This window comes from Hymenobacter sp. (assembly GCF_036388155.1).
Lineage (GTDB): Bacteria > Bacteroidota > Bacteroidia > Cytophagales > Hymenobacteraceae > Hymenobacter.
Genome location: NZ_DASVSI010000175.1, coordinates 1 through 57671, shown reverse-complemented (window position 1 = coordinate 57671; position 57671 = coordinate 1). Strand labels below are relative to the sequence as shown.

The following is a 57671-nucleotide window of genomic DNA, read 5'->3' as shown; positions in this document are numbered from 1 at the left end:
CCCCGCTCGGCAACCAAACGCCCTTCTACAACGCCAACGCCTTCAACCTGATGAACTACCGCGAGTTCGTCACCGACCGCTCGGTGTCGTTGCGGCTCGACCAGCATTTCGAGGGCTTGCTACTGAACAGCTTGCCTGGCATTCGCGGGCTAAACTGGCGCCTGGTGGCCACCGCCAACGTGCTCTACGGTGGCCTTTCCGAAGCTAACACCAAGCAGCCCCGGCGCGACCCGGACGGCAAGGAATTGCCCCGCATTCAGTCGTTGGGCCGGTTGCCTTACGCCGAGGCCGGCTACGGCGTGGAGAATATTTTCAAATTCATTCGCGTCGATTTTCTGCACCGCCTCACCTACCGAAACTTGCCCAATTCCACCAATTTTGGGGTCAAATTCAGTGCCCAGTTCCGGCTCTAATGCGGGTGAGTGGGTCCTTACCAAGCCCTCCGACCGAAAGTCGGAGGGCTTTTTTGTATTTTGGACGCCCTATGCAAACGTCGCACAATTCGAATCTACCATTGGGTCGTTGCGGAGAGTTTACCAAGTGGCTGAAGCTGCTGCTGCGCTGTGCCGGCCTGGCCGTCGGGGTGCTATGCGCCACCAGCTTGCGTGCTTGGGCCGCCCCCGAAGACACGCTAACCGTAAACCCCTCGCTGAACGAATTTTACCTAGCCGAGAACTACTATAGCGTGCTGGAGGACCCCACGGGCCAGCTCACCATCGCCGACGTGCAGCAGCCAACCTGGCGCACCCGGTTTGAGCGGCTGCAGGGCTCCGGTCAACCGCCCAACATTCAGCACCCGCGCAGCACCTACTGGCTGCGCATCACGGTGCGCCACGCACCCACCGAAACGGCGGCGGTGTACCTCGAGCTCTACGACTCGCACATTGGTGGCGCCGTGTTTTTCAGACCCCGCCAGCCAGGAGCTACGGCCTACGACAGCGTGGCCACGGGTGCCAATTTGCCTTTTGCCACCCGCCCTCACCCTTATAAAAACTTTCTATTTGACTTGCCTCCGCGGCCGGGCCAGACCGAGACTTACTACCTGCGCCTGCGCTCAGATACCCGCACCAGTTTCCGGGCCATGCTGCACAGCGCGGCCGGGCTCATCCCGGAGCTGTCGGTGCAGTACTGCCTGCTGGGCTGCTTCTATGGAGTGCTGCTCATCATGGTGCTCTACAACCTGATTTTGTTCTTCTTCCTGAAGGACCGGACTTACCTCTATTACGTGCTCTACGTGGCTAGCGGGACGCTCCTGTTCCTGTCGGAAGACGGCCTGGGGTTCCAGTACCTGTGGCCGAGAGGCCCGCTCTTGAACCACTTCATTGGGGCGGCGGCGCCGGTACTGCTCCTGCTCACGTTTGCCACCTACGCCAGTGGGTTTCTCGACACCGCCTCCCGGCTGCCGCGGCTGCACCGGCTGGGATTGTGGGTGGTGGGCATCAGCACGGGGTTGCTGGTGCTCGACGCCGCCGTGATACACTCGGGCTTTAGCTTCTGGCTGTACCTGCTGCCGTATGGCTTGCTGTATTACACTGGCTTCCAAGCATATCGCAGCGGCTTTCGGCCATCACGCTACCTTTTGCTGGCCCAGGCGCTAGTGGCCACCAGCCTGGCCTTCCTCATCATGCGCAAGCTGGGCATCGATTTCTACAACAATGCCTATACCGTCTACAGCCTGTACGTGGCCTTTTTGGCCGAGGTCGTCATTTTGAGCTACGCCTTGGGCGAGAAGCTCAAGGGCCTGATGGACACCACGCTCCTTACCCAGCACCGGCTGCTCAAACAGCTCCGCAAAAAGCACCAGGCGCAAGACCGCCTGGTGGAGCAAATGCGTGAAAACCAAGAGCTAAAAGACCGCCTCAACACCGAGCTGGAAGCGCTGGTGGCCCAGCGCACTACCGAACTACACCGCCAAAACGATACGGTGGCCGCCCAAAACCGCGAATTGCTCGAAGCCAACGGGCTGCTGGCCCTGCAGTCGGCGGCCATCGAGAAGCTCAACAGCGACCTCAGCCGCGACCTGCACGCCGAAAAAGCCGCCCGCATTGAGGCGCGGGAAGTTGACTTTGGCGAGTTCAGCCAGATTTACCCCGACAAAGAAGCCTGCCTGCGCTACCTCGCCGACCTGAAGTGGGCCCACGGCGGCTACCGCTGCCGCAAGTGCGGCCACGAGAAGAGCTGCGAGGCCCGCGAGCCCTTCGCCCGGCGCTGCACCCGGTGCCGCTACGTCGAGTCGGCCACGGCCGGCACCTTATTACAAAAGTGCAAGTTCTCCATTGTCAAAGCCCTGTATGCGGTGTTCTTGCTCCACGCACACAGGGGCGTGTATTCGCCCTCGGAGCTTGCGCGGGTGCTGGACCTGCGGCAAGCCACCAGCTGGGCTTTTGCCCAAAAGGTGCTGGCGGCCTTGCAGCGCCGCCGCCAGGCGCAGGATTTCGAAGACGGTGAGCCTTGGACGCATGTGCTGCTAGACGCCACCGCCGAATTGGCGGACGTTGACGAGGCATAACGGCATTCTTGGCCTTGCTTTTCTTCCGGCAACGATTGCGAGACTTCCCTCTAACACAATTCTGCTCTGCTGGTAATTGCTGGCACAACTAAGGGCCTATCGCGAACAGAGAGCCGCTAAGAGTATTTTTTTTGGGATTTTGGCAATTTTTTTTCGTTGTTTTTTAGACCAAAGTCTGGGTTTTTGAAAAGTCGGCAGCGTAAGGATTAGGCGGGAAAGCGGAGTTTTTGCGTGTGCAGCAAGCGTATAAGCAAAAAGCATATTCTCTATAAAAAGGGCCAAATCAAGCCTCTAAGGCCATTTTGGTAATTGCATTTGCAAAACACACTCGCATACATTTGGGCAATTCTATTTGCCCAATGTCCGCACTTCGCACCTTTCTCACCCTTCTCTCAACAATCAGGCGTCCCGTGCTGCAGGGTGGCCTACGTAGCCTACGGACTCGGGCCAGAGTGCTGCTGGTGCTCCCCCTCGCAGTGGCGTGCCAACGCAACGCGGTACCCACTGCGGCCACAGCGCCGGCAGTCTCACCCGTAGCCGCCGAAACACCTGCTTCTGGCTTTAGCCCACGCGTGCAGCAACTCCTGGCGCAAATGACGCTGGAGGAGAAAATTGGGCAAATGACCCAGCTCAACATTTCGGTCATCAATACCACCGGAATGCAAAAAGACGTGGTGCTGGATTCTGCTAAGGCCGCGGCTCTGGTGCGGGATTTTCATATCGGGTCATTCTTAAATGGGGAGGCGGTGCCGGCCGCGCAGTGGGTGCGTTACTCGGCGGCGCTGCAGCGCATAGCCCTGCGCGAGTCGCGGCTCCGCATCCCCATCATCTACGGCATCGACCACATGCACGGCGCCAGCTACGTGGCCGGCACCGCCATCTTCCCCCACAACATCAACCTGGGCGCCAGCTTCAACCCCGAACTGGCCCGCCAAACGGCCCGGGCTACGGTCCTGGAATCGGCAGACCTGGGCCACCACTGGGTATTCGCGCCGGTGCTCGACCTGGGAGTGAACGCCTACTGGCCCCGTTTTTACGAAACCTACGGCGAAGACCCGCTGGTGGCCTCGCGCATGGGGGCGGCTTTTGTGTGCGAGCTGCAAACCAACACCGAGATAGCGCCCTACAAAGTGGCCGGCTCTGGTAAGCACTTCCTGGGGTACTCGGACCCGCGCAACGGCTGGGACCGCACCAACGCGTTAATCCCCGACCAGCGGCTGCAGGAGTTCTTTCGTCCCTCGTTTCAAGCTGCAATCGATTCCGGCTTGAAGTCGATTATGATTAACTCGGGCGAAATCAACGGCGAGCCCACGCACGCATCCAAAGCCATTCTGACCGACTTGCTGCGCCGCCAAATGGGCTTCAAAGGCGTGGCCGTGACCGACTGGGAAGACATCATCCGACTGGTGCGCGTGCAGAAGGTGGCGGCCAACGAGAAGGAGGCCACCTGGATGGCCATCGACGCGGGCGTGGACATGGCCATGACGCCTTACACCACCGCCTTTTGCCGCTACGTGAAAGAGCTGGTGCAGGAAGGCCGCCTCACGCAGGAGCGCATCAATCTCTCGGCGGGGCGGGTGCTGCAGATGAAGGACGAAATCGGCTTGTTTGAAAACCCCATGCCCCGCGCCGACCGGCTCAGCCGGGTGGGCGACCCGGCCTTGCGGGCCCAGGCGGTGGCCGCGGCCCGGGAGTCGGTAGTGCTGCTCAAAAACGATAAAAACGTGCTGCCCTTGGCTCCCGCTCGCGTGAAGCGCCTGCTGGTGGTGGGCCCCTCGGCCGACTCGCGCGCCAACCTCAGCGGCGGCTGGACGCTGGCCTGGCAGGGCCGCCCCGAAGACAACTACCCCAAGGACGTGCCCACGCTGCTTGAGGCTCTGCGTAAGGAATACCCCGGCGCCCGGGTGGAAACCCTGCCCTACCGCGACGCCAAGGGCAAGCTGCAGCTGGCCAGCATTACCGCCGCGGCCAAGCTGGCCGATGCCGTGGTGCTGGCAGTGGGCGAGCGGCCCTACACCGAAGGCATGGGCAACACCTCCGACCTCACCCTGCCCGACGACCAGCAGCAGCTGGCCCGCGCGGCCCAAGCCAGCGGCAAGCCCACCGTACTGCTCATGATTGGCGGCCGGCCCGGCATTATCCGGAGCGTGGCGGAAGGAACTTCGGCCATAGTTTGGGCCGGGCTGCCGGGCTACGGCGGCGGCACGGCCCTGGCCGAAATCATCAGCGGCAAGACCAACCCCAGCGGCAAGCTGCCCTTCACCTACCCGCAGTTTGCGGGCCACATCTCCAACTACCACCACGACAACAACGAAAACAGTCTGGAGCTGAGCGACTTCGGCGCTGGCTTTGAGAAGCGCGGGCCCAAGTACAAAAGCTCCATGCTGACGGAGTTTGGCGAAGGCCTGAGCTATACTACCTACGCCTATTCGGGCCTAACGCTGAGCGATTCTGTGCTCACTGGCTCCACGGCCCGCCTGCGCGCCACGGTGCGCGTGAGCAACACCGGCCCCCGCGACGGCCAGGAAGCCGTGCTCTGGTTTCTGACCGATGAGGTGGGCCGCATTACCCGGCCGGTGCGCCTGCTCAAGCACTTCGACAAACAGGCTTTTGCCGCCGGCCAAACCCGCGAGCTCACCTTCACCATCGCCCCCCAGCGCGACCTGAGCTACCCCGACGGCCAGGGCCGGCCGCAGCTCGAAGACGGCTGGTTCACGCTGCGCGTGGGTTCGCAAACGGCGCGGTTCCGGTACGCGGGCGGGCTTAGCGCCCAGAACGGCACGGCGCCCACGGGCACAACCGGTGCCGCGCGGCCGGCTTCGGCAGTGCCGCGCTCCGGCGCGACCACCGCCGAAGCAAGCCGCCCCAAGTAGCCTCCCCTGTGGGGATTCCCCCTTTAATTCTCCTTTTTTCTTTTTCTCACTCCTTCAGTAATCCCACCATGAAGCAGAAATTTTACCTGATTGCGCTGTTGCGGCGCACGGCGGTGCTGCTGGCTTGCGGGCTGCCCGTACTGGCTGCCAGCACATCGGTTGTAGCCGCTGTGCGTCCGCTGGTTAGCCCCACCGCCGACGTGCCCGTGAGCGGGCGCGTGACGGGCCCCGACGGGTCCGGTATTCCCGGCGTCACCGTGTTGGTGCGCGGCACCACCATTGGCACCGCCACGGGTGCGGACGGCTCCTTCAGCCTGAGCGCGCCCGAGGGCAGCACCCTGGTCTTTAGCTCGGTAGGCTTTGCCACGCAAACGGCAACTGCCTCCACGAGCCCCCTCACCATTAAGTTGGTGGAAGACGTGCAGAAGCTGAATGAGATTGTGGTGGTGGGCTACGGCACCCAGCAGCGCGGCAGCGTGACCGGGGCCATCTCGTCGGTGGGCGCGGCCGACATTGTGCGCCAGCCGGTGCCCGACGCGACCCAGGCCATTCAGGGCAAAGTATCGGGCGTGACCATTACTTCCAGTGGAGGAGCTCCAGGCGGGGCGGCCGGCACAGCGGTACGGGTGCGCGGCATTACTTCGGCCGGCTTCAACTCGCCTTTGTATGTAGTTGATGGCTTTCCGCTACCGGCTTCTACCGACGCCAACGGCAACGCAACCAACACCGAGCTTACCGCCATCAGCCCGAACGACATTGAGACAATTGATGTGCTCAAAGACGCTTCGGCCACGGCCATTTACGGGGTGCGTGCTGCCAACGGGGTAGTCATCATCACCACCAAGCGCGGCAAAGCAGGCAAGGCCGCCGTGAATGTAGACGCCTACCGGGGCATTCAGGTAGTAGCCCGCAAGCTGGACCTGCTCAACGCCCGCGAATACGCCACCATCAACAACGAGTCGCTGATTGCGGCCGGCAAGCCCATTGCGCTCGAGAAGCTGCGCGACCCGGGTGCGCTAGCCGACTCGCTGGGCGAAGGCACCGACTGGCAGGACTTGCTGTTCCGCCGGGCCAAGATTCAGAACTACTCGCTTTCGACCACGGGCGGCAGCGAAAAGGCCCGCTACGCACTGTCGGGCACCTATTTCCAGCAGGACGGCATCATCCTGGGCAGCCAGTTCGAGCGGTTCACGCTGCGGGCCAACGGCGACGTGAACATTGGCAAGATGCTGAAGATTGGCAACAGCATCGCGCTGACGCACCTCAACGACCGCCAGATAACGAGCAACAACGGCGAATACGGCACCGTGCAGCAGATGCTGCGCATTCCGCCTACCGTGCAGCCCTACCGGCCCGATGGCTACTGGTATCAGCCCAACGGCGATTCGGACAACTTCACCGAGGAAAACCCGCTGGCCACGGCCCAGCGCGTGAACCAGAAGTTTACCCGCAACCGCGCCCTCACCACGTTCTACGCCGAACTGGAGCCGCTGAAAGGCCTGCGTTTTCGCACCAACGTCGGGGTTGACATGATTTTCGACAACTTCAACAGCTTTGCGCCCAAGGGGCCAGAGTTGGCCAACTTCACGCAGCGCTACATCACGGCGGGCGGCACGGCCACGGCCAGCTACGCGCCCACCTACCTGATTGAGAACACCGCGACCTACGACCGCCTGTTCGCCGATAAGCACCAGGTCACGTTCCTGGTGGGCCAGTCGGCGCAGGAGTTCAACTTCAGCAACGTAGAGGCCAACCGCTCGCTTTACCTGCGCAACGACCTGCAAACCATCAACGCCGGCCCCATCAACACGCTCCTGAGCAACCGCGGCACTGTGGACGAGCCCCGGCGCCTGGCCAGCTATTTCAGCCGCCTCAACTACGAGTTTGCGGGCAAGTACATCTTCCAGGCCACGGTCCGCTACGACGGCTCGTCGCGCTTCCAACCGGGTGAGAAGTTTGGCTTCTTCCCCGGCGCTTCGGCGGGCTGGCGCATTTCGGAGGAAGATTTCCTGAAGGGCAACAGCACCATCAGCAACCTGAAGCTGCGCGCTGGCTACGGCCGCGTGGGCAACGAGCTGAACGCCGGCCGCTTCGCGTACCTCTACTCCATCAACTTCGGCATCAACTATCCGCTGGGCACCGACGGCGCCATCAACATCGGCGGTGCGCCCACCCGCTTGGCCAACCCCTTCCTGCGTTGGGAATACAACGACCAGGCAAACATTGGCTTGGACATGGGCTTCCTGGACAACCGCTTCGAGGCCAGCCTGGACCTCTACAGCCGCAACTCTCCCAACCTGATTGCCGGCGTGCCGCCGTCCCTGGTGTCGGGCACCTACGAGTCGGTAAACTCCAACGCAGCTTCGGCCTATAACCGCGGCGTCGACTTCTCGCTGACCTCGCACAACTTCACTGGCTCGGAGGGCGCGCTGAACTGGTCGACGACCTTCAACGTGTCGGCCTTCAAGACCCGCCTGGAGTCGCTGGGTGCGGGCGTGCCCTACAACGGCCAAGGCTCGCTGAGCGGCACCATTGTGCGCTACGACATCAACCAGGCGTTTGGCTCGTTCTACGGCTACGTGAAAGAGGGCCTGATTCAGACCCAGGAAGAGCTGCTGGCGCTGAATGCGGCCGCCAACGTGGGCAACCCCAAAAACGACAAGTTCTACCAGCTTTCCGGCACGGCCCCCGGCGACATCAAGTACCGCGACCTAAACGGCGACGGCACCATCACCGATGCTGACCGCCAGTTCATTGGCAACCCGAACCCGAATTTCACCTTCGGCATGACCAACACGGCCAGCTTCAAGGGCTTCGACCTGAGCTTCTTCATCCAGGGCGTGCAGGGCAACGACGTGTACAACCTGAACCGCTACATCACGGAGAGCGCGCTGTACAGCACCACCAACGGCACCACGCGCATTCTGAACCGCTGGACCGGCCCGGGCACGAGCAACGACATTCCGCGCGCCGTCAACGGCGACCCCAACAACAACCTGCGGGTGTCGACGCACTACATCGAGGACGGCTCTTTCGTGCGCCTCAAGAACCTGACGTTTGGCTACACGCTGCCAAAGAGCATCCTGAACCGCATTGCGGCCAACCAGCTGCGCGTGTACGTGACCGGCCAGAACCTCATCACGCTGACCAAATACACCGGCTTCGACCCGGAGGTAAGCGCCAGCGGCGTCGACCTGGGCATCTACCCGCAGGCGCGGGTGTTCATGGGCGGCCTGAGCATTGGGTTCTAATTCATTCAAATTCCCACCACTACTGTCATGACTATTTCAAAAGTTGCCTGCGCCGCGTTCCTGCTTTCCCTGGGCTTGCTGGGCGGCTGCGGCGAGAAGTTTCTGGAAGAAGCCCCCGTTGACCAGATTACGGACGCCAACTTTTACCAAACCGAGCAAGACGCCATTCAGGCCACCAACGCCGCTTACAGCGAGTTGACCAAAGAAGGCCAGTACAACTTGGCCATGTGGGCTTTCGACATCTGGGCCGATAACTCGGTTTCGGGCGGCGACGACGGCAACGACGCCGTGGAGTACAAGCAGCTCGAATCTTTCAGCATTCCGAGCACCAACATCGTGGCCAACCGCCTTTGGGGCGGCTCCTTCATCGGCGTGCAGCGGGCCAACCTGGTGCTGCAAAAGGTGCCGGCCATCACCAACATCAGCGCCGGCATCAAGCAGCGCTGCCTGGGCGAGGCCCAATTTCTGCGGGCCAAGTTTTACTTCGACCTGGTGCGGGCCTACGGCGATGTGCCGCTGTTTACGGCGCCGCCCGCCAGCCCCGAAGCGGTAAACATTCCGCGCACGCCCGCGGCCGAGGTGTACAAGCAGATTGAGCAGGACCTGAAGGACGCCTTCGCCAACCTGCCGGCTTCTTATGCCGGCACCGATTTGGGCCGCGCCACCAAGTGGGCCGCCGCCGGCCTGCTGGCCAAGGTGTACATCACCGAGGGCAAAAAACCGGAAGCCGCCGAGTGGGCTCGCCAGGTCATCAGCAACTCGGGCAAAACGATGTGGGACAACTACGCCGACAACTTTAAAGTGGGCAACGAAAACCGCAACGAGAAAGAGTCTTTATTTGAGGTGCAGTACGTGAACGGCCGCAACGAATACGAGCGCAACAACGTGGGCTCGGCCATGAACGAATTCTTCGGGCCCCGCGGCGCCAACCAGACGCCGGGCAGCGGCTACGGCTTCAACGTGCCCGAGCCCGATTTTGTGAACGGCTACGAGGCCGGCGACACCCGGAAAGCCGCCACCGTTTGGGTGCCCGGCGACGCGTTTGTGGACGGCAAAACGCAGGCGCCCCGCGCCACCGGCTCGCCGTTTGGCTACAACGTGAAGAAGTGGTTTGTGGGCAAGGTGAACACCAACATCTGGGACTCGCCGCTCAACGTGCCGGTGATGCGCCTGGCCGAGGTGTACCTGATTCTGGCCGAGGCCGTGGGGCCGACGACGGAAGGCCTCGAAGCCATCAACAAAGTGCGCCGCCGCGCCTTTGGCCTGCCCATCAACACGCCTTCGGCCGCCCGCGACCTCACGGCCAACACCCCCGACTTCACGGCCGCCGTGCTGCGCGAGCGCAAGTACGAGCTGGCCTTCGAGTTTGACCGGTGGTTTGACCTGAAGCGCTACAACGGCACGCCCTACGGACTAATTCCGGTGATGACGGCCCAGCGGGATTTCCTGCGCACGCTGGGCATTCAGCGCGCGGTGCCTACGGCCACCAACCTGGTGCTGCCCATTCCGCAATCGGAGCTCGACGCCAACCCCGGCCTCAAACAGAACCCCGGCTACTAAGCCGCTTCCCTCCTACTCTCAGCTTCATAGCACATGAAAAATATTTGGAATAAAGCGGGTTTGCTGCTGGTTGGTAGTTCCCTGCTGCTGGCCTCCTGCGACAAAGGCGACGAAGGCACCCTCGACGGTCCCATCCCGACGGTGGACTTCACCTCGACCATCGACGCCACCCAATTTCCGGTGGTGGTGACGTTCAAAAACAACACCCAGAACGGCTTTCTGTACCAGTGGAACTTCGGCGATGGCACGGGCGTGTCGTCGGCCTCCGATGTGACTCACGCCTACCAGCGCGCCGGCACTTTCACGGTCAAGCTGACCTCGGCCGGGAAAGGGGGCTCGGCCACCGGCCCGGGCAAGGACGTGGTGATTCCGTCGGCCTGCAACAACGCGAGCTTTTCGGCCCTCACCGGCTGCGCTGGCAACGGCGCCGCTTCCTGGACGATTTCCAGCCAGCCCGGCGCCATCGTGCGGCTGGCCGCCAACGGCACCACCGTGCTGTCGTCGGCGCCGGCCGCGGGCGGCACTTTGCCGGCCTGTCAGCTCGACGACGAATTCACCTTTGGCAGCAACTACACCTACAGCTACAACGCCGGCGGCACCAACGGCCAAACCTTTGCCAACGGCGCTTGCGGCCAGGCCCGCGACCCCAATTCCAATTTCGTGTTCAAGCCCGTGGGCGCGCTGGGCCAGATTATCCTCAGCGCCAAAGGCTCCTTCATCGGCGTCACCGACTCGGTGGCGAACAAGACCTACGACATCCTGGAGGCCACCGCCACCAGCCTGCGCCTGCGCGGCACCAACCCGGACGGCTCTTTCACCGTGATTACGTACGCGCCGCAGATTTCGGCCGTTGACCGGGTGAAGCTGGTGCTCACCGGCGGCTCGAGCCGCACCTGGAAGCTGGACAACACCGTGGTGGCACCCATTACGGTCGGCCCCAGCGACACCGACCCCATCAGTTACTTCGCCGGCAACCCCACGGCCGGGGCCCTGCCCGCCTGCCAAGCCGACGACGAGTACACCTTCAGCACCGCCAACGTGTTCTCGTATGACGCCAAGGCGGAGACGTTTGTGGCGGGCAGCACCGGCGGCTGCCAGGCGCCGCGCACGCTCACTACGCCCTACTCCTTTGGGGCAGCCTCGGGCACGGGCCTTGCGCAAATCACGCTGACCAGCGCCACGCCGCGGCCCTTCATGGGCGTCACGGACGCGCCCGATTTGGTGTACCGCATCCTTTCCATCAGCAACACCAACATGGTGGTGCGGGCGGGCAGCACGGCGGCCGGGGTGGTGTTCGACATGAAGTTCGTGGTGAAATAGCCACGGCATCAACCCGTTAAATCTTCTCTTATTCTTACTTAACTTATGAATCTTCTCCCGCGCTATTCCCCGTTTAGCCGCTGCTTGGCCGGGGCCGGCTTTTTGCTGGCCCTGAGCCTGGGCTCGTGCACAGAGGAAAAGAAGGCCGTTGTTCCGGCTCCCACTCCGCCCCCTGCGCCCCCGGCCAACTCCGAAGCCAAGGACTACAACGCCTACACCGAGCTGGTGTGGAGCGACGAGTTCAACGGCGGCGCCCTCGACCAAGCCAAGTGGGGCTTCGACCTGGGCGCGGGCGGCTGGGGCAACCGGGAGCTCCAAACCTACACCAACTCGACAGAAAACGTGTTCACCGGCGGTGGCATCCTCACGATTAAGGCCGTGAAGCCCATCTCTGGCAGCCCAGCTTATACTTCAGGCCGCATCCTGACCAAGGGCAAGCGCAGTTTCGTGTTTGGCCGCATCGACGTGCGGGCCAAGATTCCCAAGGGCAAAGGCATTTGGCCGGCCATCTGGATGCTGGGGGCAGACATCGACCAGAACAACTGGCCCAAGTGCGGCGAAATCGACATCATGGAATTGCGCGGCAGCAAGCCCCGGGAGTTGCTCTCGACCATGCACTACGCCAACGCGGCTGGCACCCGTGAGCTGAAAGGCACCACTGCGGTGCAACCAGCCGACTTGTCCGACGCCTTCCACGTTTATTCGATGGTGCGAAGCCAAGACCAAATTCGCGTGTACATAGATGGTACGCAGTTTTACAGCTTTGGCAAGGCCGACGTGGGCAGCGGCCCATACCCGTTCAACAACCCCTTCTTCGTGATTCTGAACGTGGCCGTGGGCGGTGACTTCGACGGCGACCCCAACGCCACCACCACCTTCCCGCAGCAGATGGACGTGGACTACGTGAAGTTTTTCCAATACAAATAAGCTGGCCTGCAAGCCAGTCTGCTGCCATTCCGGCGGGACTTGGTGGGAACAAATATTCCCGTCGGATAGAGCGGTGGCCGCACTCGGTTCGGACAAGCCGGGTGTGGCCGCCCCCGATGGCGCTTGTTGGCTAGTGGTTGTTAGTTACTAGTTGTCAGTTGTCTGATAAATACTTACAAGCGCCCTAACAACCGACAACTAGCAACTAGCAACCAACGGCTAGCCCTCCGTTTAACTTTGCACGGCTACTTACAAGCCCGTTGTTTGTCGCATGATTTCGACCCTGGTTTCTGGCATCTTGCTGCTGAGCAGCTTTCTGCAAACGGCGCCCCCTGCTCCGGCTTCGCCCGCCAAAAAGCCACGCTACACCTTCGAGAAGCTGGCGTGGAGCGATGAATTCAACTACACCGGCCTGCCCGACTCCACCAAGTGGGGCTATGACGTGGGCGGCTCGGGCTGGGGCAACAAGGAGCTGCAGTACTACACCAAGCGCCGCACCGAAAACGCCCGCGTGGAAGGCGGCAACCTCGTGGTGGAAGCCCGCAAAGAAGCCCTGGTGCCCGGCAACGCCTACACCTCGGCGCGGCTGCTCTCGCGGGGCAAAGGCGGCAGCCAAACCTACGGCCGCTTCGAGGTACGAGCCAAAATACCGGCTGGCCGCGGCACGTGGCCGGCCATCTGGATGCTGCCCGACCAAAACACCTACGGCAACCACAGCTGGCCCGACAACGGCGAAATCGACATCATGGAGCACGTGGGCTACGACCCCAACGTCGTTCATGCCACTACGCACTGCAAGGCCTACTACTTCCGCATCAACAACCAGAAAACCGGCATCACCAAGCTGCCCGATGCCACCACCGCCTTCCACGTGTACAGCGTGGAATGGACGCCGGAAACCATCACGGCCGAGATTGACGGCCAGCTGTACTTCGCCACCCGCAACGAGGGCACCGGCTGGGAGGCCTGGCCCTGGGACAAGCCCTTCCACCTGCTGCTCAACGTGGCCGTAGGCGGCGAATGGGGCGGCCAAAAAGGCATCGACGAAGCCGCTTTTCCCCAGCAAATGCAGGTGGATTACGTGCGGTTTTACCACATGAAAAAGGGGTAAGCTGGTACCGTTGCCGGCCAGCAGGGCGTCGAGCGTGCGCGGGGTCGAAGCAGCTCTGTCGCAGTAAGCAAATCCTCCGCAGCTTGGCTGCCTGCCCAAATCCACCGCTGCGTCTGGCGTATTCCCAAGGCTTCAAGACCCACAAAAAAGGCCCCCACCGGCTTCGGCAGGAGCCTTTTTGCGATAAGATAATCAGGCTATTCTTTGAAGCACTGCCGCCCGGTGCTACTGCACGATGCGGCTGCGCACGAGGGTGCGGGTGTAAGGCACGAAGCGGACGCGCACCCGCTGGCGCACGATGCCCACCCCCGGCGCCCAAGCGTAGTAGGCCGGCCAGCCCCCTTCCGAGGCGTCGGCCGTGAGCCGAACCTCCAGCACGCTGGGATAGGCTTGGCCGCCGACGGTCAGGGGCCGGACGTGCCAGTAGGGGTACATTACGGCGTTGTTGACGTTAAGAAAGCCGCCGGCCTGTTCGCGGGGGATGAGGTAGGGAAACACGTCGGCTCCACCTTCGTCGGCCGTGCTGTTGGGCAAGACCTGCGCCCGCGTGACGTACCAGCACGGGCCTTTGCTGCCCGCATCCTCCCCGCCGGGCAGGGAGCAGTAGCGCGCCACCCCGTAGACCAGGTCGGGCCCGCCCCGGCTCGAGCGCGTGCGCATCCGAAAGTCTTCGTGCTTGAGGAACGGGTACGACTTTCCTTTCAGCACCAAGCGCACCTCGCTCATCTCGGTGGAGACAACCCACACGCTGTCGAGCTGCTGGGTGGCCGAGTCCCGGTACACCCACTGGGTGCCGGGCTGGAAGAGCACGTACGATTTAAGCTCGGCCGGCAGGGGCACAGCGTCGGGTTCGGGCGGGGGCTTCTCGCAGGAAAGGGCCAGCAGCGGCAAGGCCAGTAAGCTCGCCCGCAGGGGGAAATGTTTCATAACGATAATAATGAAATGATTTACTAACTGCCGTTGCGCGGCGCGGCGCAAGACGATACCCGCATCCAAACCGCGCCGCGCAACGGCAATCTACTGAATTTCCAAGCGCACGTGCTCTTCGTCGCTGCCGCAGCACACCACCACCACGTACAGCCCCGGCGGCAGCGCCTGCGTGGAGACGGTCAGGCGCTGCGGGCCGGCGGTGAGCCGGGTGTGTTGAAGCACCGCCGCCCGCTCGGTGCCCATCAGGTCCTGCACCCACACCCGGACCTGCCCGGTCCGCAATTGGTCGAAGTGCAGCGTGGTGGCCCCGCCCGTGGCGGCGGGGTTGGGAGACACGCTCAGGCGCGTGACGAACTTGTTCGGGTTCGGGTGCCCGGGCGGGCGGTTGCCGGCCAGGGCGGCCGAGTCGGCCGGGACCCAGGTGAGCGGGCCGGTGCGGAAGTTGCCCCGCACGGTGCAGGCCAGGGCGCAGGTGCTCACCCAGGCGGGGTCGTCCGAGCCGGGGTTAGCAGTCGCCCCCAGCACGCCCGGCACCGGGTTGCGCCCGCTTTGGGCCACGCCCGACAGGTCGCTCACATTTTGGCTGGGGGAAGCGTCCTGCATGTCGTAGCCCACCACCAGCCCGTACTGGGGGCGACGGCCCGCTGGGTGTACGTTTGCTTCATCTACTCGCCGCTGCGCCACGTGTTCCACACGCGCAGCTCGCCCACCATGCCCCGGAAGTGCTCCCCGTAGGCCCCGTTCAGGTGGTCGGCGCCTAGGGCGAGGGGGCCGTCACTGAAGGCGCTGAGGGCCGTGGTGGGCGAATACGCCGACTCGCGCCCGTCGACGTAGAAGCGCACCCGGTTGGCGCCGTCCCGCGTCACGGCCACATGGTGGCAGCCGTTGTCGTTGGGCACTTGGTTGGCGGGCGCGTAGTAGTTGCGCCCGTTGAGCTGCAGCAGCAGCTGGCCATCGTAGAGGGAAAAAGAATGCCGCTGGTGCCGCTGGTGCCGCTGGAAGAAAACTTCCGGCTGGAAAAGAGGGTCTGGGAACCGGGCGCGCTCAGGTCATCGGCCCGCAGGTAAGCCTCGACGGCAAACTGCTGGCTCAGCTCGTTCACGTAGGAGTTGGTGTTCGGGATGGAAACCACGTCGTCGCCGTCGAACTGCAGGGCCTCGTTGCGTCCGCTACTATTGGTTACGCCCGCGTGGCCGCCCGTCAGCTGACCGCACACGGCCAGCTGCCCGCTGCAGCCCGTCGAGGCGGGCAGGCCCAGCACCGGGTTGGTGCCCAGCGTCGCGGCCGGGTCCACGAACAGCTCGGCCCCGGCGCTGAACACCAGGTTGGCCCCGGTCTCCACGCAGAGAAACGCCCCGCTTTCCACCCGCACCTGCCCGTCCACGAGCAGCGAGCCGCCGTTGCGCACCACCAGCGTGGCCCCGCGCCGCACGGTGAGCACCGAGCCAGCGCTCACCCGCAGCAACCCGCCGTTCTGCGCTTCCAGCAGCCCGCCGTCGGCCAGGGCTACCGCGGCGGTGTGGCCCTGGGCGTTGCCCAGCTCCACCCGGCCTTCCTGGGCCACCAGCAGCCGCATCTGCCCGCACAGCTCTGCCGCGAAGCTGCTGCCGGCCGGCGCGTACTGCCCGCTGCCGCCGTAGCCGCGCTCCGCGCCGGTGTTGAACCCCAGCGCGGCCCCGTCGCGCACCGTCAGCGCGTCGCTCAAGCCGCCCGCCCCTCTGGCGCTTGTGCTCGCCAAGTTGTAGCTGTCGGCCGGCCCGGCCAACTCGTTCTTGTCGAGCGTCACGGTGAACCGGGCCGTCCCGTCGGGGTGGTACACGCCGTTGCTGTTGTCGTCCTCATACAGCTTTACCCATGCGATTGGGAGAACGAAGCCAGCAAAACAATTCATGCCTTCGGCAAGGCCCGTATCTTTGGCTACGACCGTGCCCGGTGGTGCCGGCGTTTTTCTGCATGATTTCTACCGCCTACCTGCAACGCCTGTTCGGCATCAAAGCCAGCGAAACCCGCACCGTGGGGCTGTTTTTGCTGCACAATTTCCTGTTGGGCATCGGCTCGGTGCTAGTGTACGTGGCGGCCAACGTGCTGCTGCTTGAGCACGACCCCGAGCACAGCCTGCCGCTGGGCTACATTGCCGGCGCCCTGGCCATGATGGCCGTGGGCAAAGTCTACACCTACTTCGAGCACCACCTCCTGCTGAAAAAGCTGGCCGTGCGCGTGCTGCTAGCCGTGGTGGTGCTTACCGGCGTGCTGGGCGTGCTGGTGGCGGTGGGGCACTCGGTGGCCGCAGCCGTGGCCATCATGGCCGGCTACCGCGTCATTTACCTGCTCACCAACCTGGAGTTTTGGGGCGTGTCGGCCGTCGTGTTCGACGTGCGGCAGGGCAAGCGGCTGTTCAGCACCATCAGCGCCGGCGACATGCCGGCCAAGGCCCTGGGCGCCATCCTGGCTGCCCTTATCCACGGCGACGCGCAGCTGCCGGTGCTGCTGGGCGTGTCGTTTGTGGCGTACCTGGGGGCGCTTTTTTCGCTGCGCGCCACTCTTGCTTCGCACGTGGTGGAAGCGGCCGAGCGGCCCGTGCGGCGCGTGCAGCAGCCCCAGCCCAACGTGGTGCGGCGGCTGTTCGGCGGCAGCCCGTTGGTGCTGGCCATGTGCCTGAGTTTGGTGGGCATTGGGGCCGTGCTCACGGGGGTGGAGTACATGTTTTTCATCAACGTCAAGCAGAAGTTTCACCAGTCCGAAGACATCACCCGCTCGGTGGGCTGGGTGCTGAGCCTGACCTACCTGGCCGCCATGTTCTTCAAGCTGCTGGTGAGCCGGCAGGCCCTGGAGCGCTACGGCGTGCAATGGTCGCTGCGCCTCTTGCCGGTGGTGGCGCTGGTGGGGCTGCTGGTGTTTGGCGGGCTGCAAGTGCTGGGCGGCTACAGTCAGACAACCCTACTGGCGTATTTCTGCGGCCTCTATCTGCTGTTGGAAGTGCTGCGCCGCACCGTCTTCGACCCCGTTTTCTTGGTGCTGTTTCAGCCGCTCGCGCCGCAGCTGCGGCTGGCGGCGCACACGCTTGCCAAGGGGTTTTACGAACCGCTGGGCATGGGCCTGACCGGCTTGCTGTTCTTTGCGTTTGGCTACCTGGGCGTGCTCGATGGCTGGGCGCCCTTCGTGTGGATGGGCGCGCTGCTGGCCCTGGCCCTGGTGTTTTTGCGCCGCACCTACGTCAGCTACCTGGCCGAATTGAAAGAGGGCCTGGGCCAGCGCTTCGCCGAAACGGCCGAGCTGGCCCTGCCCGACGAGGCCCTGCAAGTGGTGCTGGCCCACCTGCAAAGCCCCCGCGCCACCGAGGTGCTGAACGCCGTAGCCTGGCTGCGCCAACGCCAGCCCGCCACCCTGGCCAGCCATGCCGCCGCCCTGCTCGAACACCCCGAGGAGCGGGTTCGGCTGGCGCTGCTGGCCACGCCCGAGCTACGGCCTTTGCCGCTGGAAGCCCTGCAAGCCCTGGCCTTGCGCGACGCCGCCCCGGCCGTGCGCGCAGCCGCGGCTCAGCAGTTGGCCGCCGCTGCGCCCGATGCCCCAACCGTCGCGGCGCTGCTGGCGGGCACCGATTTGCCCGCCCGGCAAGGAGCCATTCGCGGCGCCTTCACCACGGCGCCCCAGCACCCGCAGGCGCAAGCCAGCTTGCAGCAGCTAGTGGCAGAGGCGTCGCCGGCCACCACCCACGTTGCCTTGGCCCTGCTTGAATTTCTGCCCCTCGAAGCGCAAAAAACACTGGTGCACGATAGCCTGACCGGGCCCGATGCAAATTTGGCTCGGCCGGCCCTGGTGGCCATTGGCACCGTCGGGCACACCCAACTGGCGCACCATCTTCTGGAAGCCCTTACCAACAAGCAGCGCTGGCAACTGGCCGCCGACAGCCTCGTGGCGCTGGGCCCGGCAGTGGTGCCGCTGCTGCGCGACGCCCTGGCCCGTGCCCGCAGCAACGTACAAGCACACCGGTTGGCTTCGGTGCTCGAACGGCTGGGCGGGGCCGGCAGCCGCGCGGCGTTGGTCGAGTTGGCCCAGCACCACGACTTGTTCCACCGGTTGGTGGCCTTGCGCGCCCTGCGCCATTTCCCCGCCGAGCCGGCCACTGCGCCGCTTTTTGAACAGCTGCTGCAGGAAGAATTTGGCCTGGCCGCGGCCCTGCTGGGGGGCCTGGCCGCCGACAAGCGCCCGGCCCTCCACGCTACGGTCGACTACGAATTAGGTCTGTTGCTCCAACGCGTGTTCGGCCTGCTCGCGCAGCTCTACGACGCCGACCTAGTGGCCACCGCGCAGCGCAACGTGGCCCACACCGCCCGCGAACGCCAAGCCAACGCGCTGGAAATTCTCGACAACCTCATTCCCCGACCCATCTACCAAGGCCTTCAGGCGCTGCTCGATGACACGCCGGTGGCCGAAAAAGCCCAGCTCTTTGCCAGCCTCACGGCGGGGCCCGCCCTGGCCCGCGCCCACTTGCCCGGCCTGAACGGGCACGCCGCCACGGCAACTAGCGGCGGAGCAGTCGTGACCGCGCCACTGACGGCGGCGCCACCCACCGAGGCGTTGCCCACGCTGCTGTTGCGCCGGGGCCACACCGCCTTCACCGCCTGGACGCTGAGCGTGGCGCTACGCCACTGGCTGCCTTCGGCCAACAGCTCGCCCGAGCTGCTGCGGCCCTACCTGCAATCATCCACTGCCCTGTTGGCCGAAAGTGCCCAGCTGGCCGCCGAAACGTGGTCGGCCCGTACCGGCCAGCCTTTTCCCGAATTGCTTGCCCCATCCTCCGCCATGAAGCATCATTCCGTCGCCGAAGCCCGCGTCTCTGCCCTGGAGCGGGTGGTGGTCCTCAAAAGCACCGCCCTCTTTGCCCAAACGCCCGAAAACGTGCTCAGCAGCATTGTGCCCATCATGAAAGAAGTGACCTTTGAGGAAGGCCAGGAGATTTTTGCCAAGGGCGAAATCGGTACCTCGCTCTTCGTCCTGCACGACGGGCAGGTGGGCATTTTCAACGGCAACCAGCAACTGGCCACGTTCGGGCCGGGCGACTACTTCGGCGAGCTGGCCCTGCTCGACACCGAGCCGCGCTCCGCTTCCGCTGCCGCCCTCAGCCAGGTCTTGGCCTTCCGCATCGACCAGGAGGACTTCTACGACGTGATGGAGGAACGCGCCGAGGTGCTCCGTAACATGCTGCGCATGCTCTGCCAGCGCATCCGGCAGCAAAACGAGAAAATGCGCGAGCTGGCGCCCTGAGTGCTCGTAAGACGCTATAAGTTGAAGCTGTTGAGAAAGTCGGCTCCGCCCGGTCCGACGCCCTAGGCGTCCGACCGGTTGCCGCCTGGGCCGCCTCCCCGTCACCTTTCAACGACAACCGGTCGGACGCCTAGGGCGTCGGACCGGGCGGAGCCCACTTCCTCAACAGCTTTATTAGTAAATGGGCCGTCCTGCTCATCTGGCGTCCGCGGCATCACATGATTACTCCACCACCTCGTAGATTTTCACGGGCTCCGCTTTATTCTTGAGCTTTACTTCGCTCACGAACTGGCACTTGAAGGCTTCTTTCACCTTCAGGTACACGGCTTCGCTGATGATGATTTGGCCGGGCTTGCCGGCGGCCTGCAGGCGTTGGGAAGTATTCACCACGTCACCAATTACCGTGTAGTCCAAGCGTTTGAGCGAAGCCGAGCCGATGTTGCCCGACACCACTTCGCCGGTGTTCACGCCGATGCTGACCTCGGGGCGGTACTCGAAACCAGCGGGCAGGGTGGCATTGCTCTGCTTTAGGGCCGTGCGGGCCGACAGGGCCGCGTCGATGGCGTTGTCGAGGTGGTTATCGCCGCGGAAAACGGCCATCACGGCATCGCCCATGAACTTGTCGACGTAGCCGCCCTGGGCAATTATCTCCTTCACCACCAAGTCAAAATAGGTATTGAGCAGGCTCACCACGTCGGTAGCGGGCAGCTTCTCGGCCAGCGACGTAAAGCCGCAGATGTCCAGAAAAACGACGGTGGCTTCCACGGTTTCGCTGGCCAGGAGGCGGTTTTCAAAGTCGGGCCGCGTCATGAAATTGAGTACCGTCTCGTCGACGTACATCTTCAGGATGTTGTTTTCCTGAATGGCACGCAGCGTTTCGCGCAGCTGGCGCACCTGGTCGGCGGTTTTTTCGATGGTCACCTCCAGGTCGGCGAAGTCGACGGGCTTGACCACGAAATCGAAGGCCCCGCGGTTCATGGCCGTGCGCAGGTTGCCCAGGTCCCCGTAGGCCGACACGATGACCGTTTTCATGCCCGGGTACTGGGCGTGGGTTTGGGTGAGGAGCGTGAGGCCGTCCATCACCGGCATGTTGATGTCGGAGAGGATAACCGACGTGTCCGGGTGCTCGGAGATGCGCTGCATGGCCTCCTGCCCGTTGGTGGCGAACACAAATTCGTAAACGCTCTCCCGGATTTTGCGCCGAAACTTCTGCTTGATGAGCATTTCGAGGTCGGTTTCGTCGTCGACCACCAATATTTTCGTCTTCATAGGAGTTTATTGAGAGAAGCAAGCCCACCGAAAACCGGTCTTGCCGAGCCAGCAGAAGCATCGTCGCCGCAACGCTATTCCATGTGCATGAGCTAGTTGTACAGGCGCGGGGCGTTGGTGGACTAAGCGGGGCGGTTTTCGAATCGTGAATTGCTCACGGCTTACGGCAGCAGGTGCAGCAATTTATCCTTGAGCACGGCAAAATCCACGGGCTTCGTCAAAAAATCATTTGCGCCCAGGCTCATGGCCTTCTGGTAGCTCTCGTTGTCGCCGTACGCGGTAATCATCACCATTGTGGTGGGCGGCATCTCAAACTCCTCTTTCACGTGGCCCAGCAGCTCGAGGCCGCTCATGCCGGGCATGTTGATGTCGGAGAGAATGATGAGCACCTCGGAGCGGTGGGCCCGCAAAAACTGCATGGCCTCCTCGCCCGAAAACGCAAAGCTGAAACTCAGCTCGCCGCTCCGGATTTCGCGCCGGAAGCGCTGCTGAAACAAGTCGCGCACGTCAGTTTCGTCGTCGACTACCAGGATTTGCATGAGCAGGTTTTTTCAAAGAGTTAGGCAGTGCCAAAGGTAGGACGGCGGCTGTGTTTTAGGCCGTGCCGGTAACAATAATTAGGGCCAGAAAGCCGGTGCCGCCCGCTGCTGGCCAACCCGCCGCAGGAATGGCTGACTACAATTAGCTCGACGCCCAACGGCGACTCCAACTTCACCCTTTACGCCGGCAAGCGCACAATAAATTCGGTGCCCCGCCCCTCCTCGCTCTCCACAACCAAGGTGCCGCGGTGGCCGGTGGTCACGATGTCGTGGCTGAGCGAAAGGCCCAGGCCCGTGCCCTCGCCCGCGGGCTTGGTGGTGAAGAAGGGCTGGAAGATTTTCGCCTGCACCGCTTCCGACATCCCCACCCCGTTGTCGCGCACCCGGATTTCTACGCCGGCGGGCGTGGCGTGGGTGCTCACCACTACTTCGGGCTGATACGTCGCGGAGACACCTTCGCGGCGCTGGCGCTCTTCCACGGCGTGCAGGGCGTTGGTGCACAGGTTTATCAGCACGCGGCCCAGGTCCTGGGGCACCACCGACACGAGCGGCAGGCTGGGGTCGAACTCTGTGGTGAGCTGCACGGTGAACTCTTCGTGCTTTTTGCGCAAGCCGTGGTAGGCCAAGCGCAAGCTTTCGTCCACCAGCGGGTTGAGGCTGGTGGGCTCGCGCTGGCTGGTGCCCGAGCGCGAATGCTCCAGCATGCCTTTGATGATAGAAGAGGCCCGCTGCCCGTGCTGGCTGATTTTTTTGAGGTTTTGCTTGAGCCCGGCCAGAATTTCTTGCTCCAGGCCGGCGTTGCGGGCCGGGTCGCGGGGGTCGCCCGTGATTTCGTCCACCAACTCGGTGCTCACTTCGGCGAAGTTCTTCACGAAGTTGAGCGGGTTTTGCAGCTCGTGGGCAATACCGGCGGTGAGCTCGCCCAGAAACGCCATTTTCTCGGCCTGCACCAGCTGGTCCTGCGCCGTTTTCAGTTCGGCCAGCGACTGCTCCAGGGCTTCTTTGGCTCGCTGCTGCTGGCGGCCGTGGCGCGCCAAAATCAGCGCCACCACCACCAGCACCACCAAGCCCGCCACGAGGCCGTAGGTGCGGTAGCGCGACTTTAGGGCCGCTTGGCTGGCGGCGGCCTGGGCAGCCCGCTGACGCTCGCGGTAGTCCAGGCTTTGCAGGCGCATCACCTTCTCCTGGCCAAAAAGGGTGTCTTTCATCACCAGCATCACGCTCTGGTATTTCAGGGCGCTGTCGGCGAAGCCGCGGGCCTTGAAGTCCTGCGTGAGCAGCGTGCTGGCGTTGAGCACGCCCCGCAAAAACCCGTTGGTCTGGGCCGCCTGGTAGCCCAACCGGGCGTAGTACACGCTGGAATCGGACTGCCCCAGCAGCTGGTAGAGCGTGGCCAGGCCCACGTACGAGAAGTTCAGGCTGCGCAAATGGTGCAGCTTTTTCGACTCGGTGATGCTTTCGCGGTAAAACGCCTTCGCTTCCTTTGGCTGGCCTTGCTTGCGGGCCACGTTGCCCAAGCCGTACAAAATGTAGTTGGTGGGCGTGCGCAGGCGGCGCGCCAGCGCCAAGGCCCGCTCCTGGTAGGCACGCGACGAGTCGAGCTGGTTGAACAAGTCGTAGGCCAGCCCAATGTTGCTCAGCTCGATGACCATGCGGCGCTCGTCGCCCAGGCGCTGGCCGATGCGCAAGGCCCGAAAGTAGTAGTCTAGCCCCTGCCGCTTGTCGCGCAGGTACACGTAGATGATGCCGATGCTGCGCAGGTTCTGGGCTTCGAGGGCCTGGTCGTGGGTGGCCTGGGCGATGCGCAGCGACTGCTGAAACACTTCCAGCGCGCGGGCCAGGTTGCTTTCGCGCAGCGCGGCCCCCAGCCGGTTGAGGGCTTCGCCTTCGCCGTGGCGGTAGCCCATGCTCCGGGCCAGCGTGAGGGCCTTGAGGGCGTACACGGCCGCCGAGTCGGTGCGCTGCGTCCAGAGCTGGTCGCTTATCTGGCACAAGAGCGCCACCCGCATTGTGTCGGGCTGGGGCTGCGCCAGCAGGCGGCGCAGGCTGTCCACGGCCCGGCTTTGGGTGGGCGCGGGCAACGCGCGGGCCTCGCTGCCGCACGGCGCGGCGCACAGCCACGCCAGCAAGCAGAGCCACCGGAGCAACTGGGGTAAAAAGGAAAAACGAGTAGAAAAACTTGCCAAAGACGAAGCAGTAAACAGCCAAAACCACCAGGCGGGCACCACGCCCGACGCGCCATTACGCGGCCTGGCTTGCTGGTTTAGGCCGGAGCTGGCCAGCACAAAACCAGCCGCAACCCAAGCAGTAGGCCATGAAACGAGCAGGCGTTTTATCGTCACCTTTTCTATATCTGGGACAACGAACTTCAGTTGCAGCAACCTGCCTTTCTGCCGGCCGGCGCAGCCCAAAACCCACTCAGGAGCGGCCCCAACTACTGTTAATTTGTCCGCTGACAAATAAAAGGTTGCGTTGTTGGCAGCCCAAGCAAGGAGGAAACGTGCAAACCGGCAAGCAGACCAGTAGCTAGCCGGCCTGATTGAGCGGCAAGCTAATCAGAAACTCGGTGAATTTCCCTTCTTGAGAAGTCACCGTGAGGGTGCCGCCGTGCCCCTGCGTCACGATGTCGTAACTCAACGACAAGCCCAGGCCCGTGCCCTCGCCGCTGGGCTTGGTGGTGAAGAAGGGCTGGAAGATTTTTTGCCGCACCGCTTCCGGAATGCCCATGCCGTTGTCGCGCACCCGAATTTCCACGGCGTCGCCGGCGCGGTGGGTGCTCACCGACACCGTGGGCGCGTAGTCGGCCTCGCCGCGCAGCTGGCGCTGGCGCACGGCATAAAACCCGTTGCTGAACAAATTGAGCAGCACCCGGCCCAGGTCGGGGCCAATGGCTTCCACTTCGGGCAAGTCGGGCGCGAAATCGGTGTTGAGGGTGGCGTTGAACGACTTGTCCTTGGCGCGCAGGCCCTGGTAGGCCAGGCGCAGGTATTCGTCGGCCAGGTGGTTGAGGTTGACGGGCTGGCGCTCGCCGGTGCTGGCCCGGCTGTGCTCGAGCATGCCCTTCACGATGCTGGCGGCTCGCTGGCCGTGGTGGTGAATCTTTTGCAGGTTTTGGGCAATGTCGTCGAGCAGCTCGGCTTCCAGGCCGGGGTCGCGGTCGGGGCGCGCCTGTTCTTCGCGCAGCTCGGTGAGCATTTCCACGCTCACATCAGCGAAGTTGTTGACGAAGTTGAGGGGGTTCTGAATCTCGTGGGCAATGCCGGCGGTGAGCTCGCCCAGGCTGGCCATTTTCTCGGACTGCACCAGTTGGGCCTGCGTGGCGCGCAGCTCGGTGAGGGCGGTGCGCAGCTCCTCGGCTTGGTAGGTAAGGGCGGCGGTGCGCTCGCTCACCAGCCGTTCCAACTCCACGTTTTGGGCTTCGATGAGGCGCTTGGCCTTCTCCTCTTCTTCGCGCAGCAGGCGCTCTTTCTCCAGGGTTTTCTTCTGGCTGCGGGCAATGAAAATGAACGTGACCAGCCAGATGATGATGAACCCCTGCGTGGTGTCGAGGAAGGCGTCGTACCGCTTGGCCAAGTGGCCGCGGCTGTCTTCCAGCACAAATTCGAGCAGCTTGTAGAGCGCAAACGGCAGCGTGGCCAGCAGCAGCGTGCGGGCCGGCCGGTAGTCGCGCACGGCCACCAGCACGGCCACCACCACGAACAGCACAAACAGCCAATAGGCGTCGCTCAGCGGGGGGTACTTCACGTTGAGGGCGGCGGCCACCACAAAGGCCGCGATGCCCGGCACCCAGATATACCCCAGCATGGTGTTCCAACGCGCTAAGCGGGTGGGCAACTCCAAAAACTTGCGCAGCGTCCGCACTATCAGAAAGGCCAACGGCGCTAACCATAGCAGTTCACCGGAACCAGGATTGTAATTCATTGCAGAAGTGAGCAGAAAGGCCGCGGCGCAAGTTAAGTATCCAAATGAAACTATGGATTGGCCCCGGCCGGAAAGCCGTCGCGGCCCCGGCTGTTTCCAACGTTTCGGCGGTTTCGCGCCGCTGAGCCGGTACTTAGGCGGGCAGGGTAATGGTGAATTCGGTGCCACGGTCTTCGTGGCTGAACACGGTGAGGGTGCCGCCGTGGCCCTTGGTCACGGTGTCGTGGCTCAGCGAGAGGCCCAGGCCCGTGCCCTCGCCCGCGGGTTTGGTGGTGAAGAAGGGTTCAAACACCTTTTTCTGCACCGCTTCCGACATGCCCACCCCGTTGTCGCGCACCCGGATTTCCACGGCGTTGTTGGCGAGGCGCCGGGTCTCGATGACCACCGTGGGCTGGTAAGACGCGCTCTCCGAGAGGGCTACGAACTGTTGCTGACGCTGGCGCACGGCGTGCAGGGCGTTGGTGCACAGGTTGAGCAGCACGCGGCCCATGTCCTGGGGCACCACGTGCACCAGGCCCAGCTGGGAGTCTAGCTCTTGCCGAAGCACCGCGCTAAACGAGGCGTCCTTGGCGCGCAAGCCCTGGTAGGCCAGGCGGAGCGACTCCTCGGCCAGGGCGTTTAGGTCGCAGGGCGCGGGCTGGCCGGTGCCGCTGCGGGCGTGCTCGAGCATGCCGTTGATGATGGACGAGGCCCGCTGCCCGTGCTGGCTGATTTGCTGCAGGTTTTGCCGAAGGCCGGCCATGATTTTCTGCTCCAGGTCGGCGGAGGCGGCGGCCCCGGCCGAGGCGGGGGCCTTGTCCTGGTTCAGCATGGCCACGCTCACTTCGGCAAAGTTTTTCATGAAGTTGAGCGGGTTTTGCAGCTCGTGGGCAATGCCCGCCGACAGCTCGCCCACCAACGCCCATTTTTCGGCTTGCACCAGTTGGGTTTGGGCGGCGCGCAGCTCGTCTTGCTGCTGCTTGAGCAGGGCGTAGGCCCGCTGCTTTTCGCGGTTGTTGCGCCACAGCACCATGCTCAGGCCGCCCACGGCCCCCAGGCCCACCAATGCGCCCAGCAGGTACCACTGCTGCTGCCGGTTTTGCTTGCGGATGAGGTGGCCCGTCTCGGTGAGCAGGCTGATTTGGGCTTGCTTGCGGTCGAGCTGGCTGCGGTATTCGAGCACGGCGGCCCGGCGCTGCAGGTCGGCGCTGTTGAGGGAGTCTTTGTAGGTGCCAAACAGGTGCTCGTAGAGGTAGGCATCGGCAAAACGCTCCCGCTGAAAAGACGCTTGGGCCAGCACCTCGCTGGCATCGCGGCTAATGTCTTTGGTGCCGTTGCGCTGCGAGGCGCGCAGGCTTTGCCGGCCGTAGGCGAGGGCGCTGTCGGGCTGGCCGGTGTGCAGGAAGGCGCGCGCGAGCAGCAGTTGGGCGCGCGGCATCTCGGTGAGGGCCTGCAGGCGGCGGGCCCGGCCCAGCCCGCTGAAACCGAAAGCAAACGCCTGCTGGTAGTGGCCTTGGCGCTCGTGCACGTCGCCGAGGTTGATGTCTTCGAAGAGTAGGCCGGACTCGTCTTTCAGGCGCCGAAAAATGGCGGCGTCCTGCTCGTAGTTGCGTTGCGCGTCGGCCCACTGGCCCTGGGTGCGGTACATGTCGCCCAGGCCCGCGTAGGCGTGGCCAATGCTGATGGTGTCGTGGGCCTGCTTGGCCCAGTACAGGCCCTGGGTCAGGTAGTCGTGAGCATGCCCATATTCGCCCAGAAACATGCTGGTAATGCCCAGTCGCGTGTTGAGGAATGACTGCCACTTGCCGTTTTTCGCGGCCTCCGCCAACGCCAGCCCTTGGATGTTGGCCGTCAACGACTTGGCGTACATGCCCTGCTCGGAGTACACGCACGACAAATTGTAGAGGCTGCGGGTTTGCCCCAGGGCGTCGCCTTGTTGCCGAAAGGTCTGCTGGGCAAACTCGGTGTAGCGTTTGGCTTGGTCGTATTCGCCCCGGTGCCGGTGGTAGAAGCCCAGGCCGAGCTGGGCTTCGGCCGCCCCGGCCGTGTAGCGCAGCTGCTGGGAAAGGTCCAGGGCCTGCCGGAACCACCCGGCCGACTCGGCGGGGGCGTTGTTGCGCAGCTCGAAGGCCAGGCGGTTCAGCCGGTTGGCGCGCACGGTGTCGGCAGTGGGATGTGCCAGCACTGCGGCCCGCAGCCGGTCTGCCGCGGGCGTTTGCGCCAGTGAGTTAGCCGAAGCCAACCAACCGAATAGCCATACCACCAAAACCCTCTTCATGGACTACAAAGAAACCTCCAAAAAAGCGGGCGGGCGTCATGGACCAGTGCAAAAGCCGGCCATCCTCAAATTTTTACTGCTGAGCTTGTTCCTTCCCGTAATGCCAGCGCGATTTCACTGCGGCAAGGTGATGAGAAATTCGGTGCCGTGGCCTTCGCGGCTTTCCACGGTGAGGGTGCCGCCGTGGCCTTTGGTCACGATGTCGTGGCTCAGCGAGAGGCCCAGGCCCGTGCCCTCCCCCGCGGGCTTGGTGGTGAAGAAGGGCTGGAAGATTTTCGCCTGCACCGCTTCCGACATCCCCACCCCGTTGTCGCGCACCCGGATTTCCACGGCTCTGGCGGTGGGGCGGCGCGTGCTCACGGTCACGGTGGGCTCGTAGAGCAGCTGTTCCTCGGCCGACATGTGGCGCTGGCGTTGGCGCACGGCGTGCAGGGCGTTGGTGCACAGGTTGAGCAGCACGCGGCCCATGTCCTGAGGCACCAGGTTCACCAGGCCCAGCTTGGGTTCCAGTTCCCGCTCCAGGGTGGCATGGAAGGTTTTATCGTTGGCGCACAGGCCATCGTAGGCCAGCCCCAGCGACTCCTCGGCCAGTCGGTTGAGGTCGGCGGGCTCGCGCAGGCTGGTGCCCGAGCGCGAATGCTCCAGCATGTCCTTGATGATGGAAGAGGCCCGCTGCCCGTGCTGGCTGATTTGCTGCAGGTTTTGCTTCAGCCCAATCAGGATTTCGCCCTCCAGGCCCGCATCGCGGCCCGCGTTGTTGCCGTGCATGTCTTCCACCAGGTCGGAGCTGACTTCGGCGAAGTTTTTCATGAAGTTGAGCGGGTTTTGCAGCTCGTGGGCAATGCCGGCGGTGAGCTCGCCCAGAAACGCCATTTTCTCGGCCTGCACCAGCTGCGACTGGGCGTGCCGAAGCTTGGCCAGGGTGCGGCGGTTTGTTTGCAGCTGCCGGTAGATAAACGCCCCCAGCCCCGAAACCAGCAGCACGGCCAGCAAGGCGCCTAGCAGCATCCGGTTGCCCAGCCGGAGGCGCTCGGCCTGCACGGCCTGGGCTTGCCGCAGGTTATTAATCTGGGCGCCCTGGGCTTGCTCCACCCGCTCGCTCTCGTACTGCGCCACGTGAAAGGAAGCTTGCGCGGCGTTGAATGCATCGGTCAGGGCAATGTATTCTCGGGCGTAGCGCTGGGCCTCCACGGGCCGGGCACGAGCGTCGTAGAACGCCGACAGCTCGCGTAAGTATTTAATCTGCAAGCCCTCCAATTCCGCCGCCGTGGCTTTATGGTAGGCCACTAGCCAGTGGGCTTCGGCGCGGGCATCAGCGCGGCGCGCCACGTAGTAGCGCGCCCAGGTGGCGTCGAGCTCCATCTCGCCGGGCTTGTCCGACATGTGCAGGTTCAGCGAATCGTTGAGCTGCTGCGCCCGCTGGAGCAGCCGGCCCGCCGGCTCTGTTTGCTGCATTCGCAGCAGTACGTCTCCTTTTTGCACCAGCCCGTGGGCCTGGCTCATGCTGCTCTCCACCCCGTCGGCCACGCGCGTGGCCAAGGCCGAATCGACGGCTTGCAATGCTTCGGGGTACTTGCGCTGCTGCAAGTACAGCTTGGACAGGGCCAGGAAGGTAAAAACGCGGTTGGTGCCCTGCACGCGTCGGAATTCGGGCAAGGCGCGGGCCTCGTTGAGGTAGTGCACGGCCCTGCCGGGGTTTTGCCAGTCGGTATAGATGGCCCCCGTCACCAGCAATTCGTTGATGTGCAGCTTCCGGCTGAAGCCTTGGGCCATGTCGGCCGCGCGGAGGCTGTTGTTGATGGCGCGGTTGTAGTCGCCAATGCGCCGGTAGTACGCGCCCTGCGAGAGGTAGCAGGCCGCCGTGTTCTCGGGGGCGTTGTGCACCCGGTAATACGCCAGTTTTTGCCCGTAGTAGCGCTTGCGGGCCTCCATGCGGTTCAGCTGGTTGTAGAGCATCACCATGTCAATCAGCAGCCAGGGAATGGGGCGGTGCTCGGCGTCGAACTCGGCCACGGCCACCTTGAGGGTGTCCAGCGCCGCGGCGTGGGCCTCGCGCTGCCACAGCTGCAAGCCGGCCCGCAGGCGCTGGTAGGGCTGGTCGTTTATGGTTTGTTCCCGGTGGTTCAGGGCCAGCAGTTGGTCGAGAAGCGGCAGGGCGCGGGCGCCGGTGGGGTGCAGGTCGAGCAGGTGCCGCACGGTGCGCAGGCGCGCCGTGTCGGTGCGCTGCTGGGCCAGGGCGCGCGCCAGCGAATCGTAGTCGGCGTCCCAGTAGCGGTGCTGCCCCAGCACCGGCCCTCCAGCCGCCCACACCAACAGGACTGCCAAAAGCCACTTCATGCGCATGGGCGGAACAAGGAAACCTGTGCGCAGCGCCTCAAGGCACTATGCCCCCCACAGCGCGCCACGAGGTCGCACGGGCCGGAACAACGGAGAGTGGCAGCAGACATCGTGGGGGTAGGAATGGTCGGAAAAAGGAGAAAAGCACTGGGTTAGCGTTGCTCCACCGCCCGCTGCAAAGATGAATTAATTCCAGCGACTGCGCTACTTCATTGCTCCTCCCGCAGCCGCATGCCCATCTTATTAACAAACAGATAGTTTTAAGGGTCAAGAGGTAATATTTGCTTCAAGAGCGAGACAAAGGTGAAAGTTGCGTTGAAAAATTCAATTTTTCGTATGCATTTCGCAAAGCTAGTCCCTCCCATGAAAAGGCAACGCCTAGCGAAACGCTGGCCCGGCTGGGCTCGGACGCTTCGTTTCTTACCCGATTTGTACTTACTTGCTTCTCCGTGGTGCGAGGCCCATTGCTCCCGCCAAGGCCAGCCGCATGCAGCTCGAAGCCGCCGAAAATTTTATCGTCGATAAACTGCGGCGGGGCCTCTCCCCCACCCTGTATTACCACGGCCTGCACCACACGCTCGATGTGACCGCCGTGACCATGGAACTGGCCACCGCCGAAGGCGTAACCGATGCCGAATCGGTGGCCCTGCTGCGCACGGCGGCGCTGTACCACGACGCCGGCTTTCTGGACACTTACCAGGGCCACGAGGCACAAGGCTGCGAATTAGCCCGCGCCACGCTGCCCGCCTTTGCCTACAGCTCGCAGCAAATTGAGCGGATTTGCGCCCTGGTGCTGGCCACCAAATACCCCCAGGAACCCCTCGACCACCTGGCCCAAATTCTGTGCGACGCCGACCTCGACTACCTTGGCCGGCCCGATTTTGAGCCCATCTCCACCAGCTTGTTTCACGAGCTAACGGCCCGGCAGCTGCTGGCCGGCGAGCGGGCCTGGTTCGAGCTGCAAGCCGGCTTTTTGGCCGGCCACCATTTTTGGACGGCTACTGCCATTGCGCGCCGGGCTGCCTCCAAGCAGGAGCGGCTGGTACACATCCAGAACCTTTTAGCCAATTGGCCGGCATCGGACGGCGCCGCGGCCCGGCCTCAGTAGTCGGCCAGTCCGTTGCGCAGCGAGTACACTTCCGTAAAGCCGTGGGCTAACAGCAAGGCCGCCGCCTGCTGGCTGCGCACGCCGCTGGCGCAGTGCACCACCACGGGCACACTAGGCTGCAGGCTGCCCAACTCCGCCGGCAGCTGGGCCAGGGGAATCAGCCGGCCCCCAATGCTGCGGCGGGCCTGCTCGTGCGGCTGGCGCACGTCCAGCAATTGCAGCGGCCGGCCGCTTGCTTGCCAGGCTTTCAGCTCCTCGGCGCTGATTTCAGGCGCACCTGCGGCCTGGCCTTGCGCGGGCGCTTCTCCACAAAAAGCAGCGTAGTCGGGCGCCAGGGCCGTGAGTTGCTGATTGGCCGGAACCGCGCGAAACCGAATGGGTTGAAACCGCATGGCCAAGGCATCGACCAGCAGCAAGCGGCCACTCAATACATCGCCCAGCTCCAGGATGATTTTTAGGGTTTCGGTAGCCTGCATGGTGCCCACCAGCCCCGGCAGCACGCCCAGCACCCCGATTTCCGCGCAATTGGGGACTTCGCCCGGAGCCGGCGGCGTGGGGTGCAAGCAGCGGTACGTAGGGCCACTTTGGTAATTAAAGACCGATACCTGTCCTTCAAATTTGAAAATGGCCCCAAACACCAGGGGCTTGCCCAGAATGACGCAGGCATCGTTCACAAGGTAGCGGGTGGCGAAATTGTCGGAGCAGTCCACCACAATCTGGTAGTCGGCAAACAGGCCCAGGGCGTTGGCGGCCGTCAGGTGCACTTGGTGCGGACGCAGTTCGATGTGCGGGTTCTGCGCCTGTAGCTTTTCGGCGGCAGCTACGGCCTTGGGTCGTCCCACGTCGGCCGTGGCGTAGAGCACTTGGCGCTGGAGGTTGCTCTCGTCCACCGTGTCAAAATCGAGCAGCCCCAGCGTGCCCACTCCCGCCGCGGCCAGATACTGCAGCACCGGGCAGCCCAGCCCACCGCAGCCCACCACCAGCACACGAGCCGCTTTCAGCTTCAGTTGGCCCGCTTGGCCAATTTCGGGCAGCAACAGGTGGCGGCTGTACCGGTTGGTCTCGGCAGCTGAAAGTGAGGAATCCGGTGAGGTCATTGGGCGGAGGAGTTAAAGAACGGGGGCCGTGCCACTAAACAAATTTTGCGGACCAAGGAGCACGATGCTTAAACAAATTTCGACCCTTAAGCTCATGATTCACCATTCAAGGCTGCGCCTGGTTTCGCTGGCCTTTCCAGTCTCTTTTTCATGCACGCATTGTGCTCCACTAGCTAGTCGGTTACATTTGCCCGAATGACAAGGGCTTAGCCAATAAGAAAAAGCATGTTATAGCGGACTCATTTCATTTAACATAATAAATAAATGAAATGCAAAACCCTCTTTTTAGGCTATTGAGCGGCATTCTCATCTACTATAAGGGCGTAAAGTAGGCCTGAGCCAATCCCGCAAGCTCAGCTTGATTTTGTTGTCCACAAAAGATAATCTCAGTGCGAACTTGTCGGCATGAAAAACCGATACCTCTTTTTTCTGCTGGCCAGCACCGGCTGGACCATGCCCGCCCTAGCCCAGCACGAGTTGCCCATCACGCCCGCTACTGCGGCCTGGGGCTATTACGATGCCGCCGCGCCGCCAGTGCTGCGCATTAAATCAGGAGAAACAGTGCGCGTGCACACCCTAATTACTTCCACGCCGGCCCGGCTAGAAGGCGCTGGCGTGCCGGCTGCAGACGTAGAGCCCGCGCTGCGCGACATTACGGAGCACGTGACAAACAAAGGCCCGGGCGGGCACATCCTCACCGGGCCCATTTTCGTGGAAGGCGCCCAACCCGGCGACGTGCTGGAGGTGCGAGTCAGGTCAATCGACTTGGCAATTTCCTACGCCTACAATGCCTTTGGGGCCAAAAGTGGATTCATTCCCGAAGATTTTGGCTACGCCAAGATGAAAATCGTCCCGCTGGACAAGAAGAAGATGGTGGCGCATTTTTTGCCCGGCATCGACGTACCGCTGCGGCCGTTTTTTGGGAGCATGGGCGTGGCCCCGCCAGCGGCGGCAGGCCGCATCAACAGTGCGCCGCCCGGCATCCACGGCGGCAACCTAGACAATAAAGAGCTGGTGGCCGGCACTACGTTGTATTTGCCGGTGCACGTAGCGGGAGCCCTGTTTTTTGTGGGCGACGGGCACGCCGGCCAGGGCAACGGCGAGGTTGATATTACGGCCCTGGAAACCTCGCTCACCGGCTCGCTGCAGTTCATCGTGCGCAAAGACATGCACCTCACCTTGCCGCGCGCCGAAACCCCAACCGCCTACATCAGCATGGGCCTGAACGAGGACTTGACGCTGGCCGCCAAGGACGCGGTGCGCGAAATGATTGCCTTCCTAGTGGCCGAAAAGCACCTCACACGCGACGACGCTTACATGCTGTGCAGCGTGGCTGGCGACCTCAACACCACGCAGGTGGTAGACGGAACGCGTGGTGCCCACATGATGCTGCCCAAAAGCATTTTTGGCAAGATGCCGAAACAGAAGGCCAAGTAGGACTTCCTCAACCCAGCCGCTCGTGCTAGCCTGGCGCAAAGTCCGGGGTAGTTCAAGCGGCTGGGTTGTTGGTTAAAAATAAAAAATGCAATATCTTCGCTTCATATGCTCTCTATTTGGCCTATAAGCTTGATATGTTACAAAATACTCTACTTTTTTTCTTGTTGCTGGGGGCTCCTCTCGCGGTGCGAGCGCAGGTGGATACCGTGCGGGCCAGCACCTTGCCGGGCCCCCAGCTAGCCGAAAAATCTTACAACAGCGGCCTGGCTAGCTTCAACGCCCAGAGCTACCCAGCGGCCCTGGCCAGCTTCAACCAAGCCATTGCGGCCAAACCCGACTTTGCGTCGGCTTACACCAACCGGGCCGCCACCCGCTACGAACTCAAAGAATACCCACAGGCGCTGGCCGATTACGACCAAGCCCTCAAGCTGGAACCCGGCAACTACGCCGGCTTTTTTGGCCGGGCCCGGGTGCGCGAGGCCCAAAAGCAGCTTACCGAAGCCGACCAGGACTACACCGAAGCCCTAAAGGCCAAGCCCGACTACGCCCCCGCTTGGTACAACCGCGGCGTGCTGCGCTTCGAAAAGGGCGAGTACCAAGCCGCCCGCGACGATTTTGATGGCGCCATCAAAGCCGACCCCAAAATGGCTTATGCCTACCACGACCGGGGCAGCGCCCAACAGAAGCTCGGCTCCTACGCCGCCGCCGCGCAGGACTACTCGCAGGCCCTGGCCTTGCAGCCGGACTTGCTGCCCGCCCTGCTCAACCGGGCCACGGCTGAGCGCCGCACCGGCCAGCTGCCCGAGGCCCTGCGCGACTACGACGCCTACATCGCCAAGAAAGCCGACAACCCCTTGGCCTTTAACAACCGCGGCAGCGCCCGCTTCGAAAACAAGGACTACGCCGGCGCCATTGCCGATTTTAGCCAGGCCATCAAGCTCGACGCGGCCTACGCCTTTGCGTGGAACAACCGCGCCGCCGCGCAGCTGAAACTGGAAAAGTATGCCCTGGCCGCCGCCGATGCCAGCGAGGCCATCAAGCTGAAAGCCGACTACGCCGAGGCCTACCTGACCCGCGGCCACGCCCGCGAAATGCTGCGCCAGGCCGAGGAAGCCTGCCAGGACTGGCGCAAGGCGGCGGAGTTGGGCCTGGCCGTGGGCAACACCTACGCTGCGGCCGCCGGGTGTGCCGGCGAGGCAACGGAATAAGAAAACGGTCATGCAGAGCGCAGCGAAGCATCTCGCTTGTGGTAGTAATTAGCTAATGCACGCGAGATGCTTCGCTGCGCTCTGCATGACCGTTTAATTTCTATTATGAAGCCTGTTTTTACCCGCCTGCTATTTCTGCTGGCGCTTGCCGGCGCCCTGCCGGCAGCCGCTCAAAGCGTGGAGTTTACCAAAGACCAGTTCTCGGACAATAAAGAAGGCCTGCGCAATGCCCTGCGCGAGCTGAAAGACGGCGACACCGAGTACCGGGCCGACCCGCCGCGCTACGCCGACGCGCTGCCGCATTATTTGGCAGCTCAAGAGCTCAACCCCAACAACGCCAGCCTGAATGTAAAAATTGGCGACTGCTACCTGAACTCTGCCCGGAAAACGGCCGCCCTTCCCTACTTACAAAAAGCGGCCAAGCTCGACGCCACGGCCGATGCCCGCACCCACTACCTGCTGGCCCGCGCCTTGCACCTGAGCGCCAAATGGACGGAGGCCCTGGCCGAATACCAGCAGGCCCAGCCCGTGGGAAGCAACACCCGCAACGGCGATGCGGGCGCCGTGACGGCCAACGACTTGCAGCGCCGGATGCAGGAATGCCGCAACGGCAAGCAGCTCATGGCCAAGCCCGTGCGCGTGTTCATCGACAACGCGGGGCCGGAGTTAAACTCGCCCGCGTCGGACTACGGGCCGGTGATTTCAGCCGACGAGTCCACCATTGTCATCACCTCACGCCGGGCGGGCTCCACGGGCGGCAAGAACGACCCCGAAGGCAACGATTATTTCGAAGACATCTACCAGGCCAACTGGCGGGGCAAGGCCTGGAGCCGCGCCGTGAACCTGGGCGCGCCGGTGAATACCGACGACCACAACGCCACCGTGGGCCTGGCCCCCGACGGCCAGCGCATGCTCGTGTACGCGGGCTCCAACGGCGGCGACCTGCTGGAGGCCAACCTCACCGGCACGGCTTGGAGCAAGCCCAAGCAGCTTGGCTCACGCATCAACACCAAGAGCCACGAGAGTTCGGCCAGCTACTCGCCCGACGGCCGCTACCTGTACTTCGTGAGCAACCGGCCCGAGGGCGGCCTGGGTGGGTCGGACATTTACAAGGTGGAAATGGAAAGCAAGGCCCCGCCCGTTAACCTGGGCTCCACCATCAACACGGCATACGGGGAGGAAGGCGCTTTTATGGCTCCCGATGGCAAAACGCTGTACTTTTCTTCGGAAGGGCACAACTCCATGGGCGGATATGACATCTTCAAATCGGTGTTTGAAAACGGCAAATGGAGCACGCCTGAGAACCTGGGCTGGCCCATCAATACGCCCGACGATGACGTGTTTTTCGTGACGTCGGCCTCGGGGCGGCACGGCTACTACTCCAGCGACCGGCCCGGCGGCCTTGGGGCCAAAGACATTTACCGCATCACCTTTCTGGGTCCCGAAAAACAGCCGCTGCTGAACGAAGAAGACCAACTGCTGGCCTCGCGCCTGGCCCCGGTAAAGCAAACGGTGCTGGCCCCCGCCGTGGCGGTGGCCACGGCCCAGGTCACCATCCTCAAAGGCACCGTGACCGACGACGCCACCAAGCAGCCGCTCGACGCCGCCATCGACCTCATCGACAACACCAGCGGCCAGACCATTGCCACCTTCCGCAGCAACGCCACTTCGGGCAAGTACCTGGTGAGCTTGCCCTCGGGCACCAACTACGGCATTGTGGTGCGACAAGACGGCTACCTTTTCCACTCCGAAAACTTCGACCTGCCCGCCGGCGCGGCCTACGCCGAAGTGGTGAAAGACGTGGCCATGAAGCGGCTGGAAGTGGGCACCACCATTGTGCTGCGCAACATTTTCTTCGACACCGGCAAAGCCACCCTGCGCCCCGAAAGCACCGCCGAGCTGGAGCGCCTGCAAAAGCTGCTGACCGAAACGCCCGCCCTGAAGCTGGAAATGGCCGGCCACACCGACAACGTGGGCGAGGACGCCAAAAACCAAGACTTGAGCCAGCGTCGGGCCCAAGCTGTGGTGACCTATCTCACGCAGCACGGCATTGCGGCTGCCCGCCTCACGGCCGCCGGCTACGGCGAGACCAAGCCCGTGGCCCCCAACGCCACCAAAGCCGGCCGCCAGCTCAACCGTCGCACCGAGTTCGAGGTGACTGCCAAGTAGAAAGCCACCCGTAGCAGGCTTATCTGAAGGCAGGCTTGCACTTTGCCAACCGGTGAGTTGGCGGGCAGCCGTTTACCTTGTAGGTCCAATTGAGTAGCACGCCGGGTGGCTTGCCTTTGCTGTTTGAAAGTAATCGTGTCCTTTTTTCGCGCCCGGCACGCGGGCCTGATGTTGTGGGTGGCCCTGGTGCTGCTCACGCGGCTGGCCAGTGCGCAGCAGGCATTTGTGCGCCAGTTTGGGCCAGCCGAAGGATTGCGCCCCACGTTCATCTACGCCCTGCTGCAAGACCGGCAGGGTTACCTCTGGCTGGGCACCGGCGAGGGCCTGCTGCGCTACGACGGCAACCGCTTTGTGACCTTCACCAAAACCGACGGCCTGGCCGAAGATTTCGTGGTGTCCTTGCGCGAAGACTCGGCCAGCGGCCGGCTGTGGGTGGGGCATTATTTGGGCGGAATTTCGGTTCGCAAGCAGCCCACCGGGCCGTTTGAGGCCACCGACCGGGCCACGGCGCCAGCCGGCCTGCGGCTGGCCACCGACGGCCCGCCCCCGGTCGACACGGCCGCCATTGGCCGCTACCTGCGGCGCTACCAGCTGCGCTTGCCCAGCAGCGTGGTGCCCATTTGCCTGCTCGAAGACCGGGAAGGCAACACCTGGCTGGGCACGGCCGGCCAGGGCCTGTGGCGGCATTCGGACCGGCACTTGCAGCGGTACCCCACGCCGGTGGGTGGCGCAGCGCCCCTGGCCTTGTGCCCCGGCCCGCGCGGCAGCCTGGTGGTGGGCACCGCAGCAGGCCTGCAAACTGCTGACGCCAAGGGCAAACCCGGAAAACTGCCCAGCCGCGGACCGACGGTGCCCGTTCGGGCCGTGCTGGCGCAGCCCGGTGGGCGGGGGTACTGGGCCGGCACGGCCGGCGAGGGCCTGTGGCAGTACCCGCTGCGCCAAGCCGCCCGGCGCGTACGCGAATTGCCAGCTGCTCTCGACATCACGGCCCTGGCCTACTCGGCCGGCAGCGGCTTGTGGGTGGGCACCGCCGCCGACGGCCTCTACCAACTGCCTGCCGACACTACCTTGCCCGTGCGCCACTTCACCACGGCCGAAGGGCTGCTGCACAACACCATCTATGCGCTGCTGGCCGACGGCCGGGGCCGGGTGTGGGTGGGCACCCACGGCACGGGCCTGGCCGCCTATTCTCCCGCCAGCCAGCAGTTTGCCTATTATCGGCTCAGCAGCACCGGGGTGTCCGTCAGCAGTTTTGCCGAAGACGCCGCGGGCCGCGTGTGGGTGGGCACCGAAGGGCAGGGCCTGTATTGCCTCACGGGCAACTCCTGGCGTCATTATGGGGCCGACCACAGCCCTTCCCCCAACTTTGTGTATGGCCTGCTGGCCCTGCCGCGGCTGGTAGGAATTGCCGATGCCGGCCGGTGGCTGCTGCTTTCGCACTTGCAAGGCCTCACCTTGTTCGACGCCAAAGCGGGCACTTTCACCCCCTTGGCCGCGGCCACCGATACCCTGGTGCGCGACAGCCGCGGGCCCTTGGCCCTTGCCTCGGGCAGCCGGCCCGCCGCGTGGGCCGCCACCCGCGCCGGCTTGGTGCGCATCGATGTGCGGGAAGCTCTGGCGCGGACCCGGCAATTGCCGCCCGGCTTGGTGCTGGCAGCGGCCGAAGTCGACGGCGCCCCGCGCCCGGTAACGGGCTTGGGCGAATTATCGGCGACGCGCCACCGGGTGAGCTTCGATTTTGAGGGCTTGAGCTTGGCCGCCAGCGGCGAACCTTTGGAATACCAACACCGGCTGCGGGGCCTATCGGATGCGTGGAGCCGCCCCAGCCTCTCGCCCGAAGCCCAGTTTCCGGGGCTCGACGCGGGGCGTTATACGCTGGAAGTGCGGGTGCGGCGGGGAATGGCCGGGCCTTGGAGCCCCGTGGCGGCGGCGCGGTTTGGCATTGCCACGCCGTTTTGGCGCACGTGGTGGTTTGCGGGGCTGGTGATGCTTGGCGCGGGTGGGCTGGTGCTGGGCATAGTGCGGTACCGGGAGCGGGCCCTGCGGGAAACCCAGCTGGTGCTTGAGCGCACCGTGGAAGAGCGCACCGCCGAGCTGCGCCAGCAGAAAGCCCACATCGAGGACATCAACGCCGACCTGGTGGTGGCACGCGACGCGGCCGAGGCGTCGCGCAAGGCCAAGGCGCAGTTTCTGGCCAATATGAGCCACGAAATTCGTACCCCGATGAACGCCGTCATCGGCCTCACCAACTTGCTGCAAGCCACCCGGCCCACCACCGAGCAGGGCGAATACCTCACGGCCATCGAGTCGTCGTCGCAAAACCTGCTGGTCATCATCAACGACATCCTCGACAGCTCCAAGATGGAGGCCGGCAAGCTGTCGCTGGAGCAAGTGCCTTTCCGGCTGCCCGAAGCCGTGCGCCGGCTCGGGGCCATGTTCAAGTTCGCCACCGAAAGCAAGGGGCTGTTTCTGCATGTGGAGGTAGCGCCGGGCGTGCCAGCCGCCGTGCTGGGCGACCCCGTCCGGCTCAATCAGATATTGGTGAACCTGGTGGGCAACGCCATTAAGTTCACCCGCCAGGGCGGCGTCACGGTAAGCGTGGCGCTGGCCGACGATGGCGCGGATACACCCTCCGTTGCTTCTCGTGTGGCCCTCCGTTTTGCGGTGCGCGACACCGGCATTGGCATTCCGCAGGACAAGCTGGGAGCCATTTTTGAAGACTTCTCGCAGGCCAATACCTCCACTACGCGCGAGTTTGGCGGCACCGGCCTGGGCTTGAGCATTGCCCGCAACCTGGTGCAGCTGCACGGGGGCCAACTGGGCGTGACCAGCGAGGAAGGCCGCGGCTCTGAGTTTTTCTTCCAGCTGGTTTACGAAGTAGCCGACCCCGCCGCGGCCCAGCCCGAAGCCCACGCGGGCCTGCTGGCACCCTTCGAGCCGGCCCTGCGCGTGCTGGTGGCCGAAGACAACGCCCTCAACCAGCTGGTGGCCCGCAAAACGCTGCAGGCTTGGAACGTGCAGGTCGTCATTGCCGAAAATGGCCGCTTGGCCGTGGAGGCCGCCACCGCCGCGGGCGCGGTGCCTTTCGACGCCGTGTTGATGGACGTGCAGATGCCCGAGATGGACGGCTACGAAGCCGCCCGCCAGCTGCGCCAGCGCTTCCCCGACCCCGAGCAGTTCCCCATCATTGGCCTCACCGCCTCGGTCCTTCCCGAAGACCGGGCCCTGGCCCTGGCGGCCGGCATGAACGATACCCTGGCCAAGCCCTTCGAGCCAGCCGTGCTGTACGCCCGCTTGGCTTATTATACCGGTCGGGATGTTTCGGGGCATGAAGGCGCCGCAACCCAGAAACAAGCGGCCGTTGCACTAGACGGCACCGCTCTTCCTCCCGCCCTGCTACCTTCCTACTCTGCCGCCCCAAAAATCCGGCCCGACTGGCGGTTGCTTGAAGAGCTGTCGGGCGGCAACGAAGGCTTTCTGCGCCAGATTGTGGCCACCTTCCTCAAGGAAGCACCGGCCATGGAGGCCTTATTGGTTTCTACCTGCCCGCAGGACCCGCCGGGCCTGGCCCGGGCCGCCCACAAGCTGAAGGGCCAGGTGGCGTATTTCGGCGTGCCGGTGCTTCATACCCAGCTCGACGAGCTGGAGCGCGCCGCCCGCCACCCCGCCTGCCCGTATTGCGAGCCGTTGGTGGCCAGCATCCGCCAGCAGCTGGCCGAGCTGTATCCGCAGCTCGAAGCCCGCACCACCGCTTGATAACCCAACCGTAGAAGCTACATTCGTCAGCCTAAAACAGTATTCCCACCTATGTCTACATCTCCCCTGCGCTGCCTGGTGGTCGACGACGACCCTCTTTCGGTGCAAGTTGTGCTCAATTGCATTGCCAATACGCCTTTTCTAACCGCAACCGGCAGTTTCAACAACCCCGTCGAAGCGGCCGAATCTCTCCGCACCCAGCCCGTTGACCTGCTGTTTCTGGACGTAGAAATGCCTCTGATGTCGGGCATCGACCTGCTGCGCACCCTGCAACACCCGCCCTTGGTCGTGCTCATCACCAGCAGCAAGGAGTACGCCGTGCAAGCCTTCGAGCAAGCCGTGGTAGACTATTTGGTGAAGCCGGTGAGCTACCCGCGCTTTTTGCAAGCTTCCCAAAAAGCCCTCGAAGCAGCCCAACGCCAGCCTACGGCCGGCTCCGATGCCATCGAGGCCTCTTCGCCCGGCGCGGAGTTCACCTTCGTGAAAGTCGACAACAAGCTGGTGCGCGTCGGTTTCGACGAGGTGCGCTACGTGGAGGCGTTGGGCGACTACGTGCACATCGTCACGGGCCAGAGCAAACTCATTGTGTATAGCACGATGAAAGCCGTAGAAGAGAAATTCCCCAGCAGCCGGTTCGTGCGCGTCCACCGCTCGTTCATCGTCAACATCAACCGCATCCAAGCCCTGGAAGACAACACGGTATTGGTGGACGGCAAACACATTTCCGTGGGCCAAACCTACCTGCGCGACGTGCTGCAGCGGCTCAATAAGTTCTAGCCCGGCCCCGTAGCGCCCGCCGTGCCCCATCCGCTTTCTCGTAAAGATTCCCTTCCACCGTATGCGTTTCGTTGATGCCCCGCTTCGCGGCAAATTTTTCCTGCTTGCGGTGCTGCTGGTGGCTGGGGCAGGCACCACGGCCCGCGGTCAGCAAGCCGGCGACACCACCAGCGTGCGGTGCGGCCCCCCGTTGCCCCTGATGATGTGCGTCGACCTCGACGGACGCGCCTCTATTGACCCCGCCGCCGGGCCCCTCACCTACCGCTGGCTCATGGGCGATGGCACCACCCTCACGGGCCCCACCATTACGCATTGTTACAAGGAGCGCAAAAACTACGTGGTGCAGCTCGACGTGGTCGACGACAAAACCGGCGAGGTGCGGCGCGGCCAGAAATACATTCCCGTCAATCTTGTGCAGCAAGACGTGGTGGATTTCACGGCCCAGCCCAGCCGCGTGCGCGTGGGGCAGCCCGTGGCCTTTGCCGCCCCCGATGCCCAGCTGCTTACCTGCCAGAACGTGCAGCTCATTTGGGATTTTCGCGACGGCGCGGTGGCCCAGGGCCGCACCGCCCAGCACGTGTTTCGCCGCGCGGGCACTTACTCGGTGCGCTTTAGCATGCGCGGCTACGGTTCGGCGGCCTGCATCGGCAGCCACTGCGTGACGCGTGAAGTAGTCGTGGAGCCATAAACCGCTCGGGCTTTCAGCAACCGGGCCCCGGCGCTGGTCGCGTCGGGGCCCGGTTGCTTTTTAGGCTCCCATATCATTTATAATGGGAGGGCCCTCGCGCAGCAGGCCCAGCACAATCTCCCACAGGTGCTCGTAGGGAATAATCTCGACTTCGGCAAAGGCGTTGCCGGGAGGCGGCGTGTCGCGCAGTTGCTGCAGCAGGGTTTTGCCGCGCTCGGCGGCCTGCGGCGCGTCGAAATTTTTCTCGACGATGAGCTGCAGCAGGCGCAAAAACAAGCGGCTGCGCAGCGTCGTGGGTTCGTAGAGATGGCGCTGCTGGTACTTCCGCAGCCGTTCCAGCCGCAGGAGCACGGCCTCCAGGTTGCGCTCGCGCAGGAAGTACAGCAGCTGCAGCACCAGGATGGCCACGTTGTGGCCGCGCTTGTCGCGGCTGTATTCGGGCAGCTGCAGCACCATTTGGGCCAGCTGCTTCTGCCGCGCGGTGGTTACCCGCTGCGGCGGCAACACAAAATCGATGTAGCCTTTGTACAAGTCCCAGCGCTGCAAAGCCGCCTCCCGCTGAATGAGGTAAGCGGGATTTTGCGTGATGACAACCATTAGCTGCTGCGCCCGCTCGTACTGCTGGGCGTGCAGGGCCAGCAGCACGTGGTGCTCCTGAAAGTAGAACCAGTTGCTGGACGAGGGGTGGAAGTCGCGGTTGTACTCCTCGGCCAAGCGCAGCCCCTGCACCGGCTGCCGGCTGCGCAAATACGCGTAGATGCTGACGAAGTGGTTAAAGCGAATGTCGAACCGGCGGGCGTTGAGCTTGCCGTCGCGTAGCCGGCGCGAAGCCGCAGCCGTCACCCTAATCATCTCCTGGTAATTGCCCTGCAGCTCTTCGTACGCCAGCCGCGCCCGGTACACGGCGTTGTAGGTGCCAAAGCTTTTGGCGCGTCGATGCAAGGCTTCCAATTGGACAATGCGGTCGGGCAACACGCTCAACACGGCCCGCCGGGCGGCCACGGTGCCGCTTAGGGCCAGCTGCGTATCGGTGTAGAGTTGCTCGGCTTCGTCTTCCCAAGCCAGCACCTGCTGGTGCTTGGCCAGCACTTTTGTTATTTTTTTATATTGAATTGGCTGGCGCTGTTCGGCGTATAAATTGCGCAGCATGCGTGCGCTCTGCACTGCGTACTGCGTAAACTCGCCGGTTTCGGCCATGCGCAGGCAGCGCTGCAGCAAATGCTCCGACATTTTATACTCTCGCTCGGCGTACAGAATGCTTACCTTGTGTAGCAAATCCAAGCATTCCAATTCGTAGCGGCGCGATACCAAATGGCGCGGGTCCGAATGGTCAAGAAAGTAGAGTTGGTTGAGCAGTTTGCTTCGTACCCGCGACTGAAGCTTCTGCAACGCCCGCATGTTTGCCGCAGTGGCTTTGCCGTAGAGTGCTTTTACCACCTGCAGCTGGGTGGCTTCCGGCGCTTCCGTTAGAGCGGCCACAAACTGGTTCTCTTTGTTCGTTTGACGGCTTCGCAAGTCCAGCACTGGCAAAGAAGACAGACTTCTGGATGTCACAATTCGCGCCAAATTTGCAATTTCATTCATGATAAAAATGCTTTACAAGCGCAGATTCAGTGTTTTTGTAAATTTTACCGGCATAAAACCCATGTCACAAAAACACGAATTCTTTCCTTTTTATGTTGCTCTTATCCCTTCAATCTTTGTATTGTGAAATTTTAAACTCTTTTTAAGCCATTGACGTCACAAATTGAACATTTTTTCTGAAAGTAGATTAAGCAGGAGCTCATTTGGATGTTACCAGGCTAAAATTTAATTTTTTTCTTTTTATAATTATTTTTTATATTAGTTATACACAAGTCAGCTTTAGAGGAATAGTGTCCTTTTATGCGGCTCTGGGAGGCGTCAACTTTGTGTCACTCAAATATCTGACACACCTTTTTAACCCATAACCACCGTGCTGCAATTCCTCGCCATCGCCCTGTTTCAATTCTCTAGCTTCACTTCGAGCGCAACCCAAGCTACTTCGGTTTCGCCATCTGCAGCCGTTAGCACCGAAGCACACGCCGCCGTAGCAGGAGGCATTGGTGGTTGGGGCGGCGACATCGCCGCACTGGGAGGCATTGGTGGTTGGGGCGGCGACATCGCGGTAGCTGGCGGCATTGGCGGCTGGGGCGGTGATATTGCCGCAGCTGGTGGTATCGGCGGCTGGGGCGGCGACATCGCGGTAGCTGGTGGTATCGGCGGGTGGGGTGGCGACATTGCCGCAGCCGGTGGCATCGGTGGCTGGGGTGGTGATGTAGCAGCACTGGGAGGCATCGGCGGCTGGGGCGGTGACATCGCCGCGTAAATGAATTCGTGCTGTTTCGTGCCTATATTGCTCCTCCTCTGTAGCGGGGTTGTAATAGGCTAGTGTACCGCGTGAAGCAGCGCCTTTCCGTTAGCATTCTCGTTTGCGCCGCAATACTCTTGCTAGTATGCAGTTGCGGTAAGAAACGAGCCCAGAACGACGCCATTCGAATACTGTGGGCCCGCGACCCTGAAGCGCTGGACCCCTTGCTGCTCGCCAACCAAGCAGCCATCGATGCAAGTAGTTTGCTACACGTTAGCCTACTCCAACCAGAAGCATCGACCAACCGCATTGCTCCCGCCCTGGCCGAGTCGCTGCCTTCGGTCCAGCTTGTGGGAGACTCGCTTACCCGCTTGGGCTACCGCATTCGGCCGCTGGCGGCCTGGGATACCGGCCAGCCGGTGCTGGCCACCGACGTGGCCTTCACACTCAAGCTGATGTTTTGCCCGGGCATGCCGAACGAAATGCTGCGCAGTCGGTATCGTTTCATCCAAGCCGTGCAGGCAAGCCCCACGTCCCCGCGGGATTTCACCATCGTATGCCGCGGGCAGGCAGTGGAGTACGCCCGCACCTCGGGCGACTTTTTTATCCTCTCCGAAGCCAACCTGGACCCCCGCGGCCTCCTGCGCCGCTACACGCTGGCCGCCTTGCAGCACGAGCCCGCGCCCACGCTGGATTCGGAAGCACAGGCCGTGGTTCAACGCTACCGAGCCGTGGCGACGGGGCCGTCGGCGAGCAAAGTGGCAGGCTGTGGGCCCTACCAATTGATTAGATGGGAGAAAGACCGGTACCTCCGCTTTCGGCGCAAGCCTCGCTGGTGGGCCGACCAACTGCATCCGGCCGCTCCTGCGGTGTTGCGCGCCCGGCCCAAACAGCTTGATTACGTCATTATTCCGGATGCCGCCACCGCCACGCTGGCCCTGCAACGGGGCGATGTGGACGTGTACCCGCAAATGCCAGCCCGCGAGTTTGCCCGACTGCGCGCGTCCGCCACTGGTCCGAAAAGCCTAAATTTTTATTCGACGCCGTCTTTCGACGTGGTGATGGCGGGCTTCAACAACCGCCGCCCGGCGCTGGCCGACCAGCTCACTCGCCAGGCCCTAGCCCGCTGCTTCGACGCCGCGGGCCTGCTGCGAGCTACCCAGATGGGCCAAGGCATACGCACCGCGAGCATCATCAGCCCCATCGACCGCGCTAATTATAACGACAGCCTCGCCCTGATTCCGTTCGACCCCGACGCCGCAACGAAGTTGTTGCGCCAAGCCGGGTGGCAGCGCACAGGTCCCGAAACCACCTGGCGGCGCCAACTGGCCCCCGGGCCGCAGCAGCAACTGCGGCTCACGGTCCGGTACCGAACCGACGAGTCGGCCTTTGCCACAGTGGCGCTGCAGTTCCAAGCAGCGGCAGCCCAAATTGGGATTCCCATCACGCTCCAACCCACCGAATCGGTCGCTTTCACCGCGGCCGCGCAAGCGGGCGACTTTGACGTATACGTGCGCATGCTGAGAGGCAACCCGTTCATGTTCAACTTCATGCCTTTATTTCACTCGCAAGGGGCGGGCAATACCTTGGGCTTTAGCTCGCCAGCCGTTGACCAACTTGTTACGGCCATTAACAAGGCCGCCAATGAAACCGAACGCGCCAAGCTCCTGCGTCGCTTTCAGGCTTTGCTGCAGCAAGAAGCACCGCTGGTTCCGCTGTTCTTTGTGTCGAACCGCGTGGCGGTCAATCGTCGCATCAAGGGCCTGCAAATCACCAGCCTGAAGCCCGGTTACGTCATCACGGAGGCCGAACGCGTCGCCGATGCCCCACCTCAACCGTAGTTGATGGCACAACTGTTATTCTGGCGCCTGGTCCGAACGGCGCTGGCCGTGTGGGCCTTGGCATCCATCGTCTTTTTGCTGAGCCACCGCGATGCTGCGGCCGCGGTGCAGGTGGCCATGCCCGATGCCGCGGAGCTGGGCACCACTGGCAATGCAACGCCCACCATCGGCAACCGGGCCACCGAAGCATCCATCAGCCAACGACTGGGATTGAATTTGCCGCTGTTCTATGCTAGCCGCAGCCCGCGCTCGGGCATTACTTCGGCGGGGTGGCACTGGAATGGGGCGGCCAATCAGTACCACCGGTGGCTGAGTGGACTGCTGCGGGGCAATTGGGGAACCTCTTTCCGCACGGGTCAACCCGTGCTCTCCCGTTTGCGCGACGCCTTGTCCTTCACCTTGCCCCTCACCGGCACGGCGGCTTTGTTGGCGGTGCTGACTGCCCTGGCCCTGGCCCAACGCCTCTCTGTAAAATCGCGCTGGCAAGGCCCGGTGCGCGCATTTTTGGCCGCCGTGCACGGGCTTCCCCTTTTTGTGGTCGCGCTGGCCCTGTTGCTCGTCTTTGCCAATCCGGACGTGCTGGAGTGGTTTCCTGCGTACGGGCTCGACCAACCCTCCGACGTGGAAGCCGGCAGTTGGGAGCGGGTGGGTACCTACGCCATGCACATGGCCTTGCCCATCTTCGCGCTCACGCTCACGGCACTGCCCGAACTGACGCTGCAACTCGATGCGGCACTAACGCAGGAACTAGGCGCCGACTACGCCACCACGGCCCGCGCCAAGGGCTTGGCCGAAGGGGCCGTGGTCCGGCATCACGCCCTGCGCAATGCCCTCTTGCCCACTTTTACCCAACTCGCCGAGCTGCTGCCCTCGTTGGTGGCCGGGGCAGTGGTGGTGGAGGTAATCTTTGCGTTGCCGGGCATGGGACGGCTGCTGGCCGAAGCCGCGGCCTCGCGCGATTACCACATGCTGGTGGGCGGAGTGCTTATCACCGGCGCCGCTCGGCTGCTGGCCCTGGCGCTGGCCGATTTTTTCTATTGGTGGCTCGACCCCCGCATCAGGTGGCAATCGTAACCGTTATTCCGACTTCCTGGCCCCGAAGGCTGGCTGCTCTTTGGCTGGTTGTATTAGTGGTGGTAGCCGCGGCTGCCGGTGTCTTGCCGTTGCCGTTTGCTGCCTCGGTACCCGACTTGGCGCACATCGCGCAGCCACCTTTCCAGCCTGGCGGGCATTGGCTGGGCACCGACCCTCAAGGCCGTGACGTATTGAGCTTACTGGTATTCGGCGCCCGCACGGCCGTCCTGCTTACCGTGCCCGGCGCCGTACTAGCCGCCGCACTTGGCGCCTTGGCCGGCGGCAGCGCAGGCTTTTGGGGCAACGCTTTTCGGCTGCCTGTCCCCCTTTGGCTCCTGCTGCTGGGAAGCTTGTGGTGGGGGCTGCAACTGCCCTGGCCAGTGGTTGGGCTGGCGCTGGGTGCTGTCGGCGCGGGTGGGTGGCTGCTGGCCCGCTTCAGTAAGCGTCCTTCACCGGCATGGTCGGTACCGCTCGATTCGGCGGTGATGGGAATGGCTACCGCACTCGACACCATCCCGCGCTTGGTGCTGGTGGTTAGTATTGCGGCCGGGGCAGGGCTTTCGATGTCTAGTTTACTGGTCCTTTTGGCGTTCACCGCTTGGGCACACCCGGCGCGGCTCGTGCGCGCTCAGATGCTGCGGGTTCGCGCCCTGCCTTTTGTCGAAGCTGCGCAAGCTGCTGGCATTCCGGCCCGCCGGGTGTGGTTATTTCACGCTTTGCCCCACGCCATCCAGCCGTTGCGAACGGCCTTTCCCCTTAGCATAGCGGTCCTTTTGGGGCTGGAAAGCACCTTGTCCTTCTTGGGCATTGGCCTGCCGCCTAACGTAGCCAGTTGGGGCTATTTGCTAGGCACTGTCCGGAGCGAGCCTTCGGCTTGGTGGGCATTCTTATTTCCAGTCATTTGCCTATCTACCAGCATATTGTCTCTTACAATTTTAGCTAGAAGTAAGAATAAAGACGATGGATAGCGTCTATTTACGGCCAAAAGAAGAAGCCTTTTTTTGGTGAAAGCTCGTCCTTTCATTGAAGAGTCCGATGTCACAAACGACGGTTTTTTTCGAGAACCGGCGACCGGCCATGCCCCAAGAGCAGCAAACACAACTAATTGCTTATCAATACCTATCAGTGATTTGTAGAAATACTACATGCCGTTGGTGTGATTATTTTCCGGCAAAAACTTGTGATTTTCTTGTAATGCTGTCCAATTTCTCATGTCTCATTCAAAAGCGTTCTGTCCTTTTTTTAGGCAATATGCTCCAGTAACATTGTATTGCCTTAGAGCCAATTATAAGGACTCTTGGCCAGCCTCTCTCCTCCTCTACCCTCCAGTTAGTCGTTATGTATTTGCTCATTTACCCGTCTTTAACCAGCCCCAGACAGCCTAAAACCCCGAGCCGATTGGCCCGTCCCATTTCCGTGGGTATTGATTTTGTTACTCCCGACGGCATGGTTGTGCCGCGTGCGTTGGGCGAAGCTGCTTTGCTGGGTCGCACCGCCGTGCTGGTGGGTGGCCTGCTGGTGGGTGTGTGGCCCCAATCTTAAGTACTCCCTTTCTACCGTCCAGCTTTTTGCCTTAACGCGCAATCGTTAATCGCCAACCAATTACCGTTCTATCGAGCTTTAACCTCACTCTCACCCTACTTCTACTGCTCACCGGCTACCCCTGTTGAGTTTAAACCCGCCGTCTACCCCGGCGGGTTTTTTTTGGCTAATGGCCAAGGCTTTGGGCCCCCACAATGCCAATTCCTTCGTCAAAGGTGCGGGGGCAATAGCCCAGTTCCCGCCGGGCTTTGTCGATGATGAAGCCCGTGCGGACGGGGCGCCGCGCGGGTTGGGAAAAGGTGCTGGCGTCTACTTTTTCAATCAGGCTTTTGTCGAGCCCAAAATAGTCGGCCACGCGCAAGGCCATGGCGTGGGGCGTGAGCAACTCGTCGCTGCTGATGTGATACAGCCCCTGGGCGCTGTGCCGGGCAATCAGCCAGCACCCCTGGGCCAAGTCTTCGGCCAGCGTGGGGGTGCGCCATTGGTCGGCCACTACTTTGATGGGCTTGCCAGCGCGCAGCGAGTCGCGCACCCACAGCACCAGATTGGTGCGGCCGTAATTGTGGGCCACGCCGTACACCAGCACCGTGCGGGCAATGGCCCAGCGGCCGGGGCTGGCTAGGACCAACTGCTCGGCGGCCAGCTTGCTTTCGCCATAAAAATTGACCGGGCCGGGCACCGCTTCTTCGGCCAGCGGCCCGTGCTCGCCGCTGAAGATGAAATCAGTGCTCAAGTGAGTCAGGTGGATGTCGAGGGCGGCGCATGCCCCCACGAGGTGTTCCACGGCTGTCACGTTTTGCCGCCAGCAGTCGTCGCGGTTCAGTTCGCACTCGTCCACATTGGTCATGGCCGCGGTGTGGACGACGTGGGTGGGGCGCACTTGTGCCAGCACGCGCTGCACCTGCGCAGCATCCGCGACGTCCAGCGGCGCAAAGTGCAAGTCGGGGTAGAGGTCTGCCAGCTTGTTGGCGCCGCGGGAGGTGGCCACCAGCTCTACTTCTGGCTGCTGCCGCAGCAGTTCAACCAGCTTTTGGCCCAAAAGACCGTTGGAACCAGTGACGAGAATTCTCACGGGCGTCTAATTGACCCGGGGCGTTGGCGCCGGGTAGGTATAGCCGTAGTCCTTAGTGATTTTTTTGCGCTTCAGCTTTTCCACTTTCATGGTCATTTTGCTGTCGGCGGTGGGACGGTCGCGGCCGTCGCGGGGCAGGTTGGCGATTTTGTCGATGACGTCCAGCCCCTGAATTACCTGCCCAAAGACCGTGTACTGGCCGTCGAGGAAGTGGGTGCCGTCGTGGTTTTGCACCAGGTAAAACTGCGTGATGCTGCTAGACCGGTTGGGGTTGATGTAGTCGCCTTGGCGGGCCGCCGCCAGGGCGCCGTAGTTGTGCTGGTGGCCGGGAGCCAGCTCGGCCGGGATGGTGGCATCGTTCGGATTGCCCAAGCCGTCGTTGCTGGGGTCGGAGTCTTTGGAATTGGCGTCGCCGCCCTGAATCATGAAATTCGGGATTACCCGATGGAAAGTGGTGCCGTCGTAAAAACCACTCTTGGCCTTTTTTAGAAAGTTCTCCTTGTGCCGCGGGGTGTCATCGAACAAAATCAACCGGATGACGCCTTGCGGGGTCGTGAGCGTAACTACTTCGTCTTTGCTGCTGGGCTTGGGAGACTTGCGCGGTTTTTCGGCCGCGGCGGCAGGCCCGGCCACCCACAGCAACAGCAGCAGCCACAACCCAATTTCACGAATTCTGGAAGTCATAGGTAACAATTGAAAGTGCGAACAAGGGCAAAAATAGGCTGCACAAGCCCTCCACGGCGCTTGCGGCGCGGCTACCCGCGGTGCTCGCGGATGCTCGCCAGGATTTCGCGCCCTCCCCGGGCCAGCACGGCATCGGCCACGGACACGCCCAAAGCGTGGGCATCGCCCGCGGCAGGCACGGCTTGAATTTCCTCCACGTACTCCTCGCCGCTCAAGCTGATGAGGCCCCCGTGCAGGCGCAATTCCCCGCCGTGCAAGGTTGCCAGGGCAAACGACGGGATGCTGCAGCCGCCTTCCATGGTGTGCAGAAAGGCCCGCTCGGCCAGCAGGCAGGTATGGGTGGCGGGGTGGTCGAGCGCCGCTTTGAGCTGGCTTTTGAGGTCTTCGGGAAGCGCGGCCGCGCATTCTACGGCGATGCTGCCTTGGCCGGTGGCGGGCACAAACCGGTCGGCGGGCAGGGTGTAGCGCACCAGGTGCTCGTAGCCCATGCGGTGCACGCCGGCGTACGCCAGCACCAACGCATCAAACTGGCCTTCTTCGAGCTTGCGGAGGCGGGTTTGAAGATTGCCGCGGGCCTCGGCCGTGGTGGCGTCGGGGTAGTAGCGGCGCAGCTGGGCCTTGCGGCGGGTGCTGCTGGTGCCCAGCACGATGCCCGGCTTGTCGAGGGAAAAGCTTTCGTGGTAGCTCAGCACCACGTCGTTCACCTGTTCGCGCTCCAGGAAGGCCAGCAGTTCCAGCTCGCGCGGAATGCTGCTTTGCACGTCTTTGGCCGAGTGCACGGCCAAATGAGTTTCGCCGCGCAGCAAGCTCAGTTCCAACTCTTCGGTGAATACCCCTTTGGAACCGATTTTGGCCAACGACCGGTCTTGCACGGCGTCGCCGGTGGTTTGCATGGGCACAATTTCGGTGGCAAAACCGGCCCGTTGCAGCAGGCTGGCCACGTGTTCGGTTTGCCAAAGGGCGAGGCGGCTGGCGCGCGTGGCGAGGCGAATGGTCATGGAGAGGGTTCGGTTTGAGGGGGCGTTTTGAGTGCGCTGTGCTGCGGGCTGAATGGGTTGGCGGCTGCGCCCCTTTACTCCGCAGCGTTCAACAGTCAAACCCTGAGAAAGCCGCCCAGGCGCAGCGAACTATCCACGAACACCATGCGCGGGTTGGCATTGCGTTCGATGTGATAGTGCGCGTCGGTCAGCTCTTTGGTTAATAAATCGGCGTTGCGCGGCGTCACGAATTTGGCAAAGCCCGTGACGAACTGCTGCTCGCCCGCGGCGAGGTGCGGAACGAATTGCGGGTCGATGCCGAACAGCAACACTTTGCGCACCAAGCCCAGTGAATACGCCAGCATTTCCTTCTGGTTTTCGCGGCCCAGCTTCTGAAATTCCTCGCTTTTCTTTAAAATGTCGGCCGCCTTGCTGCCGTAGTTAAAGCACAGGCGCATCCAGTCGCGGAAAAACTCGAAGTAGTCGTGGTCGGCGTTGGCGTCGCGGCTGGCCAGGGCGGCCCCCAGGCTGCCTTCGGCCAATTGGGCCACTTGGCGGGCTTTCACCTCCGGAACGTGGTATTCGTCGCGCAGGTAAGCCGTGATGTCGTCTTCCGAAAACGGCCGCACCACCACCGGTTGCACCCGGCTGATGATGGTGGGCAGCAATTGCTCGGGCGCAACGCTCACCAGCAGGAAGATGGTGGCGGGCGGCGGCTCTTCCAGCAGCTTGAGCACGGCGTTGGCCGCGGCGGGGTGCATCAGCTCGGGCAGCCAGAGGATGACAATCTTAAACCGGGCTTCAAAGGCTTTCAACGACACCAGCTTCAGGATTTGCACGGCCTCGTCTTTGGAAATGTTGCCCTGCTTGTTCTCGGCCCCGATGTGCTGCATCCAGTCGTTGAGGCCTTGGTAAGGGTTGTCGAGCATAAAGGCGCGCCACTCGGCCATGAACTTGCTGCTTACGGCGTCCTTGGCCACCGTTTTGGTGGTGGTCACGGGCACAATGAAGTTCAGGTCGGGGTGGGCCAGCTTGGCAATCTTGGTGCAGGCCGGGCAATGGCCGCAGCTGTCTTCCCCATCCAAGGCGCGGTCTTCGCAGTTCAGAAACTGCGCATACGCCAGCGCCAATGCCAGCGCCGCGCCGCCCTCCTGCCCGCGAAACAACTGAGCGTGCGCCACGTGCTGCCGCTGCACCGACTGGCGCAGCAGCCGCTTGACAGGAAGTTGGTTGGGAATGTCGGCGAAGGTCATGTTGGGTTTAGGTTCTCGTCATTGATTTCGCACGGAGACAGGCAGAGTAAAAAGAGTTTCACGGAGTCGGGAAGCTGGGCGCCAAAGACCTCCGTGAAACTCTTTTTTACTCATTTTCAACTCCGTGCCAAAAATTGTTAAGGTCTCATGCTTTTTCTCGTTCCCAAACCCGGTCTCTGGCCGTCGCCTCGAACACCGCTTCCATAATGCCTTGCTCTACGGCAGTGTACGCCACGCTGCGCCGGGCCATTGCTCGCTCGGCCACTTCGTTCACTTTGGACAGCTTGAAGGTTTCAAAACCCGCCGCACCGCCCCAACTGAAGCTGGGCACAAACGTGCGCGGCAAGCCCGCCCCAAAAATATTGGCCCCCACGCCCACCACCGTGCCCGTGTTGAACATGGTGTTGATGCCGCACTTGCTATGGTCGCCCATCATCAGGCCGCAGAAGGTTTGACCCGTGTCCACGAAGCGGCCGGCCACGTGGCTCCAGAGCTTCACCGACGCGTAGTTGTTCTTCATGTTGCTGGTGTTGGTGTCCGCCCCCAGATTGCACCACTCGCCAATCACCGAGTTGCCAAGGTAGCCATCGTGCCCTTTGTTGGAATAGCCCAGCAAGATGCTGTTGCCCACTTCGCCGCCCACCTTGCAAAACGGGCCAATGGTGTTGTCGCCGCGCAGCTTGGCGCCTGGGTTCACCTGCGAGCCCTCGCACAACGCCAGCGGACCTTTCAAGATGGCCCCTTCCTGCACCTGGGTATTTTTGCCCAGGTAAATAGGGCCATTTTCCGCGTTGAGAATGGCTGCCCGGATTTTCACCCCCTCTTCGATGAAGATGTTCTCGGCTCCGTACACAATGGTGTGCGCGTCGTTCACCGGCTGCGAAGTACGCCCTTGGGTAAGGAGCGCAAAGTCGCGGCGGATTTCCACGCCGTTGCGCAGAAACAGCTGCCACGGGCGGTCAATGACCGTGACGGGCTCGGCTACTTGGCGGGTTTCTGGAATGCCGTCCTGAATCAGCTCGGCCACCAGCGAGGCATCGGCCACGTGGGCGGCCACCAATAGCTCGTCGTAATACAAGGCTTGGCCCGGCTGCAAGGCCTGCACTTGCCGCGCCAGCAAGTCATCGGGGCACACGGCGCCGTTGATGATGAGGGCCGCGCCGCTTACGTCGCCGGCCGGGAATTTGGCCTGCAAATGCGGCTGCGTGAGGTAGCCCACCGACGCCACCGCCAGCCGGTGCTGCCATTTCTCGGCCAGCGTGAGAATGCCGCAGCGCAGGGCAGCCACCGGCCTCGTAAAGGTGAAGGGCAACAAATGCGGCCGGATGGCCGGGTCGTCGAAAAGCAGAACGTGCATCTAGTTGGTTGTCAGTTGATAGTTGTCAGTTGTCGGGTTTGGGACGGCTTCCGACCGCAAGCAACTCCGCCGGCAAAGTTCGGTTACCGTAAAAAGAAAAGCTCCCGGCAGCTGGGCCACCGGGAGCTTTTAGCGGCTCTATTTTCAGCCTAGTAACTGACAACGAGCAACTGATAACCAAAAATCTATTCTTTGTTGGCGCTGCTCTGCTCTTTCTTGGCGTAGCGGCTGCGGAATTTCTCCACACGGCCGGCGGTGTCGATGAACATGTTTTTGCCGGTGTAGAAGGGGTGCGAAGCACTGCTCACTTCAATTTTCACCAGCGGGTACGTCTTGCCGTCTTCCATCGTAATGGTGTCGGTCGGCTTCATCGTGGAGCGGGTGATGAACTTGAAATCCGAGGAAGTGTCCTGAAACACGACTTCCTGGTACTCGGGATGGGTTTCTTTTTTCATATCGGGGGCCGGTTTTACCAGTTGAACCCTGCCGATTTTGCGGAAGGGACTGCAAAAGTACAGCTTAGCTCCTAAATACCCAACCACCAAGCCAACATTTTCCGGGCGTTGGGCGACGTTAGCACCCGTTGGGCACATTGTTGACTTTATCAAAAGGTCGTACATTTGAAGTCGGCCCACACTCGGGGCCGTGCCGTCGCGCGTGCTGAAATCTGTGCTCATCCGCCGTCTACTCCGCCACTCTGGCCCCCTGGTACTGCTGCTGCTGTGCAGCGTGGCCGCCTACGCGGCTTCGCTCACGCTCTTCATCGCTTCTTACAACGGCACCAGCGTGCGCGTGGATTGGGAAGTGAGCACCGAAACCGACGTCACGGGTTTTGAATTGGCCCGCAAATCGGCCACTGAAACCAGCTTTACCCAGGTGGCCACCGTGGCAGCCAACGGCCAGCGCCGGTACCAGTTCATGGATGCCAACGTGTACCGCACGGTGCCTGGCAGCGGCAGCGCCACTCCCCAGGCCACCACGACAGCCGGCGGCCCCTATACCTACCGCCTCACGGTGCGCGGCGCGCAGGGCGACCAAAGCTACCTCACGGTGCTGGTGGGCACGCCCAGCGCGGTGCAGCGCTCGTGGGGCACCATCAAGTCGATGTTTCGCTAGGGCAGCCCGCATGCCGGGCTTTCGGCCCCACCATTCGTCCTTTCACCCCTCATTCCCGCATGCCGGCCATTGCCCAACTTTGCTTTGCTTCTAACAACGAGCACAAGCTCGCCGAGATACGCCCGCTTCTGCCTGCTGGCCTCACGCTGCTGAGCCTGGCCGACATTGGCTGCCACGAAGAACTGCCCGAAACGCAGGACACTCTGGAAGGCAACGCCCGCCAAAAGGCCGAGTACGTACTGCAACACTACAGCGTGGCGTGCTTTGCCGACGATACCGGCCTGGAAGTAACGGCCCTGAATGGCGCGCCCGGCGTGTACTCGGCTCGCTACGCCGGCCCCCAGCGCCTGGCCGAAGACAACGTAACCAAGCTGCTCCAGGAGCTGACGGGCGCGGCTGACCGCAGCGCCCGGTTCCGCACGGTGGTGGCCCTGGCGGAAGCCGACGGCACGGTGCGCGAGTTTGCCGGGGAAGTGGACGGCCACATTACCGAAGCCGGGCGCGGGGCGCGGGGCTTCGGGTACGACCCCGTGTTTGTGCCGGCCGAAGGCGATGGCCGCACCTTCGCCGAAATGACTAGCGCCGAGAAAAACCGCATCAGCCACCGGGCCCGCGCGGTGATGAAACTGCTCGCCTTTTTGAATGAAGAATGAGGAATGGTTGAACGAGGAATGGTTGGACTCAACGGCAATTTTTTTGTTGCTCATTCTTCCTTTCTCCTTCCTCATTAAGCGAAGCGTTATCTTTGCCCGCTATGCACACCCCGTATCTAATTGGCATTACCGGCGGCAGCGCCTCTGGCAAAACCACGTTTTTGCGCCGACTGTTGGCCGCCTTTCCCGAAGAGCAGATTTGCCTCATTTCGCAGGATAATTATTACCACCCCCGCGAAAAGCAGATGCGCGACGACATGGGGGTTGAGAACTTTGACTTGCCGGCCAGCATCGACGCCGCGGCCTATGCCCAAGACGTGCTCCGCATCAGCCAGGGCCACGAGGTACGCCGCAAAGAATACACCTTCAACAACGCGTCGGCGGTGCCCAAAGAACTGGTGTTTCGGCCGGCGCCCATTGTGGTGGTGGAAGGCATTTTCGTGTTTCACTTCGAGGAGATTGCCAAGCTGCTCGACTTGAAGGTGTACATCGACGCCCAAGAACACGTGAAGCTGCATCGCCGCATCATTCGCGACCGGGACGAGCGCGGCTACGACCTCGCCGACGTGCTGTACCGCTACACCCACCACGTGGCCCCGACTTACGAGCAGTTCATTGCCCCGTACAAGCACTACGCCGACGTCGTGATTCCCAACAACCGCCACTTTGATAAAGGGCTGGAAGTATTGGTGGGCTTTCTGCAAAGCAAGGTTCCGGCAGAATCCTGAACGCAGGCAACTGGCAATTAAAAGCTCAGTGACCATAGGAGAACCTTAGCCACTGCGAGAATTCTATAATATTATGTTCTCTGCATAACATAGAAGTAAAAGCGGATTATATTGGACGCTCAAACTTGAAGGGGCTGGACACTAACGGCTGGTTTCCCCTTAATGATGAGTTTGTACTCTGGTCACTTTCACTTGCTAGTATGAGACGTACACTTCTACGATATTCACGTGTTGCCCTGGTGCTGGCATCGGCGGCGCTGGTGAGCTGCGACAAAAACGGACAGGCAGGCGTCCTGCAGCATCCGCCCGGCAACAAGTCGCTCCGCGGCGAGGTGACGCCCGACAAAGCGTACGGGCAGATGTTCGAAACCACCACCAACAAGCTGAGCGACACCACCTACCTCATCATCACCAAAGCAGAGCGAGGCAGCGTGTTTACGGTGCACACGGGCCCGCTGCCCCTTGCTGACCACGCCGTGTGCTTTGCCAGCACCAACAACTCCGGTTTTCGGGAATGCGTGGAAGAATATTACCAAACCGCCGGCGGCGTAGCGGTGCAAAGCAACGAAGCCGGCTGGTGGGCCACCCCGCTGTAGGGAGTGGGGGAAGGAGGGAGTGAGGGAATGAGGGCAAGGGGGGAAAGCCCGTCATGCAGCGCGCAGCGAAGCATCTCGCGTGCCACCACTAATCCTTTTTCAACGATTGAATTACTGCCCCGAGCGAGATGCTTCGCTGC

43 protein-coding genes (1 of these 43 running past the window's edge) are annotated in these 57671 nt (G+C 62.6%); 25 read left to right on the top strand and 18 right to left on the bottom strand.

The genetic code is table 11. From position 1 onward, the window contains the following. The 8 genes from VF629_RS24600 to VF629_RS24565 form a co-directional block, all read left to right on the top strand. Nucleotides 1-413 carry the end of a DUF5686 and carboxypeptidase-like regulatory domain-containing protein gene (locus VF629_RS24600; protein ID WP_331061166.1) on the top strand. It extends 2137 nt beyond the left edge of the window, so the window shows 413 of its 2550 coding nt (coding positions 2138-2550); its start codon lies beyond the left edge, outside the window; its stop codon occupies nt 411-413. Nucleotides 414-514: 101 nt separating this feature from the next. Continuing rightward, on the top strand, nt 515-2509 hold the full coding sequence (locus VF629_RS24595) for a 7TM diverse intracellular signaling domain-containing protein (RefSeq protein ID WP_331061165.1): 1995 nt from the start codon (nt 515-517) through the stop codon (nt 2507-2509). A gap of 572 nt (nt 2510-3081) precedes the next feature. Continuing rightward, complete coding sequence (locus VF629_RS24590) at nt 3082-5382, top strand: glycoside hydrolase family 3 N-terminal domain-containing protein (protein WP_331061164.1); 2301 nt, start codon at nt 3082-3084, stop codon at nt 5380-5382. Between the two features lie 68 nt (nt 5383-5450). Continuing rightward, nucleotides 5451-8633 carry a TonB-dependent receptor gene (locus VF629_RS24585; protein ID WP_331061163.1) on the top strand — a complete coding sequence of 1061 codons (3183 nt, stop codon included), beginning with the start codon at nt 5451-5453 and terminating at the stop codon, nt 8631-8633. 27 nt (nt 8634-8660) lie between these two features. Continuing rightward, nucleotides 8661-10193 carry a RagB/SusD family nutrient uptake outer membrane protein gene (locus VF629_RS24580; protein WP_331061162.1) on the top strand — a complete coding sequence of 511 codons (1533 nt, stop codon included), beginning with the start codon at nt 8661-8663 and terminating at the stop codon, nt 10191-10193. 33 nt (nt 10194-10226) lie between these two features. Beyond that, nucleotides 10227-11513: a PKD domain-containing protein gene (locus tag VF629_RS24575; RefSeq protein WP_331061161.1), complete on the top strand. Its 1287-nt coding sequence runs from the start codon at nt 10227-10229 to the stop codon at nt 11511-11513. Between the two features lie 45 nt (nt 11514-11558). Next, complete coding sequence (locus tag VF629_RS24570; protein ID WP_331061160.1) at nt 11559-12440, top strand: glycoside hydrolase family 16 protein; 882 nt, start codon at nt 11559-11561, stop codon at nt 12438-12440. 271 nt (nt 12441-12711) lie between these two features. Then, nucleotides 12712-13551, top strand: coding sequence for a glycoside hydrolase family 16 protein (locus tag VF629_RS24565; protein ID WP_331061159.1), 840 nt, complete (start codon nt 12712-12714; stop codon nt 13549-13551). A gap of 225 nt (nt 13552-13776) precedes the next feature. Here the strand turns inward: VF629_RS24565 and VF629_RS24560 are convergent, their stop codons facing one another. The 4 genes from VF629_RS24560 to VF629_RS24545 form a co-directional block, all read right to left on the bottom strand. Next, nucleotides 13777-14478: a hypothetical protein gene (locus VF629_RS24560; RefSeq protein WP_331061158.1), complete on the bottom strand. Its 702-nt coding sequence runs from the start codon at nt 14476-14478 to the stop codon at nt 13777-13779. 90 nt (nt 14479-14568) lie between these two features. Then, nucleotides 14569-15174, bottom strand: coding sequence for a hypothetical protein (locus VF629_RS24555; RefSeq protein WP_331061157.1), 606 nt, complete (start codon nt 15172-15174; stop codon nt 14569-14571). Continuing rightward, nucleotides 15147-15422 (bottom strand): LamG-like jellyroll fold domain-containing protein, encoded by a 276-nt coding sequence (locus VF629_RS24550; protein WP_331061214.1) that lies wholly within the window; start codon nt 15420-15422, stop codon nt 15147-15149. The genes VF629_RS24555 and VF629_RS24550 overlap by 28 nt, the downstream gene beginning before the upstream one ends. Then, nucleotides 15344-16372 (bottom strand): hypothetical protein, encoded by a 1029-nt coding sequence (locus VF629_RS24545; RefSeq protein ID WP_331061156.1) that lies wholly within the window; start codon nt 16370-16372, stop codon nt 15344-15346. The genes VF629_RS24550 and VF629_RS24545 overlap by 79 nt, the downstream gene beginning before the upstream one ends. 62 nt (nt 16373-16434) lie before the next feature. Between VF629_RS24545 and VF629_RS24540 the strand changes: the two genes are divergently transcribed. Then, entirely contained in the window at nt 16435-19746 is a 3312-nt protein-coding gene (locus VF629_RS24540) for a cyclic nucleotide-binding domain-containing protein (protein WP_331061155.1), read from the top strand. 222 nt (nt 19747-19968) lie between these two features. Here the strand turns inward: VF629_RS24540 and VF629_RS24535 are convergent, their stop codons facing one another. From VF629_RS24535 to VF629_RS24510, 6 genes are all read right to left on the bottom strand, one after another. Continuing rightward, nucleotides 19969-21015 carry an adenylate/guanylate cyclase domain-containing protein gene (locus tag VF629_RS24535; RefSeq protein ID WP_331061154.1) on the bottom strand — a complete coding sequence of 349 codons (1047 nt, stop codon included), beginning with the start codon at nt 21013-21015 and terminating at the stop codon, nt 19969-19971. Nucleotides 21016-21176: 161 nt separating this feature from the next. Then, a complete protein-coding gene (locus tag VF629_RS24530) occupies nt 21177-21554 on the bottom strand; it encodes a response regulator (RefSeq protein ID WP_331061153.1) in 378 nt (125 codons plus the stop codon). 179 nt (nt 21555-21733) lie between these two features. After that, nucleotides 21734-23701 carry a tetratricopeptide repeat-containing sensor histidine kinase gene (locus VF629_RS24525; protein WP_331061152.1) on the bottom strand — a complete coding sequence of 656 codons (1968 nt, stop codon included), beginning with the start codon at nt 23699-23701 and terminating at the stop codon, nt 21734-21736. Between the two features lie 379 nt (nt 23702-24080). Next, nucleotides 24081-25475 (bottom strand): sensor histidine kinase, encoded by a 1395-nt coding sequence (locus VF629_RS24520; protein ID WP_331061151.1) that lies wholly within the window; start codon nt 25473-25475, stop codon nt 24081-24083. 133 nt (nt 25476-25608) lie between these two features. Further along, nucleotides 25609-27732 carry an ATP-binding protein gene (locus VF629_RS24515; RefSeq protein WP_331061150.1) on the bottom strand — a complete coding sequence of 708 codons (2124 nt, stop codon included), beginning with the start codon at nt 27730-27732 and terminating at the stop codon, nt 25609-25611. Between the two features lie 114 nt (nt 27733-27846). Further along, a complete protein-coding gene (locus VF629_RS24510) occupies nt 27847-30069 on the bottom strand; it encodes an ATP-binding protein (protein WP_331061149.1) in 2223 nt (740 codons plus the stop codon). 439 nt (nt 30070-30508) lie between these two features. Here VF629_RS24510 and VF629_RS24505 point away from each other — a divergent pair, with 439 nt between their 5' ends. After that, nucleotides 30509-31177, top strand: a complete 669-nt coding sequence (locus VF629_RS24505) for an HD domain-containing protein (protein WP_331061148.1) — start codon at nt 30509-30511, stop codon at nt 31175-31177. On the opposite strand, the gene moeB is transcribed toward VF629_RS24505, so the two are convergent. Further along, complete coding sequence (gene moeB / locus VF629_RS24500) at nt 31171-32274, bottom strand: molybdopterin-synthase adenylyltransferase MoeB (RefSeq protein WP_331061147.1); 1104 nt, start codon at nt 32272-32274, stop codon at nt 31171-31173. The two genes, VF629_RS24505 and moeB, sit on opposite strands and share 7 nt — an antisense overlap. Nucleotides 32275-32679: 405 nt before the next feature. Between moeB and VF629_RS24495 the strand changes: the two genes are divergently transcribed. The 6 genes from VF629_RS24495 (at nt 32680) to VF629_RS24470 (ending at nt 42309) form a co-directional block, all read left to right on the top strand. Further along, nucleotides 32680-33711 carry an acetamidase/formamidase family protein gene (locus VF629_RS24495; protein WP_331061146.1) on the top strand — a complete coding sequence of 344 codons (1032 nt, stop codon included), beginning with the start codon at nt 32680-32682 and terminating at the stop codon, nt 33709-33711. Between the two features lie 164 nt (nt 33712-33875). After that, complete coding sequence (locus VF629_RS24490) at nt 33876-34919, top strand: tetratricopeptide repeat protein (protein ID WP_331061145.1); 1044 nt, start codon at nt 33876-33878, stop codon at nt 34917-34919. Between the two features lie 105 nt (nt 34920-35024). After that, nucleotides 35025-37088, top strand: a complete 2064-nt coding sequence (locus VF629_RS24485; RefSeq protein WP_331061144.1) for an OmpA family protein — start codon at nt 35025-35027, stop codon at nt 37086-37088. Between the two features lie 123 nt (nt 37089-37211). Then, complete coding sequence (locus VF629_RS24480) at nt 37212-40844, top strand: hybrid sensor histidine kinase/response regulator (protein WP_331061143.1); 3633 nt, start codon at nt 37212-37214, stop codon at nt 40842-40844. 51 nt (nt 40845-40895) lie between these two features. Further along, on the top strand, nt 40896-41621 hold the full coding sequence (locus VF629_RS24475; protein ID WP_331061142.1) for a LytTR family DNA-binding domain-containing protein: 726 nt from the start codon (nt 40896-40898) through the stop codon (nt 41619-41621). Nucleotides 41622-41682: 61 nt separating this feature from the next. Continuing rightward, on the top strand, nt 41683-42309 hold the full coding sequence (locus tag VF629_RS24470) for a PKD domain-containing protein (RefSeq protein WP_331061141.1): 627 nt from the start codon (nt 41683-41685) through the stop codon (nt 42307-42309). Between the two features lie 60 nt (nt 42310-42369). On the opposite strand, the gene VF629_RS24465 is transcribed toward VF629_RS24470, so the two are convergent. After that, nucleotides 42370-43788, bottom strand: a complete 1419-nt coding sequence (locus VF629_RS24465; protein WP_331061140.1) for a hypothetical protein — start codon at nt 43786-43788, stop codon at nt 42370-42372. Nucleotides 43789-44263: 475 nt separating this feature from the next. Between VF629_RS24465 and VF629_RS24460 the strand changes: the two genes are divergently transcribed. The 5 genes from VF629_RS24460 (at nt 44264) to VF629_RS24445 (ending at nt 49095) form a co-directional block, all read left to right on the top strand. After that, on the top strand, nt 44264-44656 hold the full coding sequence (locus tag VF629_RS24460; protein ID WP_331061139.1) for a hypothetical protein: 393 nt from the start codon (nt 44264-44266) through the stop codon (nt 44654-44656). A gap of 119 nt (nt 44657-44775) precedes the next feature. Next, the gene (locus VF629_RS24455; protein WP_331061138.1) at nt 44776-46479 is read left to right on the top strand and encodes an ABC transporter substrate-binding protein; all 1704 of its coding nucleotides are present in this window, start codon (nt 44776-44778) and stop codon (nt 46477-46479) included. A 3-nt stretch (nt 46480-46482) separates the two neighbouring features. Then, entirely contained in the window at nt 46483-47553 is a 1071-nt protein-coding gene (locus VF629_RS24450; protein WP_331061137.1) for an ABC transporter permease, read from the top strand. Beyond that, nucleotides 47520-48521, top strand: coding sequence for an ABC transporter permease (locus VF629_RS25860; RefSeq protein WP_414653932.1), 1002 nt, complete (start codon nt 47520-47522; stop codon nt 48519-48521). Before VF629_RS24450 ends, VF629_RS25860 begins: the two co-directional genes overlap by 34 nt. Before the next feature lie 430 nt (nt 48522-48951). Then, nucleotides 48952-49095 carry a hypothetical protein gene (locus VF629_RS24445; RefSeq protein WP_331061136.1) on the top strand — a complete coding sequence of 48 codons (144 nt, stop codon included), beginning with the start codon at nt 48952-48954 and terminating at the stop codon, nt 49093-49095. Nucleotides 49096-49261: 166 nt separating this feature from the next. Here VF629_RS24445 and VF629_RS24440 read toward each other — a convergent pair whose 3' ends face one another. The 6 genes from VF629_RS24440 to VF629_RS24415 all read right to left on the bottom strand — a co-directional run bounded on the left by VF629_RS24440 (nt 49262) and on the right by VF629_RS24415 (nt 54893). Then, a complete protein-coding gene (locus VF629_RS24440; protein ID WP_331061135.1) occupies nt 49262-50167 on the bottom strand; it encodes an NAD(P)-dependent oxidoreductase in 906 nt (301 codons plus the stop codon). 6 nt (nt 50168-50173) lie between these two features. Continuing rightward, entirely contained in the window at nt 50174-50851 is a 678-nt protein-coding gene (locus tag VF629_RS24435; RefSeq protein WP_331061134.1) for a peptidylprolyl isomerase, read from the bottom strand. A gap of 71 nt (nt 50852-50922) precedes the next feature. Continuing rightward, nucleotides 50923-51849, bottom strand: a complete 927-nt coding sequence (hemC, locus tag VF629_RS24430; protein ID WP_331061133.1) for a hydroxymethylbilane synthase — start codon at nt 51847-51849, stop codon at nt 50923-50925. A gap of 95 nt (nt 51850-51944) precedes the next feature. Beyond that, nucleotides 51945-53081, bottom strand: coding sequence for a DNA polymerase III subunit delta (locus VF629_RS24425; protein WP_331061132.1), 1137 nt, complete (start codon nt 53079-53081; stop codon nt 51945-51947). Nucleotides 53082-53226: 145 nt separating this feature from the next. Further along, nucleotides 53227-54438 (bottom strand): GlmU family protein, encoded by a 1212-nt coding sequence (locus VF629_RS24420; protein WP_331061131.1) that lies wholly within the window; start codon nt 54436-54438, stop codon nt 53227-53229. 185 nt (nt 54439-54623) lie between these two features. Continuing rightward, nucleotides 54624-54893, bottom strand: coding sequence for a type B 50S ribosomal protein L31 (locus tag VF629_RS24415; RefSeq protein WP_035557454.1), 270 nt, complete (start codon nt 54891-54893; stop codon nt 54624-54626). Nucleotides 54894-55107: 214 nt separating this feature from the next. Between VF629_RS24415 and VF629_RS24410 the strand changes: the two genes are divergently transcribed. The 4 genes from VF629_RS24410 to VF629_RS24395 all read left to right on the top strand — a co-directional run bounded on the left by VF629_RS24410 (nt 55108) and on the right by VF629_RS24395 (nt 57531). Then, on the top strand, nt 55108-55554 hold the full coding sequence (locus tag VF629_RS24410; protein WP_331061130.1) for a hypothetical protein: 447 nt from the start codon (nt 55108-55110) through the stop codon (nt 55552-55554). Nucleotides 55555-55613: 59 nt separating this feature from the next. Further along, the gene (gene rdgB, locus VF629_RS24405) at nt 55614-56207 is read left to right on the top strand and encodes an RdgB/HAM1 family non-canonical purine NTP pyrophosphatase (RefSeq protein WP_331061129.1); all 594 of its coding nucleotides are present in this window, start codon (nt 55614-55616) and stop codon (nt 56205-56207) included. A gap of 101 nt (nt 56208-56308) precedes the next feature. Then, nucleotides 56309-56935, top strand: a complete 627-nt coding sequence (locus VF629_RS24400; protein WP_331061128.1) for a uridine kinase — start codon at nt 56309-56311, stop codon at nt 56933-56935. A gap of 200 nt (nt 56936-57135) precedes the next feature. Then, on the top strand, nt 57136-57531 hold the full coding sequence (locus VF629_RS24395) for a hypothetical protein (RefSeq protein WP_331061127.1): 396 nt from the start codon (nt 57136-57138) through the stop codon (nt 57529-57531). The last annotated feature ends 140 nt before the right edge of the window (nt 57532-57671 follow it).

What these genes read in the sequence shown, in the direction of transcription:
- VF629_RS24435 (WP_331061134.1), bottom strand. Translation starts at nt 50,851, where the DNA reads ATGACTTCCAGAATTCGTGAAATTGGGTTGTGGCTGCTGCTGTTGCTG.
- rdgB (WP_331061129.1), top strand. Translation starts at nt 55,614, where the DNA reads ATGCCGGCCATTGCCCAACTTTGCTTTGCTTCTAACAACGAGCACAAG.
- VF629_RS24470 (WP_331061141.1), top strand. Translation starts at nt 41,683, where the DNA reads ATGCGTTTCGTTGATGCCCCGCTTCGCGGCAAATTTTTCCTGCTTGCG.
- moeB (WP_331061147.1), bottom strand. Translation starts at nt 32,274, where the DNA reads ATGACCTCACCGGATTCCTCACTTTCAGCTGCCGAGACCAACCGGTAC.
- VF629_RS24415 (WP_035557454.1), bottom strand. Translation starts at nt 54,893, where the DNA reads ATGAAAAAAGAAACCCATCCCGAGTACCAGGAAGTCGTGTTTCAGGAC.
- VF629_RS24520 (WP_331061151.1), bottom strand. Translation starts at nt 25,475, where the DNA reads ATGAATTACAATCCTGGTTCCGGTGAACTGCTATGGTTAGCGCCGTTG.
- VF629_RS24575 (WP_331061161.1), top strand. Translation starts at nt 10,227, where the DNA reads ATGAAAAATATTTGGAATAAAGCGGGTTTGCTGCTGGTTGGTAGTTCC.
- VF629_RS24560 (WP_331061158.1), bottom strand. Translation starts at nt 14,478, where the DNA reads ATGAAACATTTCCCCCTGCGGGCGAGCTTACTGGCCTTGCCGCTGCTG.
- VF629_RS24475 (WP_331061142.1), top strand. Translation starts at nt 40,896, where the DNA reads ATGTCTACATCTCCCCTGCGCTGCCTGGTGGTCGACGACGACCCTCTT.
- VF629_RS24530 (WP_331061153.1), bottom strand. Translation starts at nt 21,554, where the DNA reads ATGCAAATCCTGGTAGTCGACGACGAAACTGACGTGCGCGACTTGTTT.
- VF629_RS24545 (WP_331061156.1), bottom strand. Translation starts at nt 16,372, where the DNA reads ATGAATTGTTTTGCTGGCTTCGTTCTCCCAATCGCATGGGTAAAGCTG.
- VF629_RS24565 (WP_331061159.1), top strand. Translation starts at nt 12,712, where the DNA reads ATGATTTCGACCCTGGTTTCTGGCATCTTGCTGCTGAGCAGCTTTCTG.
- VF629_RS24400 (WP_331061128.1), top strand. Translation starts at nt 56,309, where the DNA reads ATGCACACCCCGTATCTAATTGGCATTACCGGCGGCAGCGCCTCTGGC.
- VF629_RS24515 (WP_331061150.1), bottom strand. Translation starts at nt 27,732, where the DNA reads ATGAAGAGGGTTTTGGTGGTATGGCTATTCGGTTGGTTGGCTTCGGCT.
- VF629_RS24540 (WP_331061155.1), top strand. Translation starts at nt 16,435, where the DNA reads ATGATTTCTACCGCCTACCTGCAACGCCTGTTCGGCATCAAAGCCAGC.
- VF629_RS24425 (WP_331061132.1), bottom strand. Translation starts at nt 53,081, where the DNA reads ATGACCTTCGCCGACATTCCCAACCAACTTCCTGTCAAGCGGCTGCTG.
- VF629_RS24585 (WP_331061163.1), top strand. Translation starts at nt 5,451, where the DNA reads ATGAAGCAGAAATTTTACCTGATTGCGCTGTTGCGGCGCACGGCGGTG.
- VF629_RS24420 (WP_331061131.1), bottom strand. Translation starts at nt 54,438, where the DNA reads ATGCACGTTCTGCTTTTCGACGACCCGGCCATCCGGCCGCATTTGTTG.
- VF629_RS24495 (WP_331061146.1), top strand. Translation starts at nt 32,680, where the DNA reads ATGAAAAACCGATACCTCTTTTTTCTGCTGGCCAGCACCGGCTGGACC.
- VF629_RS24535 (WP_331061154.1), bottom strand. Translation starts at nt 21,015, where the DNA reads ATGAAGACGAAAATATTGGTGGTCGACGACGAAACCGACCTCGAAATG.
- VF629_RS24580 (WP_331061162.1), top strand. Translation starts at nt 8,661, where the DNA reads ATGACTATTTCAAAAGTTGCCTGCGCCGCGTTCCTGCTTTCCCTGGGC.
- VF629_RS24570 (WP_331061160.1), top strand. Translation starts at nt 11,559, where the DNA reads ATGAATCTTCTCCCGCGCTATTCCCCGTTTAGCCGCTGCTTGGCCGGG.
- VF629_RS24485 (WP_331061144.1), top strand. Translation starts at nt 35,025, where the DNA reads ATGAAGCCTGTTTTTACCCGCCTGCTATTTCTGCTGGCGCTTGCCGGC.
- VF629_RS24510 (WP_331061149.1), bottom strand. Translation starts at nt 30,069, where the DNA reads ATGAAGTGGCTTTTGGCAGTCCTGTTGGTGTGGGCGGCTGGAGGGCCG.
- hemC (WP_331061133.1), bottom strand. Translation starts at nt 51,849, where the DNA reads ATGACCATTCGCCTCGCCACGCGCGCCAGCCGCCTCGCCCTTTGGCAA.
- VF629_RS24450 (WP_331061137.1), top strand. Translation starts at nt 46,483, where the DNA reads ATGGCACAACTGTTATTCTGGCGCCTGGTCCGAACGGCGCTGGCCGTG.
- VF629_RS24395 (WP_331061127.1), top strand. Translation starts at nt 57,136, where the DNA reads ATGAGACGTACACTTCTACGATATTCACGTGTTGCCCTGGTGCTGGCA.